This is a genomic window from Streptomyces sp. NPDC051218 (assembly GCF_044455475.1).
In the GTDB taxonomy this organism is placed as follows: Bacteria; Actinomycetota; Actinomycetes; order Streptomycetales; family Streptomycetaceae; genus Streptomyces.
Genome location: NZ_JBITEU010000001.1, coordinates 622,490 through 679,040, shown reverse-complemented (window position 1 = coordinate 679,040; position 56,551 = coordinate 622,490). Strand labels below are relative to the sequence as shown.

Here is a 56,551-nt window from a genome sequence, read left to right as displayed (position 1 = left end):
CCGCACACTGCGCGGAAAGCGCCGCTATCCAGGGCAAATGGTTCCGCTTGTGACGGCGGCGAGAAGACGTCCTTGTGATCTATGTCGCGGCTTCCGCGAGGAACCGCCCCGCGGGGCACGGGGCGTCGTTCCATGGAGGAAAGGTGGGCGGGCCGTAAAGATTCGGTCGTCAACCGGACAAAAAGGCTGGTTGGGAAGTCTGTGCAAAAGCCGGTAGAAAGCGGTGTGGCTGCCAGGTGAAATGGGGGTTGCGTGCGTCTTATCCGTAGGCGCGAGCCTTTCGGGTCCGACCGCACATCTCGGGGCCGGGGGGAGAACTCTCGGAGCCGACCGGACGTTGGGACCGAGCAGAGATGACGAGCGGGGCGGGAGGGCCGACGGCGCGTGGCGAATGTTGAGCACGGAGGACCGGGAAATGCCTTTGGGGCGGGGACGCCCGGCACGCCGAGGACGCGGATCGGGGCGCTCCGCGTCGCCCTCTGGCTGATCGCAGCCGTACTCGCGGTACGACAGGTGGCGGTCGTCCTGCGTACGCCGAAAGGGGAGCGGCTCACCGACCTGGAGACCTGGATCGGCCCGGACGGCGTCCTGCATGTGAACGGTTCCTTCTACGACGCGGACAAGTTCACCGGCACCCCCTTCGCCGGACTCGTCCTCAAACCCTTCTCGCGCGCGGCCGAGCAAGCACTCGGCTGGGGCTGGACGTTCGGCACGCTGATCCTCGTCGTGGTCCTCGGCCTCGTCGCCGCTCGCGCCCTGCCGCAGCCCGTGTCCCGGCGCACCTCACTGCTGGCCGCGCCCGTCGCGATCTGCCTCCTGATGCTGTCGCTCCCGGTGCGCAACACCCTGCACCTGGGCCAGACCAGCATCATTCCCGTACTCCTCGTCCTGCTCGGCTGCTTCGCGGTGCGCGGCGAGCGGGCCAGCGGCGTCCTCATCGGCATCGGGGCCGCGCTCCAGCCCACCCTGCTGCTCTTCGCCGCCCTGTTCTGGTTCACCGGCCGCAGGCGCGCCACGGCGTCCACCGGCGCCACCTTCCTCGCGGTCACCGCCCTCGCCTGGGCCGCGATGCCGCACGACTCGTGGACGTACTGGATCCATCACCTGGCGGGCGCGGGCCTCGGCGCGAGCCCGGACGGTCTGGCCAACCAGTCGCTGCACGGCGCCCTGCTCCGGTTCGGCCTCGAAGGGCCGCTGGAGATCGGCGTGTTCGTGGCCCTTGGCGTGACCGTCGTCTGGTTCGGCGTGCGCCGCGCCGTCCGCTTCGCCAAGGACGGGCAGCTGCTGCTCGCCGTCGCGATCACCGGCTGCGTAGCCGTCGCCGTGTCCCCGACGACCTGGCAGCACCAACTCCTGTGGGTGCTGCTCGCGGTGGTCGGCCGGGTCGGCAGGAAGCAGTCCGACCGGTACATGTGGCCGGTGGCCGTCGTCCTCGTGTCGACGCTGCCGGCGAAGATGATGCTGCCGAACATGCCGGTCGTGGAGCCCATCCGCGACAACGTCGTGCTGATCGCCGCGCTCGCCGCGGCCACGGTGGTGCCGTTCCTCTCCCGCACGGACCCGCGGTACCAAGAGCCCATCGCCACCGATTACGCCAAACCCCCGCCCGCGCGCTGGACTTGGGTGCCCCTGCTTCCGTTCTGGCGGCGGGTCACCACCCGGCCGAACCTCCTCCTCGAACTGCTCCTGATCCGCGTCGGCTACTCCGCCTACCAGCAGGCACGGCTCGCCGCGACGGGCGGCACCAACTCCGGCGGCCGTGCCACCGCCGAGCAGCACGGCGAACACGTCTACGCGATCGAGCAGTTCCTGCGCATCGACATCGAGCACTGGGTCAACCACGCGGTGGTGAAGGTCGATTGGCTGGAGGAGTTCTTCAACTTCTACTACACCTCGTTCCACTTCGTGGTGCCGCTGACCGTCCTCGGTTTGCTCTACGTCCGGCGCCCCGCCGACTACCGCTGGGCACGCACCGCGCTCGGCTTCGCGACGGTCCTCGCGCTCGTCGGGTTCTGGCTCTACCCGCTGGCCCCGCCGCGCCTGATGCCCGAGCTCGGCTTCATCGACACGGTGCACGGCGTGCAGGACTTCACCCAGCCCGACTACGGCACGCTGACCGCGCTCACCAATCAGTACGCGGCGATGCCCTCGCTGCACTTCGGCTGGTCGCTGTGGTGCGGTGTGGTGATCATGATCCTCGCGCCGAAGCTGTGGATGAAGGCGCTCGGCCTGCTGCATCCGCTGTGCACGGTCTCCGCGATCGTCGCCACCGGAAACCACTGGGTCCTCGACGCGGTGGGCGGCGCGGCCGTCGTCGGCGCGGGCTTCGGCCTCGGCTACCTCCTGGCCGGGCCCCGGGTGGCCGGCTCCCTGAAGGTGGCCACGGGGGCACGGCCGCCGGTCATCGACATGACGAAGGACTCGGCGAAGGACCGTACCCCGAGCTGATCTCGTACGTCCCCGGTGCGGAGACCGTGAGCCGGGTGAACTCGCCCTGCCGCTGCAGGCAGGCTCCCTCCGCCCGGAGCCACCGCGAGTACACCAGGCGCAGCGTCACCGGCCCCCGCGAGGGGACGCGCACCACCATGGCGGAGTCGGTGGACCGCACGACGGTCGCGGGCTTCGACACCATCGGCACCGAGTCCCGCACCCGGAACACCTGCCAGTGCGCGTCCCGCCAGACCGGTTCGAGCCAGCCGGGGCCACTGGCGACCAGGGCCGCCTCGTCCTCGGCGAAGCCGTCCGGCTTGCCCGACGGCAGCACCACATAGCCGACCGCCCACTTGTCCAGCCAGGCCCGGTAGGTGGACGCGGAGAAGGACCCGTCGTAGAAGAGGCGGCCGCGCTCGATGTCGAGCTGACGGTTCCAGCCGCGCGCCATGTTCACGTACGGCGCCAGGGCCGTCGCCTCGCGGTGGTTGCGGGCCGGGACCACCTCCACGCGCCCCCGGTCGGCGCCGAGCCGATCGAGTTCCCGCACCACGCCGCGGGTGTCGGCGGCCCACTTGGGCACGGTCGTGGACACCGTCAGATCGGCCACCGTCTTCTGTGTCACCCAGGCCGTGGACAGCACGAGCGCGACGGTGAGCACGATGCGGCGTACGCGGGACAGTGCGGGCAGCAGCAGCGCGGCGAGCAGCGCGGTGGGCGCGAGCAGCTCGGCGAGGCGCTCCACGTTCGTGCCGATCGGGGACGGGATGAGATACGTCAGGACCGTCCCCGCCGCGTACACGCCCGCCCCCCACCGCAGCACGCGCCACTCGCGCGGAGCCGCCGCGATGAGCGCCAGGCTGAACAGCACGGGCGGGAAGATCCGGTCGAAGGGCATCAACTGCTCGCCGTTGAACGGGAAGAGCACGGTGGTCGCCCCCACGACCACCACCGGCGGCACGATCAGGGCGGCGGCCCGGCCCCAGTCCCGTACGAGGAAGTAGGCGGCGCCCGCCACCACGAGGAAGAGCCCCGCCACCGGGCTGGACATGGTGGCCAGCGTCGCGCACGCCACGGCCGCCGCCACGCGCCGCTCCCGTACGAGCATCAGGCAGGCGGCGAATCCAAAGGCGATGCCGAGCGCGAAGGTCGTGCGCCCCGACGCGACGTTGCACCACACCGCGAGGGAGGCGAGCACGGCGGGCCACAGGGGGCGCCGTATCCCGGTGCGTTCGACGAGCGCGGCGACCAGCCAGGCACCGGCGACGCCCGACACCACCGTCACCGTCTTCACGCCCACGGCGGCCATCAAGTAGGGCGAGATCAAGGAGTAGTTGGCGGTGTGCATGCCGCCGTACCAGAACAGGCCGTACGCGGAGGCCCCGTGCTCGGACGCGAAGCGCGCCCACGCGTACTGCGCCGCCAGGTCGCCGCCACCCGTGGCGAGGAAGGCCGTCCACACCGCGTACAGCGGAAGAGTGGGCAGTGTGGCGGTGAGCGGAATCCGGTTGCGTCGGCAGAAGGCGCGGAGGGAGGCCTTCCGCTCATTGGGTGCGCTGCCCGACGGCGCGAGGGGGAGACCTGCGGAGACCACGGCAACCGTTTCCGTTCGAAGTCTTGGAGAAGCAAGGCTTGCTTCTCAAGACGCGCCCCGCAACAGAAACGTTGGTTCCGGGCGGCGCCTGGCCGGATCTGCCCCCTGATCGGACAGGGTGCGGGCGGCAGGCCGCCAGGGGGAGGCAGGGGCAGGGCGTAGGGGGGGAATCGCCCCTGCCTCCCTGGCAGCGGGTCAGCCCGTGCTGACCTGCAGTTCCTTGACCCCGTTCAGCCATGCCGAGCGGAGCCTGCGGGGGTCGGAGACCAGCCGCAGATCGGGCAGCGCGTCCGCGATCGCGTTGAAGATGAGGTTGATCTCCAGGACCGCGAGCGACTTGCCGAGGCAGAAGTGGGGCCCTCCGCCGCCGAATCCGAGGTGCGGGTTCGGGTCACGGGAGATGTCGAACTTCTCCGGCTCTTCGAACACGTCGGGGTCGTTGTTGGCCGACGAGTAGAAGATCCCGACGCGGTCGCCCTTCTTGATCTTCGCCTCGCCGATCTCGGTGTCCTGGGTCGCGGTGCGCTGGAAGGAGACGACGGGGGTGGCCCAGCGCACGATCTCCTCGGCGGTGGTCGCAGGGCGCTCGCGCTTGAAGAGCTCCCACTGCTCCGGATGGGTGAGGAAGGCGTGCATGCCGTGGGTGATGGCATTACGGGTGGTCTCGTTGCCGGCCACCGCGAGCAGGATGACGAAGAAGCCGAACTCGTCGGAGGAGAGGTTGCCTTCGTCCTCGGCGGCCACCAGCTGGCTCACGATGTCCTTGGCCGGGCACTCCTTGCGGGCGGCGGCGAGGTTCATCGCGTACGAGACGATCTCCATGGCCGCCTCGGCGCCGACCTCCTCGGTGATCGCGTACTCGGGGTCGTCGTAGGCGGCCATCTTGTTGGACCAGTCGAAGATCTTCGTCCGGTCGTCCTGGGGCACGCCGATGAGCTCGGCGATGGCCTGGAGGGGAAGTTCCACGGCGACGTTCGTGACGAAGTCGAAGGAGCCGTCGGCCGCGGCGTTCGCCAGGGCCGTCTCGACGATGGAGCCCGCGCGCTCGCGCAGGGCGTCCTCCAGGGACCGTATGGCGCGGGGCGTGAAGCCGCGCTGCACGATCTGGCGGACCCGGGTGTGCTCGGGCGGGTCCATGTTGAGCATGATCATCTTCTGTACTTCGATCTGGTCGCGGCTGATCGACTCGTTGAAGCGGATGACCGCGGTGTTGAGGTTGGAGGAGAACAACTCGGGGTGCGTGGAGACGTACTTGACGTCCGCGTGCCGCGTGACGGCCCAGTAGCCCGCGTCGTCGAAGCCGGAGATGCGCGGCGGCTGGGTGATCCAGCGCACCGGTTCCGTCTGCCGCAACTGGGCGAACTCCGGGAGGGGTACGCGCTCTTGGAGCAGGTCGGGGTCGGTGAAGTCGAACCCGTCGGGCAGCGCTGGACAGGGCATCGGCAACTCCAGGATTCAGGTCTGTCATCTCTGCAACGTTCCTGACGGTCCATCAGGAGATGCCCGCAAGGTAGTAACGGGTTCTACAAGAGGCAAGGCCCGCGACCGCACGGCTTTCGTGCGGGTAGTGCGCAAGGTGCGTGCAAGCCCCTTGCGGCGGTGGGGTCACGCTCAGCAGACTGCATGCAGAACTAGAACGCGTACTAGTTCTCCGCGTGGGTGCCGGGACACGCACGCGGGATGTGGATGGAGAGGACGCCCATGGCCGCGGAACCTGTCATCGTCGAAGCCGTACGCACCCCCATAGGCAAGCGCGGCGGCGCGCTCGCCAATCTCCACCCCGCCTATCTGCTCGGCGAGACCTACCGCGAGCTCCTCGGCCGCACGGGCATCCACGCCGACTGCGTCGAGCAGATCGTGGGCGGCACGGTCACCCACGCCGGGGAACAGTCCATGAACCCGGCGCGCACGGCCTGGCTCACGATGGGCCTCCCGTACGAGACCGCGGCGACGACGGTGGACTGTCAGTGCGGTTCCTCGCAGCAGGCGAGCCACATGGTCGCCAACATGGTCGCGGCCGGTGTCATCGACGTGGGGATCAGCTGCGGCGTCGAGGCGATGTCACGGGTGCCGCTGGGGTCGGGCTCCAAGCACGGTCCGGGCAAGCCGTTCCCCGAGGAGTGGAACGTCGACCTGCCCAACCAGTTCGAGGCGGCCGAGCGGATCGCCCGCAACCGCGGTCTCACGCGGGAGAACGTCGACTCGCTGGGGCTCATCTCGCAGGAGCGCGCCGGCACCGCCTGGGCCGAGGAGCGCTTCAAACGCGAGACGTTCGCCGTCCAGGTCCCGACGACGGAGGAGGAGCAGGCCGCCGGACAGGGCATGTGGCGGCTCGTCGACCGGGACGAGGGGCTGCGGGACACCACGATGGAGGGCCTCGAGCGGCTCAAGCCGGTGATGCCGACCGCCGTGCACACCGCGGGGAACTCCTCGCAGATCTCGGACGGCGCCGCGGCGATCATGTGGGCGTCGAAGCGGATGGCGCGCGCGCTGAAGCTGAGGCCGCGCGCGCGGATCGTGGCGCAGGCGCTGGTGGGCGCCGACCCGCACTACCACCTGGATGGTCCGATCGACGCGACGCGGGCGGTGCTCGGCAAGGCGGGAATGTCCCTGAAGGACATCGACCTGGTGGAGATCAACGAGGCGTTCGCGTCGGTGGTCCTCAGCTGGGCGCAGGTCTTCGAGCAGGACCTGGAGAAGGTGAACGTGAACGGCGGCGCGATCGCGCTGGGGCACCCCGTGGGGGCGACGGGGGCGCGGCTCATCACCACGGCCCTGCATGAGCTGGAGCGGCGGGACAAGGAGTTCGCGCTGATCACGATGTGCGCGGGGGGCGCTGTCGCTACGGGGACGATCATTCAGCGGCTCTGATGCCCCGTTCCTCGCGTACGACGAAGGCGGCCGCCCCCGGGGAGGGGGTGGCCGCCTTCGGGTGTTTCAGGAGGTCCCGGCGGCTCAGTAAGAGCCGTTGGCCTGCCAGTGGTTCCACGCGCCGACGGGGCTCCCGTAGCGGTCGTTCATGTAGTCGAGGCCCCACTTGATCTGGGTCTCGGGGTTGGTCTTCCAGTCCGAGCCCGCCGACGCCATCTTCGAGGCGGGCAGGGCCTGGACCAGGCCGTAGGCGCCGGAGGAGGCGTTCGTGGCCTTGGGGTTCCAGCCGCTCTCGTGCTCCACGATCTTGCTGAACGCCTTGTACTGAGCGGGGTCCGGGATCATCTTCTTCGCGATCGCCTTGGCCGAGGAAGGCGCCGCGGCGGGAGCGGCGGCCGGAGCGGCAGCCTTCGCCTCGGAGGGGGCGGCGGCCTGGGCCGGGCCCGCCATGAACAGCATGCCGGTCGCGGCGGCGGCCACGGCGGTACCGGTGAGGGCCTTCTTCGGGGTGGCGATACGAGTCAGGAGCGCGGCGGACAAAGCGTGACCTTCCGTGGGGGACATGGTGTCGCGGGCACGCCGAAGGCCACGGGGGTGTGGCTGGGGGAATGCGTCGGCGCCCTGGACCTTGCGGCCGGCGGCGCCGTGCGACTCGATCCAGAGAAACAGGGCTGCCACGTCTCCGCAATGACCCTTTTTACTAGTGGATGTCGCATGCGCGCGGAAGGTCCTTCGTGTGACGTGGCTCTCAACCCGCAGGTCGGCGCCTGTTTTGACGCGTACGCGCCAGTTGGCCGCGGCTACGGCCCGCCGTAGTAGAGGACGAAAGTACTGTGGGCCGCCTCACCGCGAAGGGACCCTCCATGTGACGGAGAGCCAGCGGTCGCCTACGCCTTCGGCCCCTCGAATGTGACCTGGGCCTCGAAGGCGGCCCGGCGCGTGGCCCGGCGCAGCGCCTTCAGTACGGCGGGCCCGAGGGCGAGGCTCAGCAGGACGGTGACGACGGCGCGCGGCAGGTCCCAGCCCAGCGAGGTCGCCAGGCAGTACGCGATGAAGCGGGCCAGGTTGTCGCCGACGGGGTCGCCGGGCACGAAGGAGACGCCGGTCGCGAGGCCGCCGAGATAGGGCCAGCCCTGCAGATTCATGACGGTGCCGTACAGGACGGACGAGACGGCCCCGTAGGCGGCGAGCAGCCACAGCTCGCCTCGGCCGCGGATGCGGTCGGGGCCGGGCAGCAGCCCCGCGCCCATGCAGACCCACCCCATGGACAGCATCTGGAACGGCATCCACGGGCCGACGCCACCGGTGAGCAGCGCGGAGGCGAACATGGACACGGCGCCGAGCACGAACCCGAACCCGGGTCCGAGCACGCGCCCGCTGAGCACCATGAGGAAGAACATCGGCTCGATGCCGGCTGTCCCCGCCCCCAGCGGCCGCAGCGCGGCACCCGCGGCGGCGAGCACCCCGAGCATCGCGATGGCCTTCGCGTCGAGCCCGACGTCCGCGATGGTCGCCACGACGACGGCCAGCAGCAGCGGCAGCAGGGCCGCGAACAGCCAGGGCGCGTCCTGGGCGTGCGCGCTCAGCCCCGATTCACCGCCCGCGATGAGCGGCCACCCGAAGGCCACGACGCCGACCGCGCTGACGAGCGCGAGGGCGCCGACCGAGCGCGGGCCGAGGCGGATGGGGCGGGCCTGCCGGGCCGCGGGGGAGCCGCTCACGGGGTACCGCCATCGGCACCGAGGGCGTCCCGGACCTCCGTGACCGTCAGCCACTTCTGCGGGGCGAGGATCTTGGTGGTCTGCGGGGCGAAGGACGGCGACGCGACCACGATTTCCGGGGTCGGGCCGTCGGCGACGATCTCCCCGTCGGCGAGGATCGCCACCCGGTGGGCCAGTTCCGCCGCCAGTTCCACGTCGTGCGTGGCCAGGACGATCGCGTGCCCCTCGGCGGCGAGGCCGCGCAGGAGCGTGACCAGACGGGCCTTGGCCGCGTAGTCCAGGCCGCGGGTCGGCTCGTCGAGCAGGAGCAGGGGAGGGCGGGCCGTCAGGACGATCGCCAGGGCCAGGGTGAGGCGCTGGCCCTCCGAGAGGTCGCGGGGGTGTGTGTCGTCCGCGATGCCGGGGAGCAGCTCGGTGACCAGCGCCCGGCAGGTGCCCGGCTCCGCCCCCGCGTCATGGTCGGCCGCCGCGCACTCGGCGGCCACCGTGTCCGCGTAGAGGAGGTCACGGGGTTCCTGGGGGACCAGGCCCACGTGGCGGATCAGCTCGCGCGGCCCGGTGCGGTGCGGGACCGCCCCGCCGACGCGGACCGAGCCCGCCGCCGGTTCGAGCAGGCCCACCAGGGTGGACAGGAGCGTGGACTTCCCGGCGCCGTTGCGGCCCATCAGGGCCACCGTCTCGCCCGCGGAGACGGTGAGGTCCACGCGGCGCAGTGCCTCCACCCGGCCCCGGCGTACGGCCAGGGCGGAGACCACGGCGGCCGCCGCTTCGGGTGCGTCCCCCTTCGTACGTCCACGGAGCCGGCCCAGGAGCGTCGCGGGGCGCTCATCGGGGCGCACGGTCACGACCTGCTCCCGGGGCTCGACCTCGGCCAGGCGCTCCCGCAGCCCTGCCGCCCTGCGCCGCGCGTCGCGCACCGTCAGCGGCAGCGGGGACCAGCCCGCGAGGCGGCCGAGGCCGACGACCGGCGGGTAGACCGGGGAGCGGGCCATCAGCGAGGCGGGGTCCCCGAGCACCGGCGGCTCGCCCGGCGCCGCGAGCAGCAGCACCTGGTCGGCGTACTGCACGACCCGCTCAAGGCGGTGCTCGGCCATCAGGACCGTCGTGCCGAGGTCGTGCACGAGCCGCTGCAGTACGGCGAGCACCTCCTCGGCGGCGGCCGGGTCGAGTGCCGACGTCGGTTCGTCGAGGACGAGGACCTCGGGGTGCGGCGTGAGCACCGAGCCGATGGCGACGCGCTGCTGCTGGCCGCCGGAGAGCGTGGCGATGGGGCGCTCGCGCAGATCGGCGAGCCCGAGCAGGTCCAGGGTCTCCTCGACCCGGCGGCGCATCACGTCGGGCGCGAGCCCGAGCGACTCCATCCCGTAGGCCAGTTCGTCCTCGACGGTGTCCGTCACGAAGTGCGAGAGGGGGTCCTGGCCCACCGTGCCGACGACATCGGCGAGTTCACGCGGTTTGTGCGTACGGGTGTCGCGCCCCGCCACCGTCACCCGGCCCCGCAGCGTGCCCCCGGTGAAGTGCGGCACGAGGCCGCTCACCGTGCCGAGCAGTGTCGACTTGCCGACCCCGGAAGGGCCGACGAGGAGCACCAACTCACCCTCGGGCACGGCGAGATCGACCCCGCGCACGGTGGGCTCCGCGACTCCCTCGTACGTCACGGAGACATCCTCGAAGCGGATCATGAGGGCTCCTCGGTGCGAGCGGTGCGAGCGGGGCGAGCAGGACGTACGGGAGCGGCGGCATCGGCGGGCACCGGCGCCACGAAGGCGGGCAGCAGGCCGATGAGCACGGCGGCGGCGGGCCACAGCGGCAGCGTCGGCGCCGTCAGGGGGACGACCCCGGGGTGCAGGGCGGACGCGTCGTACGTGGCGGCCCAGATCATCAGGCCCGCCACGGCGATCCCCGACCCGGCGACGAGCCAGGCGCGCACGCCCCACGGGTCGGGGCGGTAGCGGGTGCGCACGGAGCGCCGGCCGCCGAGGCGGAGCCCGGCGAGCGCGGCGAGGAGACCGACGGCGAGGACGGGCAGGCCGTAGGCCGTGCCGTCCGCCGTGAGCAGGCCGTACGTGCCCACGCAGACGCCCATCAGACCGCCGAGCGTCAGGAACGCCGTCACTCTGCGCACCCCGGCGGGCACCGGCGCGCTGCGGCCGAAGCCGCGCGCGTCCATCGCGGCGGCCAGGGCGACCGACCGCTCCAACGCGCCCTCCAGGACGGGCAGTCCGACCTGGAGCAGCCCCCGGATGCCCTTGTCCGCGCGCCCGCGAAGGCGCCGCGCGGCCCGCAGGCGCTGCACATCCATGATCAGGTTCGGTGCGAACGTCATCGCCACGACGATGGCGACCCCCACCTCGTACAGCGCGCCCGGCAGCGACTTGAGCAGCCGTGCGGGGCTTGCGAGGGCGTTGGCGGCGCCCACACAGATGAGGAGACCGGCCAGGCGCACCCCGTCGTAGAGCGCGAAGAGCAGCCCCTCGGCCGTCACCCGGCCGCCGATCCGTACGCCCTTCGCCCAGTCGGGCAGCGGCACTTCGGGGAGCGTCACGATGACGTGCGTACCGGGGATGGGGGAGCCGAGGACGACGGCGAAGACGAGCCGGATCGCGATGACGACGAGGCCGAGCTTCACGAACGCGCCGTACGACCGCGCCCACGGCGCCGATGTCCTGCGCGCCGCGACGACGTAGCCCGCGACGCCGATCAGGAGACCGAGCAGCAGGGGGTTGGTGGTGCGGGACGCCGCGACGCCGAGCCCGAGCGCCCACACCCACCAGGCGCCGGGGTGCAGCGCGTTGCTCCGGTGCGCTTCGGGGGCCAGCCGCCGCCGCAGCGCACCGGGAGCGGCGCTCGTGTGATCGGTCATCGTGTCGTCGTGCGGTCAGCCGCGTCGGCGGCGTGCCTGCCAGACGGCGGCCCCGCCGAGCAGGGCGATGACGGCGACGCCCGCGATCAGGCCGACGGAGGGGCCACCGGAGTCGTCCTTCCCCGCGGACTCGCCGGACTCGCTCGCGGACGGCTTCTTCTCCGCGTCCTCGGAGCGGCCGTTGCCCGACACCTGCTCGCCGCAGCCCGACTTGGGGTAGTCGGCGATGGCGCACAGCAGGGCGTTGCTGTCGTAGCGCAGGGGCTTGGCGACCGCGGCGAGGGCGTCCGCGCTCGTCGCGTCGTCCGCGACCTGCGCGCAGGCGGTACGGGGCTTCGGCGGGGTCTCCCCGGCGGGGGCGTCACCCGGTGCGCCGAAGTCGATGACCAGGGCGATCCGCTTGCGGTCGTCCTTGGCGGGGGTCTTGGCGCAGATCGTGCCGAAGTCAGCGGCGCCGCGCGGCTGCGCGGCGTCCTTCGAGTCCTCGGACACGGCGAACCGGAAGCCCTGGACGGCCCCGTCGTCGGGACGGGCGGTGCTCGGCCCCTGGCTGGCATACGCCCACTTCGCGCCGTCCCGGTCCCAGAAGGACCAGTAGCGGTAGCCGGTGCCTGCCTGGGCGGGGGCGGCGGCGAGGACACCGAGCAGGGCGACGAGGAGCGCCCCGATCACCAGGCGCCCGCGCCGCACGCGACCCCGCGTCACAGCTGCTGCTTCTTCTTGTTGCCGCTGTACAGGAAGCCGATGCCGATACCGGCGACCATGCCGACGCCGATGATCCACCAGATGCTCACGCCGCTGCCGTCGTCGTCCTTCTTCTCGTCGGCTGCCTGCTCGGCCGCCTGCGGGGCCGGCCCCTGGGCATTGAGCTGCTTGACCAGGTCCGTGCCGCCGAAGTCGCGCGGGTCCATGCCCGCGGCGTGGGCGGCGAAGATCAGCTGGGCGTAGGCGGCGGGGCCGGACTTCTCGGCCCAGTCCGCCGAGTTCTTCGACAGCCACTGGGCCGACTTCTCGGCCTGCTCGGGCTGGCCGGCCGCGGCGAGCGCGAGCACGGAGTCCGCGGTGTTGCCGAGGTCGGGCATGTTCTTCGCGCCGGGCATCGACGACATCAGGTGGTCGTCACCCTTGGCGAGGGTCTTCAGGAGGTAGCCGGTGCCGTTGGCCGCCGCCTGCTCGGCGGTGTCGGCCTTCGCGCACTTCGCGGCGGCTTCCTTCTTCTTGGCCGCGTCCACGACCAGGCCCTGGCCGTGGGCGCCGAGGACGCCGGCCGCGGTGGCGTCCGCGTTCGGCGAGAGCTTGCCGGACTTGACGTCCGCGAGACCGAAGGCGCCGCCGTCCTTGTCACAGCTCATCGAGAGGCTGGGCAGCGCGTTGAACGCCGTCTTGCCGCTCTGGGCCTTCACGCCTTCCGGCTTCTCGCCCGCCGCCGTGAGCGCGCCGATGACGATGCCGGTGGAGTTGGCGTCGGAGTCCATGCCGGGGCTGTAGCCCCAGCCGCCGTCCTTGTTCTGCACCGACTTCAGCCAGCCGACGCTCTTGTCGACCGCCTTCTTCTGACCGCCGAGCGCGGCGAGCGCCTGCACGGCGGCCGCCGTGGCGTTGCTGTCGAACATCGTCTTGGAGTCGCACGGCTCGCCCGCGTCGGCGCGGTACGCGGCGAAACCACCGCTCCCGCACTGCTGGCCGGTGAGCCAGTCGACGGCCTTGTCGGCGGGCTTCACACCGGCCGAGTCCTGGGCGAGCAGGGCGTACGACTGCCGGAACACCCCGTCGAACTTGGGGTCGGCGTCGCCGTACAGACCGGAGGGCAGCTTGGCGGAGGGCGACGGGGACGCGGTGTCCGCGAAGGCGGCCGGTGCTGCGGCCGAACCGAACACGGCGACGGCGGCCAGGACCGCTGCGCTGCGGCGAACATTCATGATGCGGCGGGTGCCTCTCCCTGCGGGGGAGCGGGGCAGCACGGGCGCGTGCGGGCACGGGCACCGGGCGGCTCCGGCTCCGTATACCTCGACGGTGCCGGCCATCGGAGGTCCCGATGACGCGAGCCGGTCACGCTCCGTACCGGGCATTCCGGCTCACCGCGGATGCGGTATACGGCTGCGGGTCAGCGCCGGATTCGCACCGGCTTCCCCCCGTACGGGCATGATGACGACGGGGCCACTCTACCGGCCCGTAGGGAAGGGCCCCGGGGCGCCCGCCCGCGGCAGGAGGTCACACCGCGCGGTAGCGCACCGGATCGTTGCCCACCGCCTCCGCACGCCCCAGCTTCACCAGGCGCCGCACATGGGCCTCGGCCTCGGAGACCGCGATGTTGCGCGAGCCGTAGCGGATCTCGGCCCAGGGACGGTTCCACTCCATCTGCACGGCGAGCTGCCAGGGAGTGAGGGGCTCGGCGAGGAGGGCGAGCAGGTCGGTGAGGCGCTCCTCGTGGTGGGCCAGGATCTCGCGCACGCGGGCCGGGGCGTCGGTGAACGCGTACTGGTGGGCGGGAAGCACCTCGGCGGCCCCCAGGCGTCCGATGCGCTCCAGGGAGTCGAGGTAGTCGCCCAGGGGATCGGTGATCGTCTCGTCGTCGGGGTCCTCGTACAGGCCGATGTGCGGGGTGATCCCGGGGAGCAGATGGTCGCCGGAGAACAGGCGGCCGTGGCCCGGGAGTTGCGCCGGGTGCTCCTCCTCCAGGTGCAGGCAGACGTGGCCCGGGGTGTGTCCTGGGGTCCAGATCGCGCGGAGCCTGCGGCCCGGCAGTTCGAGCAGCTCGCCGGGGGTGATGTCGCGGTCGGGGAGCGCGGCGGCGAGTCCGGGCAGGCGGGGCGCGCGGCCCGCGTCACGGGCGGCGACGAGCGGGGCGACGTGCTCGGCGGGGGCGCCCGCGGCCGTCAGCTTCTCCACCATGTAGTCGAACCAGCGCGCGGGCGGCCCGGTCCGGGTACGGCGCACGACCGACGCGTCCGCCTCGTGCATCGCGATCCACGCGCCCGACGCCTCGCGGACCTGGGCGGAGAGGCCGTGGTGGTCGGGGTGGTGGTGGGTGATGACGACGCCGTGCACCGCCTCGACGGATGTGCCGCAGGCGGCGAGGCCGGAGGCGAGGGCGTCCCAGGACGTGGGGTCGTCCCATCCCGTGTCGATGAGGACCGGGCCGCCGTCGGTGTCGAGGAGGTGGACGAGGGTGAAGCCGAGGGGGTTGTCGGGGATCGGGACCTTGATGCTCCATACGCCCCCGCCGTGCTCGGTCACCTGCGGATCGGTCACCTGCGTCATCGAGGCCCTCATCTCTCGTCGCTGCGCGGCCACGACCACGGCCACAGCCAGCATAACTAGAACTAGTTCCAATGATCGCCCAAGTCGACTGTTTCGGCTGGCCACTTGAAGGGCTGCGCGAGCCTTGCCCTCCGTGGACTAGTGGAACTAGAACTGGTATCAGTTCTGAAACAGTGTCAGAAAGCGTGTCGCGCAGGCGGAATCCCGTCATCCCGCAGGAGGCAGTCAGCCATGACCGAGCTCGTGGAACACGGACAGCTGTTCATCGGCGGGGAGCTGGTGGATCCCCACGGCAAGGACGTCATCGAGGTGATCTCGCCGCACACCGGCGAGCCCTTCGCGCGGGTGCCGCACGCCGCGCCCGCCGACGTCGACCGGGCCGTCGCCACCGCGCGCAAGGCGTTCGACGAGGGGCCATGGCCCCGGATGACCCTCGACGAGCGGATCGAGGTCATCACCAGGATCAAGGACGCGTTCGCCGTACGGCACGAGGAGATCGCCCGCGTCATCAGCTCCCAGAACGGCACCCCGTACACATCGAGCGTGATGGTCCAGGCCCTCGCCGCGATGATGGTCTGGGACTCGGCGCTCACCGTCGCCAAGAACTTCACGTACGAAGAGGCGCGTGACGGAGCCCTCGGCAAGATCCTCGTGCGGCGTGAGCCGGTCGGTGTCGTGGCGGCCGTGGTCCCGTGGAACGTCCCGCAGTTCACCGCCGCCGCCAAGCTCGCGCCCGCGCTGCTCGCCGGGTGCCCGGTGATCCTCAAGACGTCGCCCGAGACACCGCTCGACGCGTACATACTCGCCGAGATCGCCACCGAGGCGGGGCTGCCGCAGGGTGTGCTCTCGATCATCTCCGCGGACCGCGAGGTGAGCGAGTACCTCGTCGGGCACCCGGACATCGACAAGGTGTCCTTCACCGGCTCCGTCGGCGCGGGCAAGCGCGTCATGGAGGTCGCCGCCCGCAATCTCACGCGCGTGACACTGGAGTTGGGCGGCAAGTCGGCCGCCGTGATCCTGCCGGACGCGGATGCGGCGAGCGCGGTCGCCGGCATCGTCCCGTTCGCCTGGATGATCAACGGCCAGGCGTGCGTGGCACAGACCCGCATCCTCGTGCCCCACTCGCGCCACGACGAGTTCGCCGAGGCCTTCGCCGCCGCGGCCTCCGCGCTCAAGGTCGGCGACCCGCTCGACCCGGAGACCGAACTGGGCCCGCTGGTCGCCGAGCGCCAGCAGCGGCGCTCGCTCGACTACATCCGCATCGGCCAGGAGGAAGGCGCCAAGATCCTTACGGGCGGCGGCCGTCCGGCCGGACTCGACCAGGGGTGGTACGTCGAGCCGACGCTCTTCGGCGGCGTGGACAACTCGATGCGCGTCGCCCGCGAGGAGATCTTCGGCCCGGTCATCTGCCTCATCCCGTACGGCGACGAGAGCGAGGCCGTGCGCATCGCCAACGACTCGGAGTACGGGCTCAGCGGCAGCGTGTGGACGGCGGACACGGAGCGCGGCATCGACATCGCGCGGCGGGTGCGGACCGGGACGTACTCGGTGAACACCTTCAGTCTCGACATGCTCGGCCCGTTCGGCGGTTACAAGAACTCCGGTCTCGGGCGGGAGTTCGGGCCCGAGGGGTACGGCGAGTACTTCGAGCACAAGATGATCCACCTCCCCGCCGGCTACGAAGGAGCGGGTGCCTGATGGGTGACCGCTGGCACGTCGAGGTGGACCGGTCGGTCTGCATCGGCTCCGGGATGTGCGTGAGCACGGCGCCGGGCGCGTTCGCGCTCGACTCCGCCCGCCAGTCGCACCCCGCGGACCCCGAGACCGACGCCAACGAGAAGGTGCTCGAAGCGGCCGAGGGGTGTCCGGTCGAGGCGATCACGATCACGTTGTCCGGCAGTGGGGAGGTCGTCTTCCCGCCGGAGGACTAGCGGCTTCGCTCCGGCAACCGGATTTACTTCCGTGATGCGATCCAGGCTGATTTGTGTCGGTCCTGTGTGCTTTATCTGCACTCGAACGTGTGCGAACAGGACTTTACCCATGCGTTCCGCATGGGTGATCGATGACATCCGTGACTGTCCGTCCCCTTTGCGGCCTGGAACTGTTCAGAGCCAGACAACTTGGGGGATGGGGACGCCGTGGACAAGCGGTACGAGGTCTACTGTCTGGCCGACAGGCATTTCTACGAGACTCCGGACCGTTTGTCCGTGGGCGGCACCGCCCCCGAGTTCCAGACGGCGGGGCGCCCGGTCCCGCAGGGATGGCGGTCGGCCCGCGAGGGCGACTGGCTGACCTTCGTGCCCGTCGACGACGACGGTCACGCACGGCCCGCGCCCCAGCAGGGCTGGAAGATCCATGTGTCCGCCACGCTGGAGAACGCCGACCGCATCGCCGCGGTGGTCCACGACTACTGCGTGCCGCGCACCGTGCCCTTCAAGTTCATCGCGGGACGGCCCCTGCTCCACCTGCGCAACAGCAAGTACGCGGGACGTGACGGCAGCGGCAAGTTCACGACGATCTATCCGTCCGACGAGCAGCAACTGCACGAGATACTCACCGAGTTGGGGCGGCTCCTCGAAGGATTCGAGGGACCGTACATCCTCACTGATCTGCGCTGGCATGAAGGCCCCCTGTACGTCAGATACGGCGCCTTCACCCGCCGCATGTGCGCCGACGAGCGCGGCTCTCTCGTGCCCGCCATCGAGGACGACCAGGGCCGCCTCGTCCCCGACTCGCGTGATCCCGCCTTCCGGGTGCCCGAGTGGGTGACACTGCCGCCGTTCCTCGAAGCCCAGCTCGCGGCACGCAACGACACGACGGTCACCGACCTGCCGTACCGCATGGAGAAGGCGCTGCACTTCTCCAACGGCGGCGGGGTGTACGTCGGCACCGACACGCGTGACGGCCGCAAGGTCGTCCTGAAGGAGGGGCGGCCGTACGCCGGCCTGGCGTCGGACGGGGCCGACGCCGTGGCCCGCCTGGAGCGTGAGCGCGACGCGCTGCGGAAGCTCGCGGGTCTTGGCGTCGCACCCGAGGTGCGCGACTGGTTCGAGCTCGGCGGCCACCGCTTCCTCGTCATGGACTTCGTGGAGGGCAGCACCCTCAACTCCTTCTTCGCTGACCGGCATCCACTCCTCGTCAGCGAGCCCGACGCCGACGCGATCGCCGCGTACACGGCCTGGGCGCTGCGCATCCACCGGGCCGTCGAGGAGGCCGTCGCCGCCGTGCACGAGCGGGGCGTCGTCTTCAACGACCTCCACATGTTCAACATCATGGTCGCGCCCGACGAACAGTCCGTCTCCCTCATCGACTTCGAGGCGGCGGCGCGGGTGGGCGACAGCGGCCGGCAGGTCGTGGCCCACCCCGGATTCATCGCACCCGCCGACCGCGAGGGCGTGGACGTCGACCGCTACGCCCTCGCGTGTCTGCGGCTCGCCCTCTTCCTGCCGATCACCACGCTCCTCGCAGTCGACCGGGGCAAGGCCGCGCACCTCGCGACGGTGATCGCGTCCCAATTCCCGGACATACCCCGGGAGTTCCTCGACGAGGCCGTGGCGGAGATCGAGCGGGGCGGGCAGGTCCTGTCCGGCGCGAAGGGTGCCGTACGGGCGACCGCGAGTCCGGCGGCGGGGGCCGCCGCGCCACTCGTCGACGTCGCCGACTGGCCCTACAGCCGGGACTCGATGGTCAAGGCCATCCTCGCATCGGCCACCCCGGAGCGCGACGACCGGCTCTTCCCCGGCGACATCGCGCAGTTCTCCGACGGCGGCGGGCTCGGCCTCGCACACGGCGCGGCCGGCGTGCTGCTCGCCCTCGCCGAGAGCGGCGCCGATCGCTACGAAGAAGGCGAGCGCTGGCTCCTGAAGCACATCGAGCCCGCGCCGCGCGGCACGCCCCTCGGCCTCAATGACGGCCTCGCGGGCATCGCCCACGTACTCGAACGGCTCGGCCACCGCACGCGCGCGCTCGACCTGATGGAGCTCGTCCTCCAGGAGAACTGGCAGCGGCTCCCCTCCGACCTGCACGGCGGCCTCGCCGGGCTCGGCCTCGTACTCGACGCCATCGCGCACAGCACGGGCGAGGAGTCCTTCGCCCAGCACGCGCTCCAGGCGGCGCAGGTGATCGGCGAGCGGCTCACCGCGGAACCACCTCCCAAGGGGCGGCAACGGGCCGGCCTGCTGCACGGCGCCACCGGGCCCGCGCTCCTCTTCCTGCGCCTGTACGAGAGGAACGGCGATGCCGCGCTCCTCGACCTGGCGGCGAAGGCGTTGCGCGCGGACCTCGCCCGGTGCGTTGCACGGCCCGACGGCAGCCTCGGGGTGGACGAGGGCTGGCGCACGATGCCCTACCTCGGCGACGGCAGCGTAGGCATCGGGATGGTCGTCGACGACTACCTCGCGCACCGGGACGACGCCGGGTTCGAGGCGGTACGTCCGGGCATCCTGGCCACCGCGCGCTCACGCTTCTGCGTGCAGCCCGGCCTGTTCCAGGGGCGGGCCGGACTGCTGCTGCACCTCAACCGCAGCACCGCGCCCGGCATCACGCCCGAGGACGTCGCCGCGCAGATCGAGGGCCTCGGCTGGTTCGCGATGCCGTACGCGGGTCAGCTGGCCTTCCCCGGCCACCAGATGCTGCGGCTCTCCATGGACCTGCACACCGGAACGGCGGGCTGCCTCCTCGCGCTCGCCGCCGCCCTGGGGGACGGCGGAGCACACGTCCCCTTCCTGCCGCCGCTCAGGCGGCCCCAGAGCCGGTCCCGCCACGCAGCGGGGTCGTGACACCACCCACGAGGACATCAACGTCCCCAAATGAGAGGGAAGATCATGGCGCTTCTCGACCTGCAGAGCATGGAGTCCGACGAGATGACCGGTGGCGGCGGCGGTGGCGGCGGCAGCCAGGTGAGCCTGCTGCTGTGCTGGAGCGACGCGAGCGTGCTGCTCTGTCTCTGACGCCGACCCGTGCCTGACAACGGCACGGTTCGCCCGTGAGGAACCGGGCGGCGCCTCTCCCCAGAGGCACCGCCCGGGTCCATCGCGTTCACAGACGCCGACGCCACGGGGGTCGACGTCACGGACACCATCACCGTTACCGCCCACCCCGCCACGGACACGAGGACTGCGAGGACCCGGACCGCATGGCGATCACGAACGCTCCGCCTCAGCAACCCGGCCTCGACGCCGGGCTGTTGAAGGACGCGACCCGCTACAGCGCCGTTCGCTGCGTGGCCCTCGCGCTCTGCAGTGTCGCCGGGGCGGGCGCGAGCCTCTTTCTGCCGTTCGCCATCGGCCGCGCCCTCGATGCCGTCCTCGCGGGCCACGCGGCCGGACACGTCGGCCCCGACGCCACCCGCTGGATCCTCGTGTGCACGGCGCTCATCGCCGCCGGAGCCCTTCTCGACGCCTGCGACGGCGTCCTCACCGGAACCACCAACGCCCGCACCACGGCCTGGCTGCGCGGCCGCGTCGGACGCCACATGCTGGCCGTCGGGCCACGCGCCACCGCACGCTTCGCCCCCGGCGACCTCGTAGCCCGCCTCGTCGACAACGCGGCACACGCGGGCGTCGCGCCCGCCACGCTCGCCGCGCTCCTCGCGGCCCTGGTCGCGCCCGTGGGCGCCGTCGTGGCCCTCGCCCTGATCGACGGCTGGCTGGCCGTCGTGTTCATCGCCGGGGCGCCCGTCCTCGTCCTGCTCCTGCGGTGGTTCGTGCGCGTCTCGTCCGACTGCGTGGCGCGCTACCAGCAGGTCCAGGGTGACATCGCGGGCCGCCTCGGCGAGGCGATCGGCGGGGCACGGACCATCGCCGCCGCACACACCGAGGACAAAGAGGCACGGCGTGTCCTCGGCGCGCTGCCCGAACTCTCCCGGCAGGGCCACCGGATGTGGCGGGTCCAGGGCCGCTCCCAGGCACAGGCCGTCGCGGTCGCACCCCTCCTGCAGATCGCGGTCGTCGCGGTCGCGGGCCACCTGGTCGTCCACGACCGCATCAGCGTCGGCGAGTTGCTGGCCGCGTCCCGGTACGCGGTGCTCGCCACCGGGATCGGCATGCTCGTCGGACAGCTGGGAGCACTGGTGCGCGCCAGGGCCGCCGCGCGCCGCCTGGGGGAGGTGCTCGCGGAGCCCGCGACGCCGTACGGAAGCGAAAAACTACCGCCCGGCGAGGGGGAGTTGGAGCTGCGCGGCGTCACGGTGATCCGTGGCGGGCGCACCGTGCTCCACGGCGTCGACCTGACCGTCCCCGCGGGCGGCACGCTCGCCGTGGTCGGGCGCTCCGGAGCGGGCAAGTCGCTCCTCGCGTCCGTCGCGGGCCGCCTCGCCGACCCCGACGAAGGGGACGTACGCCTCGACGGGGTCCCCCTGCGTTCCCTCGGCCGCGAGGAGCTGCGCCGCGAGGTCGGCTACGCCTTCGAGCGGCCCGCGCTGCTCGGCACGACCCTGGAGGACACGATCGGCTTCGGCGCCCCGCGCCCTGCGCCGCCCCGCATCCGGGAGGCCGCCCGCGCGGCGCACGCCGATCCGTTCATCACCCGCCTCCCCGACGGGTACACCACGCCCTGCGCGGACGCGCCCCTCTCCGGCGGCGAGGCCCAACGCCTCGGCCTGGCAAGGGCGTTCGCGCGAGGCGGCCGGCTCCTGATCCTGGACGACGCGATGTCGAGCCTGGACACGGTGACCGAACACCACATCGCCGAGGCCCTGCTCCACCACACACCGCACCGCAGCCGCCTGATCATCGCCCACCGCGCGGCGACGGCGGCCCGCGCGGACGTGGTGGCGTGGCTGCACGAGGGCCGGATACGGGCGGTGGGTACGCACGCGGAGCTGTGGCAGCGCAAGGAGTACCGGGAGGTGTTCGGCACGTGAGGCCCGTGAGGCACGCGGAACGGGTGGGGCCGCCCCCGACCCCGCAGGGCCCGTACCGCCGAGGTGTCCGGTTCCTCCGGCGCAGGTGGCCGGTGGTGCTGCGCCTCGCGCTCTGGTCCGTACTGGAGACCGGGCAGACCTTCCTCACCGGGTACGCCCTCGCGCGCGCCCTGGACGACGGTTTCCTCGCGGGGCACGCGGACGTGGGCCTCGCGTGGCTCGGCGGGGCCGGGCTCGGCGTGGTCGTGGCCGCGTACGGCACGGGGCGGGTGTACCGCGCGGTCGCCGACCTGGTGGAACCGCTGCGGGACAGCTTGGTGCGTCAGGTCGTCGGGCGGGGGCTGCGGGAGGCGGACAACGCGTCCGTGTCCCGGCTCACCCAGCAGGTGGAGATCGCCAGGGACACCTTCGCCGGACTTGTCCTCGTCTCCCGCTCCTTCCTCTTCACGGCGGCGGGCGCGCTGATCGGCCTGTTTTCGCTGGCCCCGCTCCTCCTCCTGGTGGTCGCGCCGCCGCTGCTCGCCGGGGTCGGCCTGTTCGTGGCGAGCCTGCGTCCGCTGGCGCGGCGCCAGGAGAGGTTTCTCGTCGCCGACGAGGGCATCGCGGGCCAACTGGGCGCGGTGGCGCCGGGTTTACGGGATGTCGCGGCGGCGGGCGCGGAGCAGGACGTGGCCGAGGACCTGGACCGGGGCGTCGCCACGGAGTACGCGGCGGCCCGCGCCCTCGCCCGCTGGGGCGTCCTGCGCACGGCGGCCCTGGCGACCGGCGGCCAACTCCCGCTCGTCCTGCTCCTGGTCACGGCGCCCTGGCTCCTGAACAACGGGGTGACGCCGGGCGCCCTGGTCGGCGCGATCGCCTACGTGACGCAGGCCCTGCTCCCGGCCCTGCACAACCTGATCCACGGCCTGGGCACAAGCGGCTCCCGCCTGGCCATAGTCCTACGCCGCCTCACCTGGACCCCCGGCCCCTCGACCGCGGCCACACCAACCCCGCCCTCAGGGCTACCCGTGGGGGCACGCACGCGGGAGGAAGAAGACCCCACCCCCGGGGGAGCGCCGCCCCCCGTCGGACCTGCGGCGCCTGGCAGGCCCTTCGCCACCGGCAGGGAGGCCGGCCGTGGCCGGACGCCTGCCCGTGCGAAGACGCCTGCCCGGGGCGAGAAGCCCGCTCGGGGTGGGGCGCCCGCTCCCGAAGTACCGGCCCGCGGGGGACCTGCGGCGCCTGGCAGACCTCCCGCCCCCGACAGAGAGCCCGTCCTCGGCCAGACATCTGGCCGCGGCCAGACGCCTGCCCGTGGCGAGACGTCGGCCCTCGGTGAAGGGCCCGCTCCGGGCGACGTCCCCGCCCTGCACCTCTCCTCCGTCACCTTCGCCTACGGCCCCCTCGCCGAGCCCGTAGTGCGGGACCTCTCGCTCTCCGTCCCCCGGGGCGGGCACCTCGCCGTCGTAGGGCCCAGCGGGATCGGGAAGTCCACCCTTGCGGGGCTCGTGGCCGGGCTGTTGGAGCCCGGTGGTGGTGTCGTTCGCGTGGACGGGAGAGGCGTGCGGGGGCCAGAGGCCGTGGAGCGGCGGGTGTTGATACCGCAGGAGGCTTACGTCTTCAGTGGGACCGTGCGGCAGAACCTGGAGTATCTGCGCGCGGACACCGTCGGCGACGCTGAGCTGCTGGCCGCCGCGCGGGCCGTCGGGCTCGGCCCGGTGGTCGAGCGGCTCGGCGGGCTCGCCGCCCAGGTCGACCCCACCACGCTCTCCGCGGGCGAGCGGCAACTCGTCGCGCTGACCCGCGCCTACGTCTCGTACGCGCCCCTCGCTCTGCTCGACGAGGCCACCTGCCACCTCGACCCGGTGGCGGAGGCCCGCGCCGAGCGGGCGTTCGCGGCGCGGCCCGGCGGCACCCTCGTGGTGATCGCCCACCGCATCAGCTCGGCCCGCCGCGCCCAGAGGATTCTGGTGATGGACGGGGCGCACACCCTCTGCGGCGGCCACGAGGACCTGCTGGAGCGGTCCTCGCTCTACCGTGAGCTGTCCGGCAACTGGGGCCCGGAGAGCGCCGCTTCACACCCAGCCCTCCCCGCGCGAGATCCGTATGGCGTCGATCCTGTTCCTGGCCCCCGTCTTGCGGGTGATCGCGGCCATGTAGTTGCGCACCGTCCCGTTGGTCAGGTGCAGACGGTGCGCGATCTCGGCGACGGGCGCGCCCCCGGCGGCGAGGGCCAGGACCAGTAACTCCCGTGGGGTCAGGGTCATCTGAGAGGCCTTCAGGAAACCGAACCCGAGCGATTCGTCCACGAACCGCTGCCCGGCCGCCACCTGTCTGATCCCGGCGAGCAGACGGTCGGGCGGGCTCGCCTTGTCCACGTAGCCGAGCGCGCCCGCCTCCATGCAGCGGCGGAGCAGCCCCGGCCGGTTGCCGGACACCAGAACGAGCAGCGGGCAGCCGAGGCCGCCGGCCACCGGATGGGACTGCTCCCCGAACTCGGCGGAGGCGTACGCCGTGTCGCCGTCGGGGTCCACCACGCAGACGTCGGGACGCACCGCGCCCGTACGCTCGCGTGCCTCGTGCCATGGTGCATGGGACACCTCCAGGTCCGCCTCACGGGCGAGTCGTTCCGCCAGAGCGGATCGCAGCAGACAGGCGTCGTGCACGAGAAGTACCCGGATCACGTTTCGCTCCTCCAGGTTGCCCGCAGTCGGTCCGGTCGCTTCATTCAGCACGTAGACCATTCATAGCGGCGCCGACCGCTCGTACGGATGCGAGAACTGGCCAAGCGGGACCCAGGAGAGGCTCAGGGGCGCAATGACCAGGTAGGCCTGCGCCCCCCCGTGCACCGATTCAAGGCCTGCGGACTGCGTGGTTCCGGGAAATTGGGGACGCGCGGCGTGCTACGCCGTCTCCGGGGTCGTCAGATCGATCAGGCGGCACACCATCTCGATGTCGATCTTGACCTGTGCGATCGATGCCCGCCCCGAGAGCCAGGTGATGAGCGCCGAGTGCCAGGTGTGCTCGATGACCCGGACCGCCGAGAGCTGCTCGGGGGTCGGCGCGTCCGCCAGGCCCATCGCGTCCAGGATGATCGCCGTGGTCAGCCGCGAGACCGTGTCCACCTCGGGGCTCACGGAGCGGTCGGCGAAGGTCAGCGCCCTGACCATGGCATCCGCCAGGTGCGGCTCGCGCTGCAGGGCGCGGAAGGCCCGCATCAGCGTCTCGGCGCACCGCTCGGCGGGCGTCTCGCCGGCGGGCGGCCGCTTACGGATCGTCGTGTGCATGTGCTGGAGCTGATCCTGCATGGTGGCGACCAGCAGATGCACCTTGGAGGGGAAATAGCGGTACAGCGTGCCGAGGGCGACGCTGGAGGACTCGGCGACCTCACGCATCTGCACCGCGTCGAACCCGCCCCTGCTCGCGAGTTGGGCGCTGGCGTGCAGGATGCGACGGCGGCGCGCCTCCTGCCGTTCCGTCAGGGGCGGCGACGCCGGATCAGCTGCTGTGACTTCCGCTGCCTTGGCTTCCGCTGTCATAGGTCCCGTTGTCCGTTGTCCGTCGTCCCGGTCCGGTGATGTGGTGGGCCAGCATGGCAGGGGACCCGCCGTGGCGCGAATCACCTGATCCGGGCCTTACAGCGCGGCTACCTGCCGGTAGATTCAAAGCGCGTTCCGCGATCATTCAGCGATCATTCAACGATCAAGTCTGAAACTTGTTCTAGATTACCGTCCCGGCGTAACCTCGCGGACAACCGCAGGGAGAAGGGGGCCGAGAGTGACCGCTGAGGCCATGGAGGCGGGCCCCCGGACGGGGCCGGACGCCGATGGTGACCGTCCGTTGCGCATCGCTCTCCTCACGTACAAGGGCAACCCGTTCTGCGGGGGGCAAGGCGTCTACGTACGTCACCTCTCCCGCGAGCTGGCACGCCTCGGCCACAGCGTCGAAGTGATCGGCGCGCAGCCCTACCCCGTCCTGGACGACGAGGAGCTCGAAGGGCTCAAGCTCACCGAGCTGCCGAGCCTCGACCTCTACCGCTCGCCCGACCCCTTCCGCACGCCGAAGCGCGACGAGTACCGCGACTGGGTCGACGCGCTCGAAGTGGCGACGATGTGGACGGGCGGCTTCCCCGAGCCCGCGACGTTCAGCCTGCGCGCCCGCCGTCATCTGCGCGCCAGGCGGGGCGAGTTCGACGTCGTGCACGACAACCAGACGCTCGGGTACGGCCTGTTGGGCGACCTCGGCGCACCGCTCGTCTCGACGATCCATCACCCCATCACCGTGGACCGCAGGCTGGACCTCGAAGCGGCGCCCACCTGGCGCCGCCGTATGTCCGTACGCCGCTGGTACGCGTTCACGCGCATGCAAAAGCGCGTGGCCCGCCGGCTGCCCTCCGTGCTCACCGTCTCCGGCACATCGCGCCAGGAGATCATCGACCACCTCGGCGTACGCGAGGACCGCATCAACGTCGTGCACATCGGCGCCGACACCGATCTCTTCTCGCCCGACCCCTCGGTCGCCGAGGTGCCGGGCCGGATCGTCACGACGTCCAGCGCGGACGTCCCCCTCAAGGGCCTGATCTACCTCGTCGAAGCCCTGGCCAAGGTCCGCGCCGAGAACCCCGCCGCCCATCTCGTCGTCGTCGGAAGGCGCGCCGAGGACGGCCCCGTCGCCCAGGCCATCGAGAAGTACGGCCTCGAAGGCGCCATCGAGTTCGTCAAGGGCATCACCGACGAGGAGCTCGTGGACCTCGTCCGCTCGGCCGAGGTCGCCTGCGTCCCTTCGCTGTACGAGGGCTTCTCGCTCCCCGCGGCCGAGGCGATGGCGACGGGAACGCCGCTGCTCGCGACGACCGGCGGCGCGATCCCGGAGGTCGCGGGGCCGGACGGCGAGACCTGCCTGGCCGTGCGGCCCGCCGACCCCGGCGCCCTCGCGGCCGGCCTGCTCCGTCTCCTCGGCGACCCCGAGCTGCGGGCCCGCCTCGGCGCGGCCGGCCGTGAACGGGTCCTCGCCAAATTCACCTGGGCCCGCGCCGCCCAGGGCACCGCAGAGTTGTACCGCGCGGCGATTGCCAACAACGCGGCCCCGCAATCCGGCCGCCCCCCGGCCACCACCCCGACGTACTCCGGGAGCCATCGCTGATGCTGACCGTCGACTTCACCCGCTTCCCGCTCGCCGCGGGCGACCGCGTCCTCGACCTGGGCTGCGGCGCGGGCCGGCACGCCTTCGAGTGTTACCGGCGGGGGGCCCAGGTGGTGGCCCTCGACCAGAACGCCGAGGAGATCCGCGAGGTCGCCAAGTGGTTCGCCGCGATGAAGGAGGCGGGTGAGGCTCCCGCGGGCGCGACCGCCACCGCGATGGAGGGTGACGCGCTCAACCTCCCCTTCCCCGACGCCTCGTTCGACGTCGTGATCATCTCCGAGGTGATGGAGCACATCCCCGACGACAAGGGCGTGCTCGCCGAGATGGTCCGGGTCCTGAAGCCGGGCGGCCGCATCGCGGTGACCGTCCCGCGCTACGGCCCGGAGAAGATCTGCTGGGCCCTGTCGGACGCCTACCACGAGGTGGAGGGCGGCCACATCCGCATCTACAAGGCGGACGAACTGCTCGGCAGGATGCGCGAAGCGGGCCTGAAGCCGTACGGCACGCACCACGCGCACGCGCTGCACGCGCCGTACTGGTGGCTGAAGTGCGCGTTCGGCGTGGACAACGACAAGGCGCTGCCGGTGCGGGCGTACCACAAGCTCCTGGTCTGGGACATCATGAAGAAACCGCTGGCCACGAAGGTGGCGGAACAGCTGCTCAACCCGGTCGTGGGCAAGAGCTTCGTGGCGTACGCGACGAAGCCGCATCTGCCGAAGACCGACGCGAAGACCGACGCGTGACGAGCCCGGAGCGGACCGAACACCTGGTCCTGCCGGGCGTCCTGACGGCGGATCAGGCGCAGCGGACGGTCCGCGGAATTCTCGCCGTCCAACGCGAGGACGGCGCGATCCCGTGGTTCCGCGGCCACCACCTGGACCCGTGGGACCACACCGAGGCCGCCATGGCCCTGGACGCTGCGGGCGAGCACGCGGCGGCGGGCCGTGCCTACGACTGGCTCGCGCGGCACCAGAATCCGGACGGGTCCTGGTACGCGGCGTACGCCGACGGGGATCCGCACGACGTGACGGACCGTGGCCGCGAGACGAACTTCTGCGCGTACATCGCCGTGGGCGTCTGGCATCACTACCTTTCGACCGGCGACGACACGTTCCTCGACCGGCTGTGGCCGACGGTGGTGGGCGCGGTGGAGTTCGTCCTCGGGCTCCAGCAGCCGGGCGGCCAGATCGGCTGGAAGCGCGAGCCGGACGGAGAGCCGGTCAACGACGCGCTCCTGACGGGCAGTTCATCGATCCACCAGGCGCTGCGCTGCGCTCTGGCGATCGCCGAGCAGCGCGAGGAGCCGCAGCCGGACTGGGAGCTGGCCACGGGCGCGCTGGCCCACGCCATACACAGCCACCCCGAGCGGTTCCTGGACAAGGACCGCTACTCGATGGACTGGTACTACCCGGTCCTCGGCGGCGCGCTCACGGGCGCGGAGGCCAAGTCCCGCATGGAGGAGGGCTGGGACCGCTTCGTGGTGCCGGACCTCGGCGTGCGCTGCGTCATCCCCAACAACTGGGTGACGGGCGGCGAGAGCGCCGAACTCGCCCTGTCCCTCTGGGTGTTGGGTGAATCGGACCGCGCCCTGGAGATCCTCCAGTCGATCCAGCACCTGCGCGACGCGGAGAGCGGCCTCTACTGGACGGGCTACGTCTTCGACGACGCCGCGATCTGGCCGGAGGAGCTCACCACGTGGACGGCGGGCTCCCTGCTGCTCGCCGTGGCAGCACTAGGCGGCGACGAGGCCACCTGCGCGGTGTTCTCAGGAGAACGCCTGCCGGTGGGCCTTGCGCCGGAGTGCTGCGAAGCGACCGCGGGGGGTCAGTAGCGGCGTAGACGTCCGGCGATGGCGTGGCCGACGAGGACGTATACGAGGGCTGCCAGGCCGTAGCCGCAGACTGCGCGGGTCCAGGTCTCGTCGAACGTGCTGTGTTTTTCCGAGGGGTGCCCCCGGACCCCCGGGTCGTGATGTGTGTGCCCGGGGGGCGGGGTGGCTCGGCTGGTTCAGTAGCGGCGGAGCCGTCCGGCGATGGCGTGGCCGACGAGGATGTATACGAGGGCTGCCAGGCCGTAGCCGCAGACCACGCGGGCCCAGGCCTCGTCGAACGTGAAGAGGTCGTGGGACCAGCCGGCCAGCCAGCGGGCCACGTCGTGGATGAATTGGACGAGGTCGTTGGCGCGGTTCGCGTCCAACAGATACATGAGGATCCACAGGCCGAGGATGATGGCCATCACGTCCGCGACGATGACGATGACCCTCGCTGCGGTGCTGCCACGTGCGCTTCTGGTCGCCATGGCTTCCGTGTACCTGGCTGGGCCTGGCTGAAACCCGTACGGGCCCGCCCGAGTGGCGGGCCGCGCCGGGCGGGGTGAGGCTGCCGGGAGAGCTGTCCACTCGCTGTCCACGCCCGGAGGTTCCCGTGTTGCTGTCCGCCGCGACCGTACGCCGGTCTCTCGTCGCCCCTGTGTTGTGCGGCGCCCTGCTCGCGGGGACGACCGGCTGCGGAGGTGACGACGCGGACGCCGCCTCGGCGCCGTCGAGCTCCAGCTCCGCCGAGAAGCAGAAGTTCGCCAAGACGCGCTTCGTCGCGAACGCGGGGATCGCGGCGGGGGCGACGTACCAGTGGATCGTGAAGCCCTTCCGGGCGGGGAAGTTCAAGAAGGGCGCCGACGGCCGCAAGTTCGCCCTGATCAAGGCGGGCCTCGCGGGGACGCTCGCCTACAACCGCCTGAAGGCGGCGACGAAGAACGCCAAGGGCGACCCGACGCTGTCCAAGGCGGTGGCGCCCCTGACCGCAGGCATCGACGCCCTCAAGGACCTCCCGAAAAAGCTCCGCAAGGGCGAGTCCACCGACTCGGTCGTGAACTCCTTCGACGACGTCATCAAGCAGGTGAAGGACGCGGGCAAGGGCGCGGGCGCGGAGGTCAAGGACAAGGTGCCGTCGGCGGGAGAGCTGGCGAAGGGGTAGCAGGCCCCTGGCCTCGGGCCGGCCTCGGGCCGGCCTCGGGCCGGCCTTGGGCGGGGTCTGTCAGCCGTTCAGCTCCGCCAGCACCCGCAGCGTATGACGGTCCGGCGCCAGTACCAGCAGATCCGTCACGGGCCCCTTGCGCCACAACTCCAGTCGCTCGGCGATCCGTTCCCGAGGTCCCACCAGCGAGATCTCGTCGGCGAAGGCATCAGGAACGGCCGAAACCGCCTCCTCGCGGCGCCCCGCCAGAAACAGCTCCTGAATCCGCCGGGCCTCTTCCTCGAACCCCATCCGCGCCATCAGATCTGCATGGAAGTTTCGCGCGGAGTGCCCCATCCCCCCGATATAGAAGCCCAGCATCGCCTTGACCGGAAGCAGGCCCTCCGCAACGTCGTCGCAGACTTTCGCCCGCGCCATGGGGGCGACCATGAAGCCGTCCCGCGCACCCTCCAGCGACGCCTCGTACACGTCGGCCCGCATCGGCGACCAGTAGAGCGGCAGCCAGCCGTCCGCGATCCGCGCCGTCTGCGCGATGTTCTTCGGGCCTTCCGCGCCGAGCAGCACCGGCAGGTCGGCCCGCAGCGGATGTGTGATCGGCTTCAGGGGCTTGCCGAGACCGCTGCCGTCCTCCCCGACGTAGGGGTGGGTGTGGAAGCGCCCGTCGAGAGTGACGGGCCCCTCGCGGCGCAGCACCTGGCGGATCACATCCACGTACTCCCGCGTGGCGGTCAGCGGCGACTTCGGGAACGGCCGCCCGTACCACCCCTCCACCACCTGCGGCCCGGAGAGCCCGAGTCCGAGCATCATCCGCCCGCCGGACAGGTGGTCCAGGGTCAGGGCGTGCATCGCGGTCGTGACGGGCGAGCGCGCCGCCATCTGGACGATCGCCGTGCCCAGCTTGATCCGTGAGGTCTGCGCCGCGATCCAGGTCAGCGGCGTGAAGGCGTCCGAGCCCCAGGCCTCGGCGGTCCACACGGAGTCGTAGCCGAGCCGCTCTGCCTCCTGGGCGAGCGCCACGTGCTGCGGGTCGGGACCGCGTCCCCAGTAGCCAAGTGCGAGCCCCAGACGCATGCGTGACCCCAATCCATCCCGAGTTCGAATTCCTGACGACCCGTCAGTTCACGGCGGGACGGCGACTGTACGACAACGGCCCCCCGCCCGGAAGGGCGAGGGGCCGCGAGGTGCGTCGGAGATCAGCCGCGCTGAATCCCGGTGGTGTCCTGCAGCACGCCACGACGGCCGTCCTGCGTCTGGGCCACCAGGCCGGGGCCGCGCTGCTCGACGGCCAAGTACCAGGTGCCGGGCGCCAGTTCGGCGATCGGCGTCGGCGAACCGTCCTCCGCGTACAGCGGACGCGGCACCGGCACGGCGAACCAGAACGGCGAGAAGTCACCGGCGGCCTGCGCCTGCCCGGGAGGCGGCGTCTGCTGCCCCGGCTGCGGCTGACCCGGCTGGGCACCGAAGGGCTGCCCCTGCTGCGGCTGTCCGGGCTGACCGGGCTGGGCGCCGTACGGCTGCCCCTGCTGCGGCTGGCCCTGCGCACCGGGGTACCCATAACCGCCCTGCGGCTGACCGCCGTAGGGCTGGGGGGTGGGGCGCGGGGCGCCGACGAGGGGGGCCTTGAAGGCGGGGACCGTCAGGGAGAGGATCGCGCCGGCGGCCAGGATGAGCGTGGCGATCAGGGAGAGGATGGTGCCGACACCGACCTCTACGCCGCTGTCACCCGAACCCAGGTTGTCGAAGCCGCCGGCCGGGTCGAAGACCTGCCCGATGGCGCTCCAGAGGGACGCCACGGTGAAGGCCACACCGAAGTGCCCGAGGTCGATGCCGAGCACCTTCGGTGCGGTCGGCAGCCCGCGGGCGACGATGATGCAGACGGCACCGATGATTCCGGCCAGGGTGACCCCCAGCAAGAACGGCCCGCTGTTCCAGGCGTTCGGCATGTCGGCTGAGCCCGAGACACCTTCGAGGTCGACGATGGCCAGGAACGAGGCGATGAACAGCAACACCGCTGCCCCGATCACCACGCCGTCGCCTCGAGTGAGAGAGCGGATATTCACTTCAGGTCCTTCGTAAGTCGTCTCGTCGGTGGAGGCGTCGCTCGCCCCAAGGTCGCGGCGCAAAGCGCGGGGATGGCCCCCCATCGTACGGAGGACATTATCGTTCGCACCGGTGGGGTGTCTGCTCGGGATAAAGACCAACCAACCCGTTATCCCCGACGAACCAACCCGTTATCCGCGCAGGAAGCTCGCGATTCCGTCGGAGATGCCCTGGGCCGCCTTCTGGCGCCAGGTGCCGTTCGTGAGCAATGCCTCGTCCTTCGCGTCCCGCATGTTGCCGCACTCGATGAACACCTTGGGGACCGTCGAGAGGTTGAGGCCGCCCAGATCCTTGCGTACGTCGAGACCGGTGCCGTCGCCGACGTAGTTCGAGGGGGCGCTGCCCGTCGCGCTCAGGAACTTGCCCGCGATGCGCTCGCCCAGGGCGCGGGACGGGGCGACGATCTTGGAGGTGTCCGCGGCGCCGGACTTGACCGATGCGGGCAGGATCACATGGAAGCCGCGGTTGCCCGCCGCCGATCCGTCGGCGTGGACGGAGACGACCGCGTCCGCGCGGGCGTTGTTGCCGATGCGGGCGCGCTCGTCGACGCAGGGGCCCCAGGGGCGGTCGCCGTCCTGGGTGAACTTGACCGTGGCGCCCTGCTTCTCGAGGAGCGTGCGCAGGCGGCGCGAGACGTCGAGGGTGAACTGGGCCTCGCTGTAACCGTTGTTCGTGGAGGTGCCCGTCGTGTCGCACTCCTTGCGGTGCGTGCCGACGTCGACGAGACGGTTGATCTCGGCCGTGTGCTTGCCGTTGCCCGTGTTGTGGCCGGGGTCGATAACGACCACCTTGCCCTTGAGGGGGCCGGAAGCGGCGGGGCGGCTCGCGGACTTCGAAGGCTTCGAGGACTTCGACGGCTTGGAGGACTTCGACGCGCTCGGTTCGCCGTCCTCTCCCTTTCCGTCCTCCTTCTCGGAGGCCGACGGGGACCCCTTCGCGGACTGGCTCGTGGAGGGAAGCGTTCTGGGTGGCTCGCTGCCACCGGGACCGCTCGTCGCCTCGTAGATGAGCCACCCCGCGAGGCACGTCGGCACCAGCGCGGCGAGCGTCACCGTGAGGGGGCCGCCGCTGAAACGGCGGGGCGGGCGTGGGGGCTGGCTGTCCGGGCCTACGTACGACACGAGAGCGACTCTAACCGCGAGGTCAGATCCCCGCTCCCGTTCGCCGCAGGACGCGCAGGGAGTCGGTTGCCGAGACCTCGGTGAACGCGCCGGATTCCAGTGCCCTGAGGTAGACGCGGTACGGGGCCTGGCCCGTCATGATGTCGACGGGGTCGGGGAAGACGTCGTGGATCAGGAGCAGGCCGCCCTGCGCGACGTGCGGGGCCCAGCCCTCGTAGTCGCCCGTCGCGTGCTCGTCCGTGTGGCCGCCGTCGATGAAGACGAGGCCGAGCGGCCCGCCCCATGCCTTCGCCACCTGCGGCGAGCGGCCCACGATCGCGATGACGTGGTCCTCCAGGCCCGCGTGGTGCAGCGTGCGGCGGAAAGTGGGGAGCGTGTCCATGCGGCCGACCTCCGGGTCGACCGTCGCCGGGTCGTGGTACTCCCAGCCAGGCTGCTGCTCCTCACTGCCTCGGTGGTGGTCCACGGTGATGGCCGTGACGCCCGCCTGACGGGCGGCGTCCGCGAGCAGGATCGTGGAGCGGCCGCAGTACGTGCCGACCTCCAGGAGCGGAAGCCCCAGCCCCGCGGCCTCCGTCGCCGCCGCGTACAGGGCGAGGCCCTCACCGGCCGGCATGAAGCCCTTGGCGGCTTCGAAGGCGGCGAGGATCTCCGGCTCGGGCTGGGGGGCGGCCATGGGGGTCCTCCTGGGCTTCGGAAAAGCGGTGGGTCTGCGCCGTGGGCCGACCTATGCTGCCGCATGGCCCGGTTGATCATGAAGGCGGGGCCGTGACGAGGAACAGTGAGGAACAGTGAGGGGAACGGCCATGGAACTCGTACCGGCGGATCCGACGGTGGTGCATCCCTTTCCGGACCAGCCTCGTGTCGTGTTGCTGAAGCCGCTGGTGAAGTCTCCGCTGATCGAGGTGGGGGAGTACTCCTACTACGACGATCCGGACGACGCGACCGCCTTCGAGACGCGCAACGTCCTTTACCACTACGGGCCCGAGAAGCTCCGTATCGGAAAGTTCTGTGCGTTCGGGACGGGGGTGCGGTTCATCATGAACGGCGCGAACCACCGGATGGACGGGCCATCGACCTTCCCGTTCCCGATCATGGGCGGCTCGTGGAGCGAGCACTTCGATCTGATCAGCGGGTTGCCGGGGCGGGGCGACACCGTGGTCGGTCATGACGTGTGGTTCGGGTACGGGGTGATGGTGATGCCCGGTGTGCGGATCGGGCACGGGGCCGTCATCGCCTCGGGGTCGGTCGTCGTGGACGACGTCCCTGACTATGGGGTCGTGGGCGGCAACCCCGCGAAGCTGATTCGTACGCGGTACAGCGAGGACGAGGTTGCGCGGCTGCTGGCCGTTGGCTGGTGGGACTGGCCTGCGGAGCATCTGACCGAGCATGTGCGGACTGTGATGTCCGGGTCGATCGACGAGCTGGAGAGGGTCGCTCCGCGGCGGTAGTGATCACCGGCTCCGCCGAGTTCGTCCTCAAGCGCCGGACGGGCTGAATATTCAGCCCGTCCGGCGCCTGAGGACAGAGCCCCGCAGGGCCCGCCCCTACGCCAGCACCTCACTCCCGCCCGGCAGCAGCAGATCGACCTCCACCGCACCCCCCTGATGCCCCGCCGCCGAAGCCAGTGGTGCGTGGCCGGATGCCGTTGCCGCGAGGACGTACGAGCCGTCGCCCGGCACCGCGAGGGAATAGTGGCCGCCCTCGTCCGTGAGGGCCGAGCCCGCCTGTCGCCCCCTGCGGTCGATCAGCGTCACCTTCGCCCGCGCGACCGGCGCCCCGGCGGGGCTCAGTACCCGGCCGTGGAAACCGGTCAGCGCCTGCGTCGCCGCGCGCAGGTTCGCGTCCTCCTCGCTGCTGGCCCGTAGCTGGGTCTTGACCGAGCGGCGGGCGGACGGCAGGAAGAGCGCGAAGACCAGGCCGAGGGCGACCGCACCGGTGGCGATGAGGAAGGACGTGCGGAAGCCCGTCATCGTCGGGACGGCGACGCCGCCCACGTGGTTCGCCGTGTTGGCGAGGACCATGCCGATCACGGCGGACGAGACCGACGTGCCGATGGAGCGCATCAGCGTGTTGAGGCCGTTCGCCGCGCCCGTCTCCGAAGCGGGCACGGCGCCGATGATCAGCGCCGGGAGCGAGGAGTAGGCGAGGCCGATGCCCGCGCCGATCACGACCGCGATGATGATCGTCTGCCAGGCGGCGCTCATCAGGCCGAGGCCCGCGCCGTAGCCGATCCCGATGATCAGCATGCCGAGGATGAGGGTCACCTTCGGTCCGTACTTCGCCGAGAGGCGGGCGTAGACCGGGGCCGTGAGCATCATCGTCAGGCCCAGCGGTGCCACGCACAGGCCCGCGACGACCATGGACTGGCCGAGACCGTAGCCGGTGGTGGTCGGCAGCTGGAGCAGCTGCGGGAGCACCAGCGAGATCGCGTAGAACGCCACGCCGACCGTGATCGAGGCGAGGTTGGTGAACAGGACCGCGGGGCGGGCCGTGGTGCGCAGGTCCACCAGCGGCGCCTTGAGGCGCAGCTCCATCACGCCCCAGAGGACCAGGACGAGCGCCGCGGCGCCGAACAGGCCGAGCGTCATGCCCGAGGTCCAGCCCCAGTCGCTGCCCTTGGTGATGGGGAGCAGGAAGAGGACCAGGCCCGCGGAGAGGCCGAGCGCGCCGATCACGTCGAAGGTGCCCTGCGCCTTGACCTTGCTCTCGGGTACGAAAAGGACGGCCAGGAGCATCGATATGACGCCCAGGCCCGCCGCGCCGAAGAACAGGGCGTGCCAGTCGGCGTGCTGCGCGGTCAGTGCCGCGAGCGGCAGCGCGAGGCCGCCGCCGACGCCGATGGACGAGCTCATCAGGGCCATCGCGGAGCCGAGCTTCTCGCGGGGCAGCTCGTCGCGCATCAGGCCGATGCCGAGCGGGATGGCGCCCATCGCGAAGCCCTGGAGGGCACGGCCCACGATCATCACGACGAGGTCGTCGGTGAAACCGCAGATCAGCGAGCCCACGACCATCACGGCCAGGCTCGCGAGCAGCATGCGGCGCTTGCCGTAGAGGTCGCCGAGGCGGCCCATGATCGGGGTCGAGACGGCGCCGGCGAGGAGGGTCGCCGTCATGACCCACGTGGCGTTCGACGGCGAGGTGCTCAGGAGTGTCGGCAGGTCCTTGATGACCGGCACCAGGAGCGTCTGCATCACCGCGACGACGATGCCGGCGAAAGCGAGTACGGGGACGACTCCGCGGGTGCCGCGTTGGTGGGTCGTCGACTGCGTCATTACGTGGGGCCTCCGAGGGCGGGCAAGAGCTGGCAGGGGTACGTGCAGTACGAACCTGTTTCCCCGGGCGACTATTCCGACGGATGTCGTACGAGGGGAAGTCTTGACCTGTTGTTAACCGGGGGCTTACGGGAGCCCCGCGCCCGGCACTGGGCCCGACCCGCATCTGACCCCCCGTCAGGCTTCCATCGAATTGGAACGTGTTCTAGTGTGTCGCCGTCCCGGAAGCTGCTACCGGCGAGGACGCGCATGGGCATCGGAATCACGCAGGAACAGCGGGAGTTGGCAGCGGCGGTGCGCGGCTGGAGTGCCCGCGCCGTACCGCCCGAGGAGATACGCAAACTGCTCGACGCCCCGTCGGCCCCCGGCGGCAGGCCCGCCCACTGGGACGGGCTCGCCGAGCAGGGGCTGCTCGCGGTGCACCTGCCCGAGGAGTGCGGCGGCGGGGGCGGCGACCTCGTGGACCTCGCGGTCGCCCTGGAGGAGGCGGGACGGGCCGCGCTCCCGGGGCCCTACCTGGCGAGCTCCCTCGCCTCGGCCGTGCTGCACCGGGCGGGCGCCGACGACCTCGCCGCCGAGCTGGCGTCCGGCGCGCGCATCGGCGCCGTCGCTCTCGGTGCGGGAACACTGACCGCGGTGTCCGTGACGGACGGCTACGTCCTCGACGGCGCAGCGCCGCCCGTGCTCTGCGGGGCGGACGCCGACCTGCTGATCCTGGCCGCCGAGTCCGCGCACGGAACCGAGTGGCTGGCCGTCGACGCGGCCGAGCTGACCGTACGGACACACGAGGGCGCCGATCCGACGCGGCCCACCGCCGACGTGTCGGCGGACGGGGTGGAGGTGCCGGCCGGGCGGGTGCTCGGCGTCGACGCGGCGCTCGTACGGGATCTCGCGTGCGCCCTGTACGCGGCGGACGCGTGCGGGGTGGCGGCCTGGGCGCTGGAGACCGCCACCGAGTACGCGAAGGTGCGGGAGCAGTTCGGGCGGCCGATCGGGCAGTTCCAGGCGGTCAAGCACCTCTGCGCGGACATGCTGGTGCGTCTTGAGCAGGCGCGGGCGCTCGCCTGGGACGCGGCGCGTGCGGCGGACGAGCCGTCGCCGGAGGTGCGAGGCCTGGTCTGCGCGCTCGCCGCCGGGGCCGCGCTCGACGCCGCGTACTCCTGCGCCAAGGACGCCATCCAGATCCTCGGCGGCATCGGCTTCACCTGGGAGCACGACGCGCACCTGTATCTGCGCAGGTCACTCGTCGCCCGGCAGCTGCTCGGCGCCGGCGACGCGCACCGGCTGCGGGCGGTGCGGCACGCGGAGGGCGGCGCACGGCGCGAGCTGCGGATGGAGCTGCCCCGGGAGGCGGACGCGTACCGGGAGCGGGCACGCGAGGCCATCGCCACGGCCCGCGGCCTCGACCCGGCCGCCGCGCGCAAGGCGCTGGCGCCCACGGGCTACGCCGCGCCGCACCTGCCCGAGCCGTACGGCCTCGGCGCGGGCCCCGTCCAACAGCTCGTCGTCCAGGAGGAGTTGGCGGCTGCCGGAGTGCGCGTCAGCGACCTCGGGATCGCCACCTGGGTGGTGCCCTCGCTCATCGCGTACGGGACGGGCGAGCAGCAGGAGCGGTTTCTGGCGCCGACGCTCAGGGGCGAGGTGCTGTGGTGCCAGCTGTTCAGCGAGCCCGGGGCCGGTTCGGACCTGGCGTCGCTGCGGACGCGGGCCGAGCGGGTCGATGGCGGCTGGCTGATCAACGGCCAGAAGGTGTGGACGAGCGCGGCCCAGTGGGCCGACCACGGCATCCTGCTGGCCCGCACGGACCCCGACGCACCCAAGCACAAGGGGCTCACGTACTTCCTCATCGACATGAAGCGGGCGTCGGGCATCGACATCCGCCCGCTGAAGGAGATCACCGGGGACTCCCTCTTCAACGAGGTCTACTTCGACGACGTCCTGCTGCCCGCCGACGCGGTCGTCGGCGAGGTGAACGACGGCTGGCGGGTCGCGCGCCACACGCTCGGCAACGAACGCGTCCACATGGCCGACCAGCTGACCTTCGACACCGGCCTGGAGGCGCTCATCGAGCGCGCCGGCGAGCTCGACGGCGCCTGCCGCGCGCGGATCGGCGCGCTCGCGGCCGAGGCGCACGCGCTCTCCTGCATCGGCCTGCGCACGACGATGCGGCAGGTGGCCGGGGCGGAACCGGGGGCCGGGGCCTCCGTCCGCAAGCTCGTGCAGACCCCGCATCAGCAGAAGGTCGCCGAGCTTGCCCTCGAACTGCTCGGCCCCGAGGGCGCGGTGCGCGAGGGCCCGGGGGAGCGCGCGCTGCACGGCTTCCTGATGGCGCGCTGCCTGACCATCGCGGGCGGCACCACGCAGGTGCAGCTGAACGTCGTCGCGGAGCGGCTGCTCGGCCTGCCGAGGGACCCCGAGCCGCGCCCCACCCCCTAGAAGGAGCTGGCCAGTGAAGGCGTACATAGTCGGCGTCGGAATGACGAAGTTCGAGAAGCCCGAGACGCGGGACTGGCAGTACTGGGACATGGCGAAGGAGGCGGGCACCAAGGCGCTCGACGACGCCGGGATCTCGTACGAGCAGGTGGAGCAGGTGCCGGTCGGGTACTGCTTCCAGGCATCGACGGCGGGCCAGCGCGCCGTGTACGAACTGGGTCTGACCGGCGTCCCCGTCTACAACGTGAACAACAACTGCGCGACGGCCTCGACCGCGCTGATGATGGCGCGGCAGTTCGTCGAGGGCGGCATCAACGACTGCGTGCTCGCGCTCGGCTTCGAGAAGATGGCGCGCGGCGCGCTGGGGGGTGGGAGTGACGGGGGTGACTTCAAGACGTCTCCCGTCGCCCGGCACTACGGCATCATGGCGGCCCGGCACGGCTTCGAGATGACCCCGCCCACCGCCCAGATCTTCGGCGACGCGGCACGCGAGCACATGGAGCGGTACGGCACGACCGAGGCGCAGCTGGCCGCGGTGGGCGCGAAGAACCACCGGCACTCGGTGAACAACCCGTACGCCCAGTTCCAGGACGAGTACACCGTCGACGAGATCCTCGCCGCCAAGACCATCCACCGTCCGCTCACCAAGCTGCAGTGCTCGCCGACGTCGGACGGGTCGGCCGCCGCGGTGGTGGTGTCGGAGAGGTTCGTGGAGCGGCACGGCCTTCAGGAGCGCGCCGTCGAGATCGCCGCGCAGGCCATGACCACGGACACCGGGGAGTCCTTCGACTCGGGCTCGTGCATCGACGTCGTGGGGCAGCCGATGTCGAGGGCGGCGGCGCGGCAGGTGTACGAGAGGTCGGGACTCGGCATCGAGGACGTCGACGTCGTCGAGCTGCACGACTGCTTCTCCATCAACGAGCTCCTCACCTACGAGGCGCTCGGCATGTGCCCGGCGGGTGAGTCCGGAAAGCTCGTCGAGAGCGGGGCGACGACGTACGGCGGGCGGTGGGTGGTGAACCCCTCGGGCGGCCTGATCTCCAAGGGGCACCCGCTCGGCGCGACGGGCATCGCCCAAGTGGCCGAGCTCACCTGGCAGTTGAGGGGCGAGGCGGACGCCAGGCAGGTGGCGGGGGCCCGGGTGGGCCTCGCGCACAACATCGGCCTCGGGGGAGCGGCGGTGGTGACGCTGCTGCGCAAGGGCTGAGCGGCAGCGGGGACACTCCGTGCGAGCCGCGCAAGGGCTGAACGGCGGTGAACGGAGAGGACCTCAGGGCCTAGGACCGGAGGCGGAGGTCCTCTGCGTCGAAACCCCGATGCATGCACGGCCGAGACCCTGGCACCATTCCTGTCATGGTCCAAACGCCCCCCGACACTTACATAGCCGCGCCGCCGCGGAAGTCCGCGCCCGTGTGGGCGGTGCTGCTCGCCGCCTGCGCCGGGCAGTTCCTGGTCGTACTCGACGTGTCGGTGGTGAACACCGCACTGCCGTCGATGCGGTCCGACCTGGGCATGAGCGCCGTCGGACTGCAATGGGTGGTCAACGCCTACTCGATCGCCTTCGCGGGCTTCATGCTGCTCGGCGGGCGGGCCGGCGACCTCTTCGGCCGCAAGCGGATGTTCCTGGTCGGGCTCGGGCTCTTCACGGTGGCCTCGCTCGCCGGCGGTCTCGCGCAGGCCGAGTGGCAGCTGCTGGTGGCGCGCGCGGTGCAGGGTCTCGGCGCCGCGGTCCTCGCCCCTTCGACCCTGACGATCCTGACCTCGGCGGTGCCCGAGGGCCCCGCCCGGATACGGGCGATCGGGACCTGGTCGGCGGTGGGCGCGGGCGGCGGCGCCGCGGGCGGCCTCGTCGGCGGCGTCCTCACCGACCTGCTCTCCTGGCGCTGGGTGCTCCTGATCAACGTGCCGATCGGCGCGCTCGTCATCGTCGCGGGCGTCGCCTGGCTCACCGAGAGCAAGGCCGGCCAGGCGCGCCGCCTCGACGTGCCGGGCGCGGTGCTCGTGACGGCGGGGCTCGCCACGCTCGCGTACGGGATCGTGCAGACGGAGGAGAAGGGCTGGACAGCCGCGGCCACCCTGGTGCCGCTGGCCGCCGGGCTCGTGCTGCTCGGCCTCTTCCTCCTGGTCGAGGCGCGTACGAAGGTCCCGCTGATGCCCCTGAAGCTGTTCCGGGTGCGGTCGGTTTCGGCGGCGAACGCGGCGATGTTCGTGTGCGGCGGCGGCATGTTCGCCATGTGGTTCTTCATGACGCTGTACGCGCAGAACGTCCTCGGCTACTCGGCGCTCAAGGCGGGCCTCGCCCTGATCCCCTCCTCGCTGACGATCGTCGTCGGCTCGAAGCTGGCGCCGCGGCTGATGCGGGTGCTCGGCGCGAAGAACGTGTCCGTGCTCGGCATCGTGGTGGCGTCGGCGGGCTTCGGCTGGCAGTCCCTGATGACCGCCGACGGCGGCTACGTCACCTCGATCATGCTGCCCGGCATCGTGATGATGTTCGGCGCGGGCCTCGCCACGACGCCGCTCGCCTCGCTCGGCACCTCGGGGGCCGACCCGGGGGACGCGGGACTTGTCTCCGGGCTCATCAACACCTCACGCACCATGGGCGGGGCGCTGGGCCTCGCGGTGCTCTCGACGGTCTCGGCGTCGCGGATGGGGGGCTCCACGACCCCGGAGGCGCTGACCGCGGGCTACGCGATGGCTTTCCGGACCAGTGGGTGCATCCTGCTGGTGGGGGTGCTCGTGCTGCTGGTGTGGATGCCGCGGGAGAGGACCGGCCCCGCCTAGAGCCACCCGCGCTGCCGCGCCTCCCGGACCGCCTCCATGCGGTTGCGTGTCCCCGTCTTGCCGATCGCCGCCGAGAGGTAGTTGCGCACCGTCGACTCCGACAGATGCAGCTTCTCGGCGATGTCGGAGACCGTCGCCCCGTCCACCGAGGCCTTCAGTACGTCTGCCTCCCGGCCGGTCAGCGGGCTCGGCCCCTCGCTCAGTGCCGCAGCCGCGAGCGCGGGGTCGATCACCGTCTCGCCCCGCAGCGCCTGCCGGATCGCCTCCGCCAGGTCCTCCACCGGGCCGTCCTTGACCAGGAACCCCACCGCGCCCGCCTCCATGGCCCGGCGCAGATAGCCGGGCCTGCCGAAGGTCGTGAGGATGAGGACCCGGCACTCGGGGCACTCCTCGCGCAGGTCCGCCGCCGCGTCGAGCCCGCTGCGGCCCGGCAGTTCGATGTCGAGGAGCGCCACGTCGGGGCGGGAGTTCAGCGCCGCGTCCACGATCTCGTCGCCCGCGCCGACCTGTGCGACGACCTCGATGTCCTGCTCCATGCCGAGCAGCAGCGCGAGCGCGCTCCGCATCATGCCCTGATCCTCGGCGAGCAGAACTCTGATCATGGGGTGTGCTCCTCCGCGACGGGGCCGGAACCGGCGGCGGGACCGGGTCCGGGGCCTGGGCTTGGCTCGGTGACCGGCAGCTCCGCTGTGACCCAGAATCCGCCGCGCGGCGCGGGTCCTGACTCCAGGGAGCCGCCCGCCGCCGCCAGGCGCTCGGCCAGGCCCTTCAGCCCGCTGCCGGGCTTTCCCGAGCCTACGCCGCGGCCGTCGTCGGTGATCAGCAGCCGAGTCCGTTCGGCGGTGCCCGCCACCTCGATCTCGCAGCGGGTCGCCCTTGAGTGGCGTACGACATTCGTGGCGGACTCCCGGACGACCCAGCCGAGCAGGGCCGCGGTCTGCGGGGCGAGCGGCGGCCCCGACTGGCGTACGACCGCCTCGATGCCCGCCGCGTCCAGGAGGTCACGGGCCCGGTCGAGCTCCGTGGCCAGGCTGCCCTCGCGGTAGCCGGTGACCGCCTCGCGGATCTCGGTCAGGGCCTGGCGGCCGACGGACTCGATGTCGGAGACCTGGCCGAGCGCGGCCTCCAGGTCGCGGGGGGCGAGACGGCGCGTCGCCTCCGCCTTCACGACGATCACCGAGAGCGTGTGGCCGAGCAGGTCGTGCAGGTCCCGGGAGAACCGCAGCCGTTCCTTCTCGACCGCGCCGCGGGCCAACTCCTCGCGTGTGGCGCGCAGTTCCTTCACCGTCTCGGAGAGGGCGAGGATCGCCGCCGTCACCATGACGGAGATGAACGTGCCGTACGCGATGCCGGCCGCGTCCCAGCCGTCCTTCAGTCCGCCGACCACCGCCGCGGAGATGCTCAGGGCGAACGCCGCGGGAGCGAGCAGCCGGCCCCGCAGCACCGCGCCCGTGGCGAGGCCGAGCAGCGGGAAGAACATCAGCCAGCTGTCGCCGTAACCGATGGCGAGGGCGAAGGTGACCGCCGCCAGCGCGAGCAGCAGCCGCTTGGTGACGCGGGCCTCCCGCGACCTCTTGTCGAAGGCGCGGAACACCACGCTGATGTAGAGGGAGTTGAAGACCAGCAGGCCGAGGCCGCCGAGCCAGGGATTTCCCGTCTTTCCCTGGAGGAGGTTGGAGAAGGAGCCCATGCCCATCAGGAGCCAGGGCAGCATCGCGAAGCCGTTGGGCGGGCCCAGGTCCTCGGGCCTGCTCCGGCCGGACTTCTCCCGCTCCCGCATCTCGGTGAGCTGGGCCCTGCCGCTGTGTTTCCAGGCCGCGAGACGTGTGTGCATGACGACGACATTACGGAGCCGGGGCGAGGCGGCGGCAGAGGCAGCTGTACGGACTCGGCCGGTACAAATGTCCCGGGCCCCGCCGGTGGCACATCAGGCGTATCTGACGTGACGTCAGGAGGCTTCACAACTACCGGAGGCTCGGCTATACATGGGATCGCCGGACTGGAACGCGTTCTAGAACGGGCTCCATCCGGCCCTGTTGCGACCTCGGTGCGACCGACGGTGCGGACGGCCGCACCGAGGTCTTCAGACCGGCCAAGGAGCTGCCACCCCATGCCCATCGATGCCGCGAAAGCACTGGCCGCGGAGCCCAGGTCGGCCGAGATCGCCTGGGATCACCAGGACATCCAGCTCTACCACCTGGGCCTCGGCGCGGGCGTGCCCGCCACCGACCCGGACGAACTGCGCTACACCCTGGAGTCCAAGCTGCACGTCCTGCCCAGCTTCGCGACCGTCGCGGGAGCGGGCATGGGCGTCGTCGGCGGCCTCTCGTCCCCCGGCATCGAGGTGAACCTGGCGGCGGTCCTGCACGGCGGCCAGAGCATCACCCTGCACCGCCCGATCCCGGTCAAGGGCGAGGCCGTCACCACCTCCAAGGTGGCCGCCGTGTACGACAAGACCAAGGCAGCGGTCCTCGTCCTGCGCACCGAAGTGGCCGACACCGAGGGCCCGTTGTGGACGAGCGACGCCCAGATCTTCGTACGCGGCGAAGGCGGATTCGGCGGTGAACGCGGCCCCTCCACTCGCCTGCCGGCCCCCGAGGGCGAGCCGGACCTGACCGTCCAGCGCCCCGTCCGCGAGGAGCAGGCGCTGCTCTACCGCCTCTCCGGTGACTGGAACCCGCTGCACGCCGACCCAGAGTTCGCCAAGCTCGCCGGTTTCGACCGCCCGATCCTGCACGGCCTGTGCACCTACGGGATGACGCTCAAGGCGGTCGTCGACACGGCGCTCGGCGGCGACGTGTCACGGGTGCGGAGCTACAGCACGCGCTTCACCGGCGTCGTCTTCCCCGGCGAGACCCTGCGGATCCGGATGTGGCGCTCCGAGGGCCGGGTCCAGGTCGCGGTGACGGCGGTCGAGCGGGACGACGCGCCGGTCCTCGCCGACACGATCGTCGAACACGCCTGAATCCGCGTACACGCCGTACACGCCTGAATCTTCGTATGAGGGGAGCCGCACCATGCGCGCAGCCGTACTGCACGAGATAGGCCAGGACAAACTCGAGGTCCTCGACGACGTCGAGGCGATGGGCTTCGGCCCCGGCAAGGTGAAGATCCGGGTCCGGGCCACCGGCCTGTGCCACTCCGACGTCTCCGCGATGAACGGCGTACTGCCCCAGCCCGCGCCGTTCATCCCCGGCCACGAGGGCGCGGGCGAGATCATCGACGTCGGCGACGGCGTGAGCGGGATCAGCCAGGGCGACCGGGTCCTGGTGTGCTGGCTGCCCGCCTGCGGCCAGTGTCCGGCGTGCAAGCGCGGCCAGAGCCAGCTGTGCCTGGCCGGTTTCATGAACGCGGGCACCCCCAACTTCAAGCGTCCCGGCGGTGATGTCTTCGGCTTCGCGGGCACGGGGACGTTCACCGAGGAGGTCGTGGTCGACGCGGGCTGCGCCGTGCCGATCCCGGACGACGTGCCCTTCGACATCGCGGCCCTCATCGGCTGCGGAGTCACGACGGGGCTCGGCGCGGCCATCAACACCGCGAATGTGGCCGCCGGTTCGTCGGTCGCCGTCATCGGCTGCGGCGGCGTCGGCATCTCCGCGATCCAGGGCGCACGGCTCAAGGGCGCGGCGCAGATCGTCGCCGTCGACCCGGTGGCATCGCGGCGCGAGGCCGCGCTGCGGTTCGGCGCGACGGAAGCGGTCGCACCGGACGCCCTTGAGGACGCCAAGCAGCGGATCACCGCGGGCGAGGGCTTCGACTACGTCTTCGAGGTCGTCGGCAAATCCGCCACCGCCCGCACCGCGTACGAGACGACGCGGCGTGGCGGCACGCTCGTCGTCGTCGGCGCGGGCGCCATGGACGACAACCTCCAGCTGAACATGTTCGAGCTGTTCTTCGACGAGAAGAAGATCCTGCCGTCCATGTACGGCGGCGGCGACGTCCTGCAGTCCTACGGGCGTGCCATCGCGCTGTGGCGCGCGGGCCGGATCGACCTGGAGAGCATGATCACCCACCGGGTGCCGCTCGCCGAGATCAACGAAGCGCTTGACCAGATGCGTACGGGCGTCGCGCTGCGTACGTGCATCGAGATCTGAGAGGACGTCGATCCCTGATGGCACAGCCATTGCCACAGCCACGGCCGCTCGACGGGTTGGCCGCGATCGTGACGGGAGCGGGCCGGGGCCTCGGGCGGGCGGAAGCCCTCGAACTCGCCAGGCTCGGCGCGAGCGTCGTCGTCAACGACTTCGGGCAGCCGGGCCGCGACGGCTCGGGCGACGCGTCGGCGACGCCCGCCGAGGAGGTCGCCGCCGAGATCCGGGCGGCGGGCGGGCAGGCGGTCGCGCACCTGGGCGACGTCGCGGACCATGAACAGGCGCGCGGGCTCGTCCAGTTGGCGATCGACACGTACGGCAAGCTCGACATCCTGGTGAACAACGCGGGCATCCTGCGGGACCGGATGATCTTCTCGATGAACGAGAGCGAGTGGGACTCGGTCATCCACGTCCACCTCAAGGGCCACTTCAACACGACGCACTTCGCGTCCGTGCACTGGCGTGAGCGGTCCAAGGCGGCGGGCGAGCCGGTGTACGGCCGGATCGTCAACACCTCGTCGGAGGCGTTCCTCGCGGGCTCCGCGGGCCAGCCGAACTACGCGGCGGCGAAGGGCGGGATCGTCGGCCTGACGACGTCGAGCGCGCTGGCCCTCGGCAAGTACGGCGTGACGTCGAACGTCATCTGCCCCCGGGCGCGGACCCGGATGACGGAGGACGTCTTCGCGGGCTTCCAGGAGCCGGGCACGGGCGAACTCGACGCGCTCGCCCCTGAGCATATCGCGCCGCTGGTCGGCTACTTGGCGTCCCCCGCGGCGGCCGGGGTCAACGGACAACTGCTCGTCGTGCACGGCGGCATGGTCGCCGTCGTGGAACGCCCCAAGGTGGCGGCGAAGTTCGACACGGCGAAGGACGTCTTCACGTACGAGGAACTGGACGAGGCCCTGTCGCCTTACTACGCGGACAGGCCCTCGGGGGAGACGTTCGCGGCGTCGGAGGTGCTGGGGTTGAAGCGGGGATGATCTGCGGCTCCGCCGCGGGCCCTCAAACGCCGGACGGGCTGGATTTCCAGCCCGTCCGGCGTTTGAGGACGAACTCGGCGGAGCCGGTGATCACGGCACGCAAGGCCCCCGCGCCAGAGCGGGTTTTCGGGAAGGGGCGGGGTTGGGGACAGGTCAGTTCTTGTCGCCCTGACGGCGGTGCCGGCCCTGCGCCACCGCCGGAGCGTCATGCTCGGCCACAGGCCCCCGGTGCTTGCCCGCCCCGGAAGTACCCGCCGCCTCCCGCGGCTCGGGATTCCGCTCGGGTTCCGTACGGATCTCGGTTCTCGTCAACACATTCACCCCGTAAAGCTGTAACTCTGTAAAGAAGATCGTTCGGTGCAGCCGGGCGAGTCTAACCAACGCCCCCGCGCCCGGTGAGAGGCGCCTGCTGCAACGGAACAGGCCGCGCGGCAACCGCCACAGGCGCCGCCGCCGGAGCCGGCGGCTCCACCTCCGCGACCCCGCACGCAACCTCCGCCGTCACATACGGCAGCCGCAGCACCCCCTCCCGCGTCCACCACCCCGAGCCCGCCAACCACCCTTCAGGCGCGGCCAGTTGATGCAGGCGCCGCTCGGCGGGGCGCCACAGGCCGAGCCAGCTCCCCGCCGCCCCGTCGATCCGCAGCCCCACCGCACAGCCCTCCGGCATCAGCGTCTGGCCGGGCTGTATGGCGAACGGCGTCACCGCGAGGTCGGGCAGGCGCAGGCACTCGGGGAAGCGCACCGGGCGCGTACCCCCGAGGACCCCCCAGCCGAGCCTGTCGTGGCCCGGCGCGTTCGAGCGGATCAGGAGCAGCCCGCTGTCGGGGTCCGCGAGCAGCAGCCGGTCATCGCTCTCGTCGGCGATCTGGAGGAGGGGCGACACCTCGCCGCCCCGCTCCAGATCCACCGCCACCGTCTTGACCCGGCCGCCCAACTCCCGGTCCAGGGCCAGCATCCGACCTGCCCCGTCGAGCCAGACCCCGCCCGAACAGTGCCCGGGGATCTCGGCGACGTGCTCGGGCCCGAAGGCGCCGCCCGCCACCAGCCAAAGGGCGGTCGACCCCGCGCCCACCGCGAGCGCGTACGCCTGGCTGCAGGCCGGCGACGGCGGCAGCAGCGTAAGACGGGACTCACCGCACTCCACGGCGCCGAGCGGCACCTCGCCGGTCTCCGGGCCCGTCGGATACAGGAGCGCGAACGCGTGACGTCCGTCGACGACGCGGTGGATCAGGACGCGTCCGTCGGCCATCGGGAGCACCTCGGTGCCGGGCTCCTCGGGCTGACTGCCGGGCAGCGGCACCGCGTACGGCTCGGGGGAGTCGAGGGTCCAGCGCTCGGGGAACCAGGAACCGCCGTCGAGGGCGAGCCGGGCGGCGTACGTGCCGTCGGCGGTTATCACTGGTGGCGCGGGCGCCGGGGGAGACGTCGGCGCGGTCATGGGCTCGGGCTCAAGCGTGGGCGCTGTCATGGGGGAACCTCCGGGCCCCGAAGCTAGTTTTCGCACGCGCTGCCGTGGCACCTGTGGCCGCCCGCTTCACACAGAAGGGTGGCGATGTATCGATTCGCCTGAGGGGGCGGGGGTGGTTGTGCTGCGTGGGAGGGCGCGCTCGAAGCAAAGGCGACGCGCTTGCCCGCGCGGTTCCCCGTGCCCCCTGCGAGGGCGCTCAGTAGCAGGCCGTAGCGGTGCGTAACGGACGCCATGCCGAACGCGGCGGGAAGGTAGCCTTTCCCCGTGCCCCGTCTGTCTGAAGTCATCGACGCCCTCGACGCCCTGTGGCCCGCGCAACTGGCCGAGAGCTGGGATGCGGTCGGCACCGTCTGCGGCGACCCCGAAGCGGAGATCTCCCGGGTCCTCTTCGCCGTCGACCCCGTCCAGGACATCGTCGACGAGGCGGTGAAGCTGGGCGCCCAGCTCCTGGTCACGCACCACCCGCTCTATCTGCGCGGCACGACGACGGTCGCGGCGTCCACCTTCAAGGGCCGGGTCGTCCACGACCTGATCAAGAACGACGTCGCGCTGCACGTCGCGCACACGAACGCGGACCGCGCCGACCCCGGCGTCTCCGACGCCCTCGCCGGCGCGCTCGACCTGCGGATCGTCCGTCCCCTCGTACCGGACCCGGCCGACACCCACGGCCGTCGCGGCCTCGGCCGGATCTGCGAACTCGAACACCCGCTGACGCTGCGGGAACTCGCCGCGCGCGCGGCCGAGCGGCTGCCCGCCACCGCGCAGGGCATCCGGGTCGCGGGCGACCCCGAGCAGCTCATCCGCACGCTCGCGGTCAGCGGCGGCTCCGGCGACAGCCTCTTCGACGACGTACGCGCTTGTGGCGTGGACGCCTACCTCACCGCGGACCTGCGCCACCACCCGGTGTCGGAGGCCCGCGCTCAGACCCCGCTCGCGCTGCTCGACGCCGCGCACTGGGCCACCGAGTGGCCGTGGTGCGAGCTGGCCGCCGCGCAGCTCGATCAGATCTCCGACCGTCACGGATGGGGACTTCGCGTCCACGTCTCCAAGACGGTCACCGACCCCTGGACCGCCCACGCGGCCTCGAATACCGACTCAACAGGAGCCCCCAATTAACGCCGCGCCCGCCGACCAGATCCGCCTCCTCGACGTCCAGGCACTCGACGTACGCCTCCAGCAGCTGGCGCACCGGAAGAAGTCCCTGCCCGAGCACGCCGAGATCGAGTCGCTGAACAAGGACATCGCGCAGCTGCGCGATCTGCACGTCGCCTCGACGACCGAGGAGAGCGACTGCGCCCGCGAGCAGACCAAGGCGGAGCAGGACGTCGACCAGGTGCGCCAGCGCGCCAACCGCGACCAGCAGCGCCTGGACTCGGGCGCCGTGACGTCCCCCAAGGACCTGGAGAACCTCCAGCGCGAGATCGCCTCGCTCGCCAAGCGCCAGGGCGACCTGGAGGACGTCGTCCTCGAGGTCATGGAGCGCCGCGAGTCCGCCCAGGAGCGCGTCTCCGAGCTGGCGGAACGTGTCTCCTCGGTCCAGGCGAAGATCGACGACGCGACGGCCCGGCGTGACGCGGCCTTCGAGGAGATCGACGGCGAGGCCGCCACGGTCACCAAGGAGCGCGAGGTCGTGGCGGGTTCGGTCCCTGCCGACCTGCTCAAGCTCTACGACAAGCTCCGCGTCAAGGAGGGCGGCATCGGTGCGGCCAAGCTCTACCAGCGGCGCTGCGAGGGCTGCCGCATCGAGCTGGACATCACCGGGGTCAACGAGGTGAAGGCGGCGTCCCCCGACACGGTCGTGCGCTGTGAGAACTGCAGCCGCATCCTGGTCCGCACGTCCGAGTCGGGTCTGTAAGGGACCGTGGCCGTGCGGGAGTTCATCGTCGAGGCGGACGGCGGGTCGCGGGGCAACCCGGGGCCCGCGGGCTACGGCTCGGTGGTCATCGACGCGGCGACGGGGGAGACGCTGCGGGAGGCCGCGGAGTACATCGGCGTCGCGACGAACAACGTCGCCGAGTACAAGGGTCTGGTGGCCGGCCTGAAAGCGGCACACGAACTCGACCCGGCGGCCTCGATCCATGTCCGGATGGACTCCAAGCTCGTCGTCGAGCAGATGTCGGGCCGCTGGAAGATCAAGCACCCGGACATGCGGCCGCTCGCCGCCGAGGCGGCGCGGGTCTTCCCGCCCGACCAGGTGACGTACGAGTGGATCCCGCGCGAGCAGAACAAGCACGCGGACCGTCTCGCCAACGAGGCGATGGACGCGGGCAAGCGGGGCGAGCGGTGGTCGGCGGCGGACTCGACGGCGGAGCTCGACGCGGACGTGCGCGCTGCGGGGAACGTGGCCCTGGCCCAGGCCCCGGGCCAGGCCGTGGCCGTGCAGGCGCCGCGGTCGCCCGTCGGCTGGGCGGCGCCCGCTGACCTGGGCGCGCCCGCGACCTTCGTGCTGCTGCGGCACGGAGAGACCGCGCTGACGCCCCAGAAACGGTTCTCCGGCAGCGGGGGTTCCGACCCCTCCCTCTCCGGCGTGGGCCGGGAGCAGGCCGAGCGCGCGGCGGCGGCGTTCGCGGCGCGGGGCACGATCCAGGCGATCGTCTCCTCGCCGCTGAAGCGGTGCCAGGAGACGGCGCAGGCGGTAGCCGCCCGCCTCGGCCTCGACGTGCGCGTCGACGAGGGGTTGCGCGAGACGGACTTCGGTTCCTGGGAGGGCCTGACTTTCGGCGAGGTGCGGTCGCGCCAGCCCGAGGAGCTGAACGCGTGGCTGGCCTCTCCCGATGCGGCGCCTCCGGGGGGCGAGTCCTTCGCGGCGGTGACCGACAGGGTCTCGGCGGCACGGGATCGCCTGGCCGCCGAGTACGCGGGCCGCACGGTCCTCCTGGTCACGCACGTCACCCCGATCAAGACGCTGGTCCGCCTCGCGCTAGGCGCCCCACCGGAGTCCCTGTTCCGCATGGAACTCTCGGCGGCGTCGGTCTCGGTGGTGGCGTACTACGCCGACGGCAATGCGTCGCTCCGCTTGCTGAACGATACGTCGCACCTGCGGTAGGGCTTCGGCGGAGTTTGCTGCGGGTGGGCTGGGGCTGGCCGCGCAGTTCCCCGCGCCCCTTCGGGCGCGGTGCGGCCCCGCCAGGGGCGCGAGGAACGGCGCGAGCAACCACGACGCACCCGCTGGCATCGGCGCGGGGCTGAGGGCCCCGTCAGGGGCGCGGGGAACTGCGCGAGCAACCACGAGATGCCCGCAGGTGTCAGCGCAGGGATGTGGGCCCCGTCAGGGGCGCGGGGAACTGCGCGAGCGGCCCCCACCTGCCCGCGGGCGTGTACGTACTGCACACAAGGCCCCCGCGGTTCAGCGGAGGGACGCCGCCTCGCGGGCCAAGGCCTCGACGCGACCCCAGTCCTTCGCCGAGACCGCGTCAGCGGGAAGCATCCAACTACCGCCCACACAACCGACGTTCGGCAGCGCGAGATACGACGGCGCGGACGCGAGGCCAATGCCGCCCGTAGGGCAGAAACGGGCCTGCGGCAGCGGCCCGCCGAGGGACTTGAGATAGGCGGTACCGCCCGCGGCCTCCGCAGGGAAGAACTTCATCTCGCGCACCCCCCGCTCCAGCAGCGCCACGACCTCGGACGTCGTGGAAACCCCCGGCAGGAACGGCACCCCGGACGCCTTCATCGCGACAAGGAGCGTGTCGGTCCACCCCGGGCTGACCAGGAAGCGGGCCCCGGCGTCGACGGACTCCGCGACGCCCTGGGGCGAGATGACGGTGCCCGCACCGACCACCGCGTCCGGCACCTCCGCCGCGATGGCCCGGATCGCGTCCAACGCGGCGGGCGTCCGCAACGTCACCTCGATCGCGGGCAGCCCGCCGGCGACCAGCGCGCGCGCCAACGGCACGGCGTCGGATGCGTCCTCCACGACGACCACGGGGACAACGGGGGCGAGATCAAGCACGGAGGCGGAGGCGGAGGGGGAGGGGGAGGGGGAAGTCATGGGAGCATCCTGCCCCGACCCACGCAGCATGCGCAAAGGGCATTGCACATGCTGCAACTGCAACCGCTCAGCCTGCCTGCGGGGTGCGCGATCAGTGGATCTCCCGCACCACCACATCCAGCGCCCACGCCTTACCCGCCTTCGACGGAGCCTCGGCCTCCACCACATGCCCGAGATCCCGCAGCGCCTCGACCAGCTCGGCGGGGTTCTCCGGCTGGACGCCGGTCTCGAGCAAGGACCGTACGATCCGCCCCTTGGTCGCCTTGTTGAAGTGCGAGACGACGGACCGCTTCTCGACGCCGTCGACCAGCTGCGCATGCAGCACCCGCACCGTCGCCGTCCGGTCCGCGACCTCCCCCTTCGGCTTCCACGCCGCCGCGTACGCCGACGACCGCAGGTCCAGCACAAGCCCGTCGCCCGCCGCTTCGGGCAGCGCGGAGGCCATCGGCGTACGCCAGTAGGCGCCGAGCGCGCCGAGGCCGGGCAGCTTCACGCCCATCGAGCAGCGGTAGGAGGGGATGCGGTCGGTGACGCCGACGGCGCCCCACAGCCCGGAGAAGACAAGCAGCGACCGTGCCGCACGGCGCTTGGCGGCGGCGTCCAGCGTGGCGAGGCCGAGGGCGTCGTACAGAACGCCGGTGTAGATCTCGCCCGCGGGGCGCGCGCCCGCCGTACGCAGCTCGGCGTTCTTGGCGACCTCGCCGCGCAGCCCCTCGCTCAGACCGAGTACGTCACGGGCCTTCTCCTCGTCCGCGACACAGAGGTCGACCAACTCGTCGAGCACAGCCTGCCGCGCGTCCGCGAGCGCCGGCAGGGAGAGCGACTCCGGCTTCAGGGGGGTGCCACGGCCGGAGGGCGCCTTGCCTTCGGAGGGCGGCAACAGGACGAGCATGGGTCTCCTTCGGAGGTTCACGGGAGGGGGATGCGGCCCCGCGCCAGGGTAATCGCCTCCGGGGCCGGGGTTCGCCTACGGCGGGCGCTGCGGGCGCCTGCGCCTGCGGCGGGCTCCGGGGGCGCGCTGCCCTGCCTGGGGCGGGCGATGCGGGCGTGGTGCTGCCTACGCCTGCGGCGGACGACGCGGACGCGCTGCCGCCCACGCCTGCGGCGGGCGGCACGGGGCGCCGCTGCCAGCCGCGCACCCGGCAGCGGCGCCACCCTCCGCCCCCTCGCCTCCGCGGCGGCCTCCGACCACCCCATCACCGGGCGGCGTACGGACGCAGCTCGGGGAACCCGTCGCCCCACGCCTTGCCGACCCGTGGTCCGCCGCCGCCAGGCAGAGCAAGGGGCACCAGCGTCGGCCCGTAGACCGGGGCGGCCGGGCAGGGCGGCCCGGCAGGGAGACCGGAGGGGCAGGCCGGCCCGGGAGCCGGGGCGGCCCGGCAGGGAGACCGGAGGAGCAGGCCGGCCCGGGAGCCAGGGCGGCCAGGCAAGGAGACCGGAGAGGGAGAGACGCGCCGCCCGTCACCGCGCCGCCCGTCACCGCGCCGCCCGCCACCGTGCCGCCCCCGCCCTCCCCGCCTACGCTCGTCCCATGCCCCGTCGCCATCTCCGCGTGACCGGCGCAGCCGAAGCTCCGTTGCGGGGCGTGCTGCGTGAGCTGCGTATGAAGTTGGAGGTCCCCCAGGGCTTCCCCGAGGACGTGCTCGCCGATGCGGAGCGCGCCCTCGCCGCCCCGCGGCTGCCCTCGTACGACGCGACCGACATCCCCCTCTTCACCATCGATCCGCCCACCTCCGTCGACCTGGACCAGGCGATGCACCTGTCCCGGCGGGACGGCGGCGGCTTCCGGGTGCGGTATGCCATCGCCGACGTCGCCGCGTACGTCACGCCGGGCGGGCCACTCGTCACGGAAGCCCATCGGCGTGTCACCACCCTCTACTTCCCCGACGAGAAAGTGCCCCTGCACCCCACCTCGCTGAGCGAGGGCGCGGCCAGTCTGCTGCCGGGGCAGGACTGCCCGGCGGTGCTCTGGACGATCGACCTCGACGAGGGCGGGAGCGCCGTCTCCACCGACGTGCGCCGTGCCCTCGTACGCAGCCGCGCGAAGCTCGACTACGAGGGCGTACAGCGGGCCATCGACGACGGCACCGCCGAGGAGGCCCTCGCCCTGCTCGCCGACATCGGGCGGTTGCGCGAAGAGCTGGAGGTCGAGCGGGGCGGCATCTCGCTCAACGTGCCCGAGCAGGAGATCGTCGAGCGGGGCGGCACGTACGAGCTGGACTTTCGCGCTCCGCTGCCCGCCGACGGGTGGAACGCCCAGATCTCCCTCCTCACCGGCATGGCCGCCGCCGAGCTCATGATCCGGTCGGGGGCGGGGATCCTGCGGACCCTCCCCACCGCGCCGGACGGCGCGGTCGGTCGGCTCCGGCGCACGGCGAAGGCCCTGCGGGTCGAGTGGCCGCACCACGTCCCGTACGCCGAGCTCGTCCGCTCCCTCGACCCGCGCCTGCCCCACCACGCCGCCTTCCTCCAGGAGTGCACGACGCTGCTCCGCGGCGCCGGATACACAGCGTTCAGCGGCGGCGAGGTCCCGGACCTGACCACGCACGCCGCCGTCGCCGCCCCCTACGCCCACTGCACGGCCCCGCTCCGCCGCCTCGTCGACCGTTACGCCTCCGAGCTCTGCCTCGCGGCGGTCGTCGGGGACGAGCCGCCCCAGTGGGTGCTCGCCGCGCTGGACGAGCTGCCCAAGGAGATGGCGGACGGGACGCGGCGCGGCAACACCGTGGAGCGCGAGTGTGTGGACCTCGTCGAGGCCGCGCTGCTCGAGGACCGGGTGGGCGAGCTCTTCGACGGGGTGGTGGTGGACGTCCAGGAGCGTGAACCTGCCGTCGGAACCGTCCAGTTGACCGACCCCGCGGTCGTCGCCCGCATCGAGGGCGGCACGGGCGACCTGCCGCTGGGGGAACGGCTGCGGGTACGGCTCACGCAGGCCGACCCCGGGGCGGCGAAGGTGCAGTTCACGCCCGCGTGAGTGCCAGGGCCCGCCTCAGCGCGGCCAGCAGCTTCCCGGGCTCGTCGGAGTGCAGCCGTACCGTCGTCACCGGCCTGCGCCCGCCGAGGAAACCGGCCGCCATCACGGGCTCGGTCAGCTCCAGCGTGAGGGACGTCTGCGAGGCGACCGGAATGTCGAGGACCCCCTCGGCGGCCTCGTGCGTGAAGAGCCGCTCACCGCTCGCGGACGCGATCAGGTCCAGCGGTATCCGCAGGTCACGGTGGGCGCCGTGGCGCACGCGGAGTGCGTCGGCGGACAGCACGTGGGGGCGGGTCACGGAGGCGGCGTGGATGCCGAGCATCAGGACGACGCCGTAGACGTCGATGATGAGGGTGATCGTGTGGAGCGTGGGGAAGTTCCGCAGCAGGACGGCGAGACCGACGGTCTCCACGACGCAGACGAAGACGAAGCCGTACAGCATCGCGGCCTGATCGCGGGCGTGCCCGAACGCGAGATCCCCCTCCCGCACCCCGTGCCGCCGCCGCGCCACCCACAGCACCAGGCTCGACAACGCCTGCACCTCATGCGCGACGACCCGCCGCACCGGCTCCGGCACGACCTCCGTCACCGCCGCGCGTCCACCACGCCGGTACACGATCAGGAGCCCCGCGCACTCGACGACGACCAGCGCCACCACGACCGTCTCCACGCCGATGAGCAGAGGTGCCGGGAGCGAGGCACCGGCCGACAGGCAGACGACAAGGGCGAGTTCGAGGGGTACGACGATCCAGGCGAGGCCGCGCAACAGTCGCGTCCACGTGAGGCCGCGCTCCGATCCCCTCATCGCGCACCCCGCTCGATGAGCAGCCGCATCCCACGGCGTACGGCCTCCGCCTGGGCGGGGGCGAAATCGGAGAAGAAGGCTTCGAGGAACCGGTCGCCGCCGCTGCCGAGCCCGTCGGCCACCGCCCGTACGCCCTCGGTGCCCAGCTCCGCCAGGAGCGAGTCGGGCAGCGCTGCGACGAGCGCGCCGGCGGCCTCGTCCACGGCCGCCTCCGTCCGCGGATCGGCGAGGTCGGCTTCCGCGAGCGCGTCGAGCAGGGCGTACACCTGGTGCGCGCGCTCCACGGCTTCCGGGGTGGACAGTGCGGGGTGCAGCGCGGCCATGAACCTGTCGCGTTCCTCCGGGGGAGCCGTCGTGTCGATCAGGGCGAGCAGCTCCCGGTCCTTCGCGGCCATCGCGGACTCCGGTCCTTCGCGGCCCGCGGTGGAGCGGGCCATCTCGGCGAAGAATTCCCCCAGTTCGGGCGATACGGGCCCTTCGGGGGACAGCACCCCGCGCTCCGCGCCGTCCAGCAGCACCCGCAGCCGCTCCCGCCGCGCGCGGATCGCGCCCTCCTGCCGCGCGAGGTCCGCGTCGAGTTCGGCGAGCACCTCGGCGAGCTCGCGCCCCGCGTCGTCCGCGAGCACGTCCCGCACCTCGGCGAGGCCGAGCCCCAGCTCGGTGAGCCGCCGGATCCGCGCCAGCACGACGGCGTGCCGCAGCCCGTACTCCCGATAACCGTTGGCCCGCCGCTCGGGCTCGGTCAGCAGCCCGAGGTGGTGATAGTGCCTGATGGCCCGCGTGGTGAGACCGACCATCCCGGCGAGCTCACCGATCCGCATCCCGTTCATGAGG

The 56,551-nt window shown here is 71.9% G+C and carries 47 protein-coding genes, 1 pseudogene and 1 riboswitch; of the genes and pseudogenes, 23 read left to right on the top strand and 25 right to left on the bottom strand.

The window, feature by feature from the left end; genetic code table 11:
- The first annotated feature begins 384 nt into the window (after nucleotides 1-384).
- A complete protein-coding gene (locus ACIBCK_RS03120; RefSeq protein WP_399386321.1) occupies nucleotides 385-2,448 on the top strand; it encodes a bifunctional glycosyltransferase 87/phosphatase PAP2 family protein in 2,064 nt (687 codons plus the stop codon).
- Here ACIBCK_RS03120 and ACIBCK_RS03115 read toward each other — a convergent pair.
- Together ACIBCK_RS03115 and ACIBCK_RS03110 are read right to left on the bottom strand one after the other, a co-directional pair.
- Nucleotides 2,402-4,024 (bottom strand): hypothetical protein, encoded by a 1,623-nt coding sequence (locus tag ACIBCK_RS03115; protein WP_399386320.1) that lies wholly within the window; start codon nucleotides 4,022-4,024, stop codon nucleotides 2,402-2,404. The genes ACIBCK_RS03120 and ACIBCK_RS03115 overlap by 47 nt on opposite strands.
- 195 nt (nucleotides 4,025-4,219) lie before the next feature.
- The gene (locus ACIBCK_RS03110) at nucleotides 4,220-5,464 is read right to left on the bottom strand and encodes a cytochrome P450 (RefSeq protein WP_399386319.1); all 1,245 of its coding nucleotides are present in this window, start codon (nucleotides 5,462-5,464) and stop codon (nucleotides 4,220-4,222) included.
- Nucleotides 5,465-5,725: 261 nt separating this feature from the next.
- Here ACIBCK_RS03110 and ACIBCK_RS03105 point away from each other — a divergent pair, with 261 nt between their 5' ends.
- The gene (locus tag ACIBCK_RS03105) at nucleotides 5,726-6,895 is read left to right on the top strand and encodes a steroid 3-ketoacyl-CoA thiolase (protein WP_399386318.1); all 1,170 of its coding nucleotides are present in this window, start codon (nucleotides 5,726-5,728) and stop codon (nucleotides 6,893-6,895) included.
- Between the two features lie 84 nt (nucleotides 6,896-6,979).
- On the opposite strand, the gene ACIBCK_RS03100 is transcribed toward ACIBCK_RS03105, so the two are convergent.
- From ACIBCK_RS03100 to ACIBCK_RS03070, 7 genes are all read right to left on the bottom strand, one after another.
- Nucleotides 6,980-7,459: a transglycosylase SLT domain-containing protein gene (locus tag ACIBCK_RS03100; RefSeq protein ID WP_399387216.1), complete on the bottom strand. Its 480-nt coding sequence runs from the start codon at nucleotides 7,457-7,459 to the stop codon at nucleotides 6,980-6,982.
- 323 nt (nucleotides 7,460-7,782) lie between these two features.
- A complete protein-coding gene (locus ACIBCK_RS03095) occupies nucleotides 7,783-8,616 on the bottom strand; it encodes an ECF transporter S component (RefSeq protein WP_399386317.1) in 834 nt (277 codons plus the stop codon).
- Nucleotides 8,613-10,298 (bottom strand): ABC transporter ATP-binding protein, encoded by a 1,686-nt coding sequence (locus tag ACIBCK_RS03090; RefSeq protein ID WP_399386316.1) that lies wholly within the window; start codon nucleotides 10,296-10,298, stop codon nucleotides 8,613-8,615. Before ACIBCK_RS03090 ends, ACIBCK_RS03095 begins: the two co-directional genes overlap by 4 nt.
- Entirely contained in the window at nucleotides 10,295-11,479 is a 1,185-nt protein-coding gene (locus ACIBCK_RS03085; protein WP_399386315.1) for an energy-coupling factor transporter transmembrane component T, read from the bottom strand. Before ACIBCK_RS03085 ends, ACIBCK_RS03090 begins: the two co-directional genes overlap by 4 nt.
- Nucleotides 11,480-11,494: 15 nt before the next feature.
- Nucleotides 11,495-12,184 carry an SCO2322 family protein gene (locus ACIBCK_RS03080; protein ID WP_399386314.1) on the bottom strand — a complete coding sequence of 230 codons (690 nt, stop codon included), beginning with the start codon at nucleotides 12,182-12,184 and terminating at the stop codon, nucleotides 11,495-11,497.
- Entirely contained in the window at nucleotides 12,181-13,398 is a 1,218-nt protein-coding gene (locus ACIBCK_RS03075; protein WP_399386313.1) for a prenyltransferase/squalene oxidase repeat-containing protein, read from the bottom strand. The genes ACIBCK_RS03080 and ACIBCK_RS03075 overlap by 4 nt, the downstream gene beginning before the upstream one ends.
- Before the next feature lie 144 nt (nucleotides 13,399-13,542).
- Nucleotides 13,543-13,611: riboswitch (cobalamin riboswitch) on the bottom strand.
- Nucleotides 13,612-13,690: 79 nt separating this feature from the next.
- Nucleotides 13,691-14,740, bottom strand: coding sequence for an MBL fold metallo-hydrolase (locus ACIBCK_RS03070; RefSeq protein ID WP_399386312.1), 1,050 nt, complete (start codon nucleotides 14,738-14,740; stop codon nucleotides 13,691-13,693).
- 231 nt (nucleotides 14,741-14,971) lie between these two features.
- Here ACIBCK_RS03070 and ACIBCK_RS03065 point away from each other — a divergent pair, with 231 nt between their 5' ends.
- The 6 genes from ACIBCK_RS03065 to ACIBCK_RS03040 all read left to right on the top strand — a co-directional run bounded on the left by ACIBCK_RS03065 (nucleotide 14,972) and on the right by ACIBCK_RS03040 (nucleotide 23,827).
- Nucleotides 14,972-16,438 carry an aldehyde dehydrogenase gene (locus tag ACIBCK_RS03065; protein ID WP_399386311.1) on the top strand — a complete coding sequence of 489 codons (1,467 nt, stop codon included), beginning with the start codon at nucleotides 14,972-14,974 and terminating at the stop codon, nucleotides 16,436-16,438.
- Nucleotides 16,438-16,671, top strand: coding sequence for a ferredoxin (locus ACIBCK_RS03060; protein ID WP_367041441.1), 234 nt, complete (start codon nucleotides 16,438-16,440; stop codon nucleotides 16,669-16,671). The genes ACIBCK_RS03065 and ACIBCK_RS03060 overlap by 1 nt, the downstream gene beginning before the upstream one ends.
- 207 nt (nucleotides 16,672-16,878) lie before the next feature.
- Entirely contained in the window at nucleotides 16,879-19,518 is a 2,640-nt protein-coding gene (gene lanKC / locus ACIBCK_RS03055) for a class III lanthionine synthetase LanKC (protein WP_399386310.1), read from the top strand.
- Nucleotides 19,519-19,563: 45 nt separating this feature from the next.
- Nucleotides 19,564-19,689 (top strand): SapB/AmfS family lanthipeptide, encoded by a 126-nt coding sequence (locus ACIBCK_RS03050; RefSeq protein WP_363307399.1) that lies wholly within the window; start codon nucleotides 19,564-19,566, stop codon nucleotides 19,687-19,689.
- A 185-nt stretch (nucleotides 19,690-19,874) separates the two neighbouring features.
- Entirely contained in the window at nucleotides 19,875-21,602 is a 1,728-nt protein-coding gene (locus tag ACIBCK_RS03045) for an ABC transporter ATP-binding protein (protein WP_399386309.1), read from the top strand.
- Nucleotides 21,603-21,607: 5 nt separating this feature from the next.
- Nucleotides 21,608-23,827 (top strand): ATP-binding cassette domain-containing protein, encoded by a 2,220-nt coding sequence (locus tag ACIBCK_RS03040; protein WP_399387213.1) that lies wholly within the window; start codon nucleotides 21,608-21,610, stop codon nucleotides 23,825-23,827.
- Here ACIBCK_RS03040 and ACIBCK_RS03035 read toward each other — a convergent pair.
- Both ACIBCK_RS03035 and ACIBCK_RS03030 read right to left on the bottom strand, forming a co-directional pair.
- Nucleotides 23,741-23,983: pseudogene (locus ACIBCK_RS03035) on the bottom strand (LuxR C-terminal-related transcriptional regulator); the annotation flags it as partial. The gene ACIBCK_RS03040 and the pseudogene ACIBCK_RS03035 overlap by 87 nt on opposite strands.
- A 501-nt stretch (nucleotides 23,984-24,484) precedes the next feature.
- A complete protein-coding gene (locus ACIBCK_RS03030) occupies nucleotides 24,485-25,120 on the bottom strand; it encodes a TetR family transcriptional regulator (RefSeq protein WP_399386308.1) in 636 nt (211 codons plus the stop codon).
- Between the two features lie 238 nt (nucleotides 25,121-25,358).
- On the opposite strand from ACIBCK_RS03030, the gene ACIBCK_RS03025 reads away from it, so the two are divergent.
- Genes ACIBCK_RS03025 through ACIBCK_RS03015 form a run of 3 tightly spaced genes read left to right on the top strand, consistent with a single transcriptional unit; the run spans nucleotide 25,359 to nucleotide 28,554 of the window.
- Nucleotides 25,359-26,723, top strand: a complete 1,365-nt coding sequence (locus ACIBCK_RS03025; protein WP_399386307.1) for a glycosyltransferase family 4 protein — start codon at nucleotides 25,359-25,361, stop codon at nucleotides 26,721-26,723.
- Entirely contained in the window at nucleotides 26,723-27,466 is a 744-nt protein-coding gene (locus ACIBCK_RS03020) for a class I SAM-dependent methyltransferase (RefSeq protein WP_351159880.1), read from the top strand. The genes ACIBCK_RS03025 and ACIBCK_RS03020 overlap by 1 nt, the downstream gene beginning before the upstream one ends.
- Nucleotides 27,463-28,554 (top strand): prenyltransferase, encoded by a 1,092-nt coding sequence (locus ACIBCK_RS03015; RefSeq protein WP_399386306.1) that lies wholly within the window; start codon nucleotides 27,463-27,465, stop codon nucleotides 28,552-28,554. Before ACIBCK_RS03020 ends, ACIBCK_RS03015 begins: the two co-directional genes overlap by 4 nt.
- A gap of 176 nt (nucleotides 28,555-28,730) precedes the next feature.
- On the opposite strand, the gene ACIBCK_RS03010 is transcribed toward ACIBCK_RS03015, so the two are convergent.
- On the bottom strand, nucleotides 28,731-29,021 hold the full coding sequence (locus ACIBCK_RS03010) for a hypothetical protein (protein ID WP_399386305.1): 291 nt from the start codon (nucleotides 29,019-29,021) through the stop codon (nucleotides 28,731-28,733).
- A 128-nt stretch (nucleotides 29,022-29,149) separates the two neighbouring features.
- On the opposite strand from ACIBCK_RS03010, the gene ACIBCK_RS03005 reads away from it, so the two are divergent.
- Nucleotides 29,150-29,695, top strand: a complete 546-nt coding sequence (locus tag ACIBCK_RS03005; RefSeq protein WP_367048979.1) for a hypothetical protein — start codon at nucleotides 29,150-29,152, stop codon at nucleotides 29,693-29,695.
- Nucleotides 29,696-29,755: 60 nt separating this feature from the next.
- On the opposite strand, the gene ACIBCK_RS03000 is transcribed toward ACIBCK_RS03005, so the two are convergent.
- From ACIBCK_RS03000 to ACIBCK_RS02985, 4 genes are all read right to left on the bottom strand, one after another.
- On the bottom strand, nucleotides 29,756-30,766 hold the full coding sequence (locus ACIBCK_RS03000) for an LLM class F420-dependent oxidoreductase (RefSeq protein WP_399386304.1): 1,011 nt from the start codon (nucleotides 30,764-30,766) through the stop codon (nucleotides 29,756-29,758).
- Between the two features lie 122 nt (nucleotides 30,767-30,888).
- A complete protein-coding gene (locus ACIBCK_RS02995) occupies nucleotides 30,889-31,755 on the bottom strand; it encodes a hypothetical protein (RefSeq protein ID WP_399386303.1) in 867 nt (288 codons plus the stop codon).
- Between the two features lie 171 nt (nucleotides 31,756-31,926).
- Nucleotides 31,927-32,916, bottom strand: coding sequence for an N-acetylmuramoyl-L-alanine amidase (locus ACIBCK_RS02990; RefSeq protein ID WP_399386302.1), 990 nt, complete (start codon nucleotides 32,914-32,916; stop codon nucleotides 31,927-31,929).
- Between the two features lie 22 nt (nucleotides 32,917-32,938).
- Complete coding sequence (locus ACIBCK_RS02985) at nucleotides 32,939-33,592, bottom strand: class I SAM-dependent methyltransferase (protein WP_399386301.1); 654 nt, start codon at nucleotides 33,590-33,592, stop codon at nucleotides 32,939-32,941.
- A gap of 130 nt (nucleotides 33,593-33,722) precedes the next feature.
- On the opposite strand from ACIBCK_RS02985, the gene ACIBCK_RS02980 reads away from it, so the two are divergent.
- Complete coding sequence (locus ACIBCK_RS02980; RefSeq protein WP_399386300.1) at nucleotides 33,723-34,367, top strand: CatB-related O-acetyltransferase; 645 nt, start codon at nucleotides 33,723-33,725, stop codon at nucleotides 34,365-34,367.
- A 96-nt stretch (nucleotides 34,368-34,463) separates the two neighbouring features.
- On the opposite strand, the gene ACIBCK_RS02975 is transcribed toward ACIBCK_RS02980, so the two are convergent.
- On the bottom strand, nucleotides 34,464-36,191 hold the full coding sequence (locus ACIBCK_RS02975) for an MFS transporter (RefSeq protein ID WP_399386299.1): 1,728 nt from the start codon (nucleotides 36,189-36,191) through the stop codon (nucleotides 34,464-34,466).
- Nucleotides 36,192-36,440: 249 nt separating this feature from the next.
- Between ACIBCK_RS02975 and ACIBCK_RS02970 the strand changes: the two genes are divergently transcribed.
- The 3 genes from ACIBCK_RS02970 to ACIBCK_RS02960 all read left to right on the top strand — a co-directional run bounded on the left by ACIBCK_RS02970 (nucleotide 36,441) and on the right by ACIBCK_RS02960 (nucleotide 41,405).
- Entirely contained in the window at nucleotides 36,441-38,627 is a 2,187-nt protein-coding gene (locus tag ACIBCK_RS02970) for an acyl-CoA dehydrogenase (protein ID WP_399386298.1), read from the top strand.
- Between the two features lie 13 nt (nucleotides 38,628-38,640).
- The gene (locus tag ACIBCK_RS02965) at nucleotides 38,641-39,831 is read left to right on the top strand and encodes a lipid-transfer protein (RefSeq protein WP_399386297.1); all 1,191 of its coding nucleotides are present in this window, start codon (nucleotides 38,641-38,643) and stop codon (nucleotides 39,829-39,831) included.
- A gap of 146 nt (nucleotides 39,832-39,977) precedes the next feature.
- Entirely contained in the window at nucleotides 39,978-41,405 is a 1,428-nt protein-coding gene (locus ACIBCK_RS02960; protein WP_367041415.1) for an MFS transporter, read from the top strand.
- Here the strand turns inward: ACIBCK_RS02960 and ACIBCK_RS02955 are convergent.
- Both ACIBCK_RS02955 and ACIBCK_RS02950 read right to left on the bottom strand, forming a co-directional pair.
- A complete protein-coding gene (locus ACIBCK_RS02955) occupies nucleotides 41,402-42,007 on the bottom strand; it encodes a response regulator (RefSeq protein ID WP_399386296.1) in 606 nt (201 codons plus the stop codon). The two genes, ACIBCK_RS02960 and ACIBCK_RS02955, sit on opposite strands and share 4 nt — an antisense overlap.
- Entirely contained in the window at nucleotides 42,004-43,239 is a 1,236-nt protein-coding gene (locus tag ACIBCK_RS02950; protein WP_399386295.1) for a sensor histidine kinase, read from the bottom strand. The genes ACIBCK_RS02955 and ACIBCK_RS02950 overlap by 4 nt, the downstream gene beginning before the upstream one ends.
- A gap of 276 nt (nucleotides 43,240-43,515) precedes the next feature.
- On the opposite strand from ACIBCK_RS02950, the gene ACIBCK_RS02945 reads away from it, so the two are divergent.
- Genes ACIBCK_RS02945 through ACIBCK_RS02935 form a run of 3 tightly spaced genes read left to right on the top strand, consistent with a single transcriptional unit; the run spans nucleotide 43,516 to nucleotide 46,476 of the window.
- Nucleotides 43,516-44,370: a MaoC/PaaZ C-terminal domain-containing protein gene (locus ACIBCK_RS02945; RefSeq protein WP_399386294.1), complete on the top strand. Its 855-nt coding sequence runs from the start codon at nucleotides 43,516-43,518 to the stop codon at nucleotides 44,368-44,370.
- A gap of 52 nt (nucleotides 44,371-44,422) precedes the next feature.
- Complete coding sequence (locus ACIBCK_RS02940) at nucleotides 44,423-45,499, top strand: Zn-dependent alcohol dehydrogenase (protein WP_399386293.1); 1,077 nt, start codon at nucleotides 44,423-44,425, stop codon at nucleotides 45,497-45,499.
- A gap of 17 nt (nucleotides 45,500-45,516) precedes the next feature.
- Nucleotides 45,517-46,476 (top strand): 3-oxoacyl-ACP reductase, encoded by a 960-nt coding sequence (locus ACIBCK_RS02935; protein ID WP_399386292.1) that lies wholly within the window; start codon nucleotides 45,517-45,519, stop codon nucleotides 46,474-46,476.
- Between the two features lie 153 nt (nucleotides 46,477-46,629).
- On the opposite strand, the gene ACIBCK_RS02930 is transcribed toward ACIBCK_RS02935, so the two are convergent.
- Nucleotides 46,630-46,788 carry a hypothetical protein gene (locus ACIBCK_RS02930; RefSeq protein WP_399386291.1) on the bottom strand — a complete coding sequence of 53 codons (159 nt, stop codon included), beginning with the start codon at nucleotides 46,786-46,788 and terminating at the stop codon, nucleotides 46,630-46,632.
- Between the two features lie 61 nt (nucleotides 46,789-46,849).
- Complete coding sequence (locus ACIBCK_RS02925; RefSeq protein ID WP_399386290.1) at nucleotides 46,850-47,947, bottom strand: hypothetical protein; 1,098 nt, start codon at nucleotides 47,945-47,947, stop codon at nucleotides 46,850-46,852.
- A gap of 264 nt (nucleotides 47,948-48,211) precedes the next feature.
- Here ACIBCK_RS02925 and ACIBCK_RS02920 point away from each other — a divergent pair, with 264 nt between their 5' ends.
- Genes ACIBCK_RS02920 through ACIBCK_RS02910 form a run of 3 tightly spaced genes read left to right on the top strand, consistent with a single transcriptional unit; the run spans nucleotide 48,212 to nucleotide 50,993 of the window.
- A complete protein-coding gene (locus ACIBCK_RS02920; RefSeq protein WP_399386289.1) occupies nucleotides 48,212-49,063 on the top strand; it encodes a Nif3-like dinuclear metal center hexameric protein in 852 nt (283 codons plus the stop codon).
- Nucleotides 49,059-49,802, top strand: a complete 744-nt coding sequence (locus ACIBCK_RS02915; RefSeq protein WP_367048975.1) for a C4-type zinc ribbon domain-containing protein — start codon at nucleotides 49,059-49,061, stop codon at nucleotides 49,800-49,802. The genes ACIBCK_RS02920 and ACIBCK_RS02915 overlap by 5 nt, the downstream gene beginning before the upstream one ends.
- Before the next feature lie 12 nt (nucleotides 49,803-49,814).
- Entirely contained in the window at nucleotides 49,815-50,993 is a 1,179-nt protein-coding gene (locus ACIBCK_RS02910) for a bifunctional RNase H/acid phosphatase (RefSeq protein ID WP_399386288.1), read from the top strand.
- Nucleotides 50,994-51,293: 300 nt separating this feature from the next.
- Here ACIBCK_RS02910 and eda read toward each other — a convergent pair whose 3' ends face one another.
- Both eda and yaaA read right to left on the bottom strand, forming a co-directional pair.
- On the bottom strand, nucleotides 51,294-51,938 hold the full coding sequence (eda, locus tag ACIBCK_RS02905; protein ID WP_399386287.1) for a bifunctional 4-hydroxy-2-oxoglutarate aldolase/2-dehydro-3-deoxy-phosphogluconate aldolase: 645 nt from the start codon (nucleotides 51,936-51,938) through the stop codon (nucleotides 51,294-51,296).
- A 91-nt stretch (nucleotides 51,939-52,029) separates the two neighbouring features.
- Nucleotides 52,030-52,830, bottom strand: a complete 801-nt coding sequence (gene yaaA, locus ACIBCK_RS02900) for a peroxide stress protein YaaA (RefSeq protein ID WP_399386286.1) — start codon at nucleotides 52,828-52,830, stop codon at nucleotides 52,030-52,032.
- A gap of 639 nt (nucleotides 52,831-53,469) precedes the next feature.
- On the opposite strand from yaaA, the gene ACIBCK_RS02895 reads away from it, so the two are divergent.
- The gene (locus ACIBCK_RS02895; RefSeq protein ID WP_399386285.1) at nucleotides 53,470-54,912 is read left to right on the top strand and encodes an RNB domain-containing ribonuclease; all 1,443 of its coding nucleotides are present in this window, start codon (nucleotides 53,470-53,472) and stop codon (nucleotides 54,910-54,912) included.
- Here ACIBCK_RS02895 and ACIBCK_RS02890 read toward each other — a convergent pair.
- Nucleotides 54,899-55,717, bottom strand: coding sequence for a hypothetical protein (locus tag ACIBCK_RS02890; protein ID WP_399386284.1), 819 nt, complete (start codon nucleotides 55,715-55,717; stop codon nucleotides 54,899-54,901). The genes ACIBCK_RS02895 and ACIBCK_RS02890 overlap by 14 nt on opposite strands.
- On the bottom strand, nucleotides 55,714-56,538 hold the full coding sequence (locus ACIBCK_RS02885) for a MerR family transcriptional regulator (RefSeq protein WP_399387211.1): 825 nt from the start codon (nucleotides 56,536-56,538) through the stop codon (nucleotides 55,714-55,716). Before ACIBCK_RS02885 ends, ACIBCK_RS02890 begins: the two co-directional genes overlap by 4 nt.
- Nucleotides 56,539-56,551: the final 13 nt, after the last annotated feature.

What these genes read in the sequence shown, in the direction of transcription:
- ACIBCK_RS03110 (WP_399386319.1), bottom strand. Translation starts at nt 5,464, where the DNA reads ATGCCCTGTCCAGCGCTGCCCGACGGGTTCGACTTCACCGACCCCGAC.
- ACIBCK_RS03105 (WP_399386318.1), top strand. Translation starts at nt 5,726, where the DNA reads ATGGCCGCGGAACCTGTCATCGTCGAAGCCGTACGCACCCCCATAGGC.
- ACIBCK_RS03100 (WP_399387216.1), bottom strand. Translation starts at nt 7,459, where the DNA reads ATGTCCCCCACGGAAGGTCACGCTTTGTCCGCCGCGCTCCTGACTCGT.
- ACIBCK_RS03090 (WP_399386316.1), bottom strand. Translation starts at nt 10,298, where the DNA reads ATGATCCGCTTCGAGGATGTCTCCGTGACGTACGAGGGAGTCGCGGAG.
- ACIBCK_RS03085 (WP_399386315.1), bottom strand. Translation starts at nt 11,479, where the DNA reads ATGACCGATCACACGAGCGCCGCTCCCGGTGCGCTGCGGCGGCGGCTG.
- ACIBCK_RS03075 (WP_399386313.1), bottom strand. Translation starts at nt 13,398, where the DNA reads ATGAATGTTCGCCGCAGCGCAGCGGTCCTGGCCGCCGTCGCCGTGTTC.
- ACIBCK_RS03070 (WP_399386312.1), bottom strand. Translation starts at nt 14,740, where the DNA reads ATGACGCAGGTGACCGATCCGCAGGTGACCGAGCACGGCGGGGGCGTA.
- ACIBCK_RS03065 (WP_399386311.1), top strand. Translation starts at nt 14,972, where the DNA reads ATGACCGAGCTCGTGGAACACGGACAGCTGTTCATCGGCGGGGAGCTG.
- ACIBCK_RS03060 (WP_367041441.1), top strand. Translation starts at nt 16,438, where the DNA reads ATGGGTGACCGCTGGCACGTCGAGGTGGACCGGTCGGTCTGCATCGGC.
- ACIBCK_RS03050 (WP_363307399.1), top strand. Translation starts at nt 19,564, where the DNA reads ATGGCGCTTCTCGACCTGCAGAGCATGGAGTCCGACGAGATGACCGGT.
- ACIBCK_RS03045 (WP_399386309.1), top strand. Translation starts at nt 19,875, where the DNA reads ATGGCGATCACGAACGCTCCGCCTCAGCAACCCGGCCTCGACGCCGGG.
- ACIBCK_RS03030 (WP_399386308.1), bottom strand. Translation starts at nt 25,120, where the DNA reads ATGACAGCGGAAGCCAAGGCAGCGGAAGTCACAGCAGCTGATCCGGCG.
- ACIBCK_RS03020 (WP_351159880.1), top strand. Translation starts at nt 26,723, where the DNA reads ATGCTGACCGTCGACTTCACCCGCTTCCCGCTCGCCGCGGGCGACCGC.
- ACIBCK_RS03010 (WP_399386305.1), bottom strand. Translation starts at nt 29,021, where the DNA reads ATGGCGACCAGAAGCGCACGTGGCAGCACCGCAGCGAGGGTCATCGTC.
- ACIBCK_RS03000 (WP_399386304.1), bottom strand. Translation starts at nt 30,766, where the DNA reads ATGCGTCTGGGGCTCGCACTTGGCTACTGGGGACGCGGTCCCGACCCG.
- ACIBCK_RS02985 (WP_399386301.1), bottom strand. Translation starts at nt 33,592, where the DNA reads ATGGCCGCCCCCCAGCCCGAGCCGGAGATCCTCGCCGCCTTCGAAGCC.
- ACIBCK_RS02980 (WP_399386300.1), top strand. Translation starts at nt 33,723, where the DNA reads ATGGAACTCGTACCGGCGGATCCGACGGTGGTGCATCCCTTTCCGGAC.
- ACIBCK_RS02975 (WP_399386299.1), bottom strand. Translation starts at nt 36,191, where the DNA reads ATGACGCAGTCGACGACCCACCAACGCGGCACCCGCGGAGTCGTCCCC.
- ACIBCK_RS02970 (WP_399386298.1), top strand. Translation starts at nt 36,441, where the DNA reads ATGGGCATCGGAATCACGCAGGAACAGCGGGAGTTGGCAGCGGCGGTG.
- ACIBCK_RS02960 (WP_367041415.1), top strand. Translation starts at nt 39,978, where the DNA reads ATGGTCCAAACGCCCCCCGACACTTACATAGCCGCGCCGCCGCGGAAG.
- ACIBCK_RS02955 (WP_399386296.1), bottom strand. Translation starts at nt 42,007, where the DNA reads ATGATCAGAGTTCTGCTCGCCGAGGATCAGGGCATGATGCGGAGCGCG.
- ACIBCK_RS02950 (WP_399386295.1), bottom strand. Translation starts at nt 43,239, where the DNA reads ATGCACACACGTCTCGCGGCCTGGAAACACAGCGGCAGGGCCCAGCTC.
- ACIBCK_RS02945 (WP_399386294.1), top strand. Translation starts at nt 43,516, where the DNA reads ATGCCCATCGATGCCGCGAAAGCACTGGCCGCGGAGCCCAGGTCGGCC.
- ACIBCK_RS02940 (WP_399386293.1), top strand. Translation starts at nt 44,423, where the DNA reads ATGCGCGCAGCCGTACTGCACGAGATAGGCCAGGACAAACTCGAGGTC.
- ACIBCK_RS02935 (WP_399386292.1), top strand. Translation starts at nt 45,517, where the DNA reads ATGGCACAGCCATTGCCACAGCCACGGCCGCTCGACGGGTTGGCCGCG.
- ACIBCK_RS02925 (WP_399386290.1), bottom strand. Translation starts at nt 47,947, where the DNA reads ATGACAGCGCCCACGCTTGAGCCCGAGCCCATGACCGCGCCGACGTCT.
- eda (WP_399386287.1), bottom strand. Translation starts at nt 51,938, where the DNA reads ATGACTTCCCCCTCCCCCTCCCCCTCCGCCTCCGCCTCCGTGCTTGAT.
- yaaA (WP_399386286.1), bottom strand. Translation starts at nt 52,830, where the DNA reads ATGCTCGTCCTGTTGCCGCCCTCCGAAGGCAAGGCGCCCTCCGGCCGT.
- ACIBCK_RS02895 (WP_399386285.1), top strand. Translation starts at nt 53,470, where the DNA reads ATGCCCCGTCGCCATCTCCGCGTGACCGGCGCAGCCGAAGCTCCGTTG.
- ACIBCK_RS02890 (WP_399386284.1), bottom strand. Translation starts at nt 55,717, where the DNA reads ATGAGGGGATCGGAGCGCGGCCTCACGTGGACGCGACTGTTGCGCGGC.
- ACIBCK_RS02885 (WP_399387211.1), bottom strand. Translation starts at nt 56,538, where the DNA reads ATGCGGATCGGTGAGCTCGCCGGGATGGTCGGTCTCACCACGCGGGCC.